The sequence below is a fragment of the Streptomyces sp. NPDC056224 genome, from assembly GCF_042267665.1.
Taxonomy (GTDB): domain Bacteria; phylum Actinomycetota; class Actinomycetes; order Streptomycetales; family Streptomycetaceae; genus Streptomyces.
This window is the reverse complement of sequence record NZ_JBHJTK010000003.1, coordinates 113184-169780: the sequence shown is the minus strand read 5'-3', so window position 1 is coordinate 169780 and position 56597 is coordinate 113184. Positions and strand designations below refer to the sequence as shown.

The window sequence follows — 56597 nt, the reverse complement described above, 5'->3', positions numbered from 1 at the left end:
CGCGCACGCCCTCGGCTCGCCCGAACGCCTCGACCGGGCCCTCGGCCAGCAGGCCGGACACCTCGGGTCGGCCGCCCAGGACCTCGCGCACGCCCTGCGCCGCCTGGTGCACGGCGATCTGAGCGGCATGTTCGACGCCCCCTCGACGGTGGCCTTCGACCCGACCGCGCCGATGCTGTCCATCGACCTGTCCCGGCTCGGCGGCGCCGGCGACGACACCGCGTTGGTCTTGGCCATGACCTGCGCCTCGGCATGGATGGAGAGCGCTCTGTCCAATCCGGACGGGGGCCGGCGCTGGGTGATCTACGACGAGGCATGGCGGCTGATGAGGCACGTCGGCCTGCTCGAACGAATGCAGAGCCAGTGGAAGCTCTCCCGTGGTCTCGGCATCGCGAACCTCATGGTCATCCACCGGCTCAGCGACCTGCTCTCGGCGGGCGACGCAGGCTCGCGCGGCCGGGTGCTGGCCGAGGGCCTCCTGGCCGACTGCTCCACCCGCATCATCTACCGCCAGGAGCCCGACCAGCTCGCCGCCGCCGCGTCGCTGCTGGGCCTGACGGGCGTCGAGACCCAGGCGGTGTCCGCCCTGACCAAGGGCCGGGGTCTGTGGAAGGTCGCGGGCCGGTCCTTCATTACGCAACACATCCTGCACCCGGCCGAACGCGAACTGTTCGACACCGACGCCCGCATGTCGGCATAGGGCCTGTCCAGAGGATCGATCATGTCCACTTCTCCCAGTTCTCCCGGCCTGGCCGAGAATCGGCCGCCGGCGGCCACCGACCGCCTGGCGTGGCGGAGGCACATCCCGACGCTGGCCTCCGCCGCCGCCGGAATCAGGCAGGCGTCCGACGCCTGGGACGCGGTCTCGGACTCCTTCTGCGACGGCGACGGCTGGCCCGTCGACGAGCAGGGATACGAGGACGGCAAGGTGAAACGCGACGCCGAGGCGTGGAAACACGTCGAGGTCTTCCTCGCCCACGGTCCCGAGGTCCTGGCCGGCGTCCGCGCCGCCGCCCGTGATGCCGACTACGTCGAGGGGCCGGCCAGCGAAGACCTCCGCCGACTGCGCGGCATCGACACCACCCTGGAACGGGCGGGACAGCTCCAGCGCGAGTGGGATCAGATCATGGCCCTCATGGACGCGTCGCTCCCCGGCTCGCGGAAGCTCTATGAGAGCGAGGCGGAGGAGAACCGCAACGCCGACGGCTGGCACTACGCCGACGAGTTGTCCATCCGCGGCCCGGCCCTCGTACGGGCCGCCGACTTCCTGGCCGGCCGAGCGGACCGCGAACAGTCCTCGCGGACCGAACAGGCACGCGTGGCCCTCGCCCGATCCGCCTCCGGGCGGCGCGGGCCCGTGCCCGCTTCTCCACCGGCGCCACTGGCACCCGGCCCACCGGTGCCGAGGCGCTCCCACTGACACACGTAGCACCAGGCCCCGGCGGGACCAAACCTCCCGATAGCCAGATCCTCGCGCACCACCGCCCGCCCGGCACCGCGTGCCCGCAGCCCGCGCCGCCGACCGCTGGAACACCCCACCATGGAGAAAACCCATGCACCAGGACAACCCCCTGATCACCTTCGAGCGAGAGGGGCCACACATCACCGCGTGGACCAGCACCTCCTCCTCGCCTGTCGTCTCCGCGGGCCCGAAAGAGGATCACGGGTACGGCTACCTCACCGCTCCCCTCCGCCAACGCGGCCTGGAGGTCACCGTCGAGTACGGCCTGAGCGACTACATCGTCCACGCCGCCCTCCCTGACGGCAGCTCGCTGATCATCTCGCCGCCGCAGGAACCACCCAGCGAGGACACCGAGTTCCCCGAGAGCTGGACGGCGATCCGCCACCGGGACACCAGGCCCTCGGTGTACGAAGAGATCTACGACTCGGAACCCGACGGTCCTAACGCCCGGTACGGCGGCAGCGTCCCGAGTCTGCTCGCCGCCATCGACACGCGCCTGGACCAACTCGGCGTGCCGCCACGCCCCGAGCAGCAGCGCTCCTCGCAGGAGCACGCCGCGGACGCCGTGCTCCACCGTGCGGGCTTCATCGCCGCCGTCTCGTTCGACGGGGAGCGCTACCACCGGCTGCCCACGGCCATGACCGATCCGACCGAGCAACGGCGGGCGGTGACCCGGGCTTTCGCCGCGCTGCAGGACGAGGGCTTCACCGTCCTGTGCGACTCGGCCCTGCTCACGTCCAAGGGCCGAAGCCCGATAGACCGGAACGCCCTGCCGGTCTCTGCTCAGCCACGGGTGAGCGCTGCTCTCGCGCCCTCGCCGTCGGCCGGACCGCGCACGGTCCGCACGCGCCCGGCGACGGCCCCTCCCCCACGTCCCGTGCTTCCAGCCGCACGTCCCTCCACCACCCCTGGTCGCTGATCTCTTCCCGTCTCGGAGTACGCCGCATGCCCCTCACCAGGAGAACCGTTCCGGCCCCCGACCTCCCTCGTCATCGAGCCCGCACCGGATGGATCAGCCGTGTTGCCCACCTCCGCCGAAGATCTGCTTGCCGACGTCACCGTCGGCCGCCACCCCGACTACGGCATCGTCGCCGCGAACCCCAAGAACCTCGCCGCCGGCACCTGGATGCTGGAGCGGCTCGACTTCCGCCCAGTCCTGGGCGAGCCGACCCTGTACGCCCTGACCGACCAGCAGCGTGACGGGCAGGGCCGCGCCACCCGGGCCGTCGCGCTGCTGCGCAACGCCGGCTTCCGGGTCGACACGGACGCCGTGTTCAACCCCTCCCTGGTACCCGGCGCGGGGCCCGTCCCGTCCCAGGCTCCGCACCCCGAGCCCGATGTCGCGTTCGCCGAGCATCCGCGGCTCGGCATCGTCGCGGCCATCGACAGCCGCGCCTCCGGGCTCACCGGACTCGCCCTGGTCGAACACGGCTGGCGGCACGATCCCCGCCTGGACATCTACACACTGCCCGCCACCACCAGCCGCGACGAAGCTCTGGGGAAGGTCGCCAACGCCACGCTGGCCCTGCACCGTTCCGGTGTCCAGGTCGCGGTGCAGCCCCGCCTCGCCCAGGACGTAGCGGCCCGCCACCACCCCGCGCCCACCTCGTCCCACGACCGCATCCAGGGCGCTAGCCGTAGTTCTCCGATCGTGGCCGCCGCGCTCGCCGCCAGCCCGGCCCTCGTCAGTCTCCCGGGCAAGGCGCCGGCGTCGCCTCCCGCCACCTCCATCACGGCGGCCCGGCCGGTCGACCCACGCCCCGCGTTCTCCCGCAGCCGCTGATCCAACTCCCGTAAGGAAACTTCCCCATGGCCGTGAAGACCATCTGGCCGATCAACCACCTGCCATTCAATGTCGTTCCTTGGCGAGTGGACGAGAACCTGCCCCTTGCCCTGGGCCCCTCAGCACACCGTTCACGCCGCGCAGAAGGCCTCGCTCCTGGGGTCAAGGCCGGGGCGGGCACTCCAGGATCCGGCCGTCGACGGTCCCGATGAGCAAGTGCCCTTGGGGCGCGACAGCAAGAGACAGTGCGGTGGTCGGTGCTCCTTCGACCTCGAGCTCGGTGTTCCATCGCACCGAGCCGTCGGCGGCGTCCAGTGCTGTCAGGGCGCCAGAGTTGTCGGCCACGTAGACGGTATCCCCGTCGGTGTCGAGGGCGGTGGCGGGATGATCGGTGCGGTGCTGCCACCGCACTGAGCCGTTCAAGGATCGCCGCACTGTGTAGGCCCCACCGGGTTGGAGCCCGTGGCCATGGTGGACAGTGCCGGCATAGACCAGGGACTGCCCGATTTCGACTGCGGGACCCCCGAAATGGTGCTCCGCCGGTACCCAGGAGTGCGGAAAGAGCGGCCGCAATGTCCCATCGGCACCCAGGGCGGTGACCCATTTTTCCCTATGCGGCTTGTCCGGATCAGTACCGACCAGGACGTACGGACGGCTCGCACGACGGACGGCGAACGGATGATTGAACAGGTCGAAGTGGCCGACCTCCGGACCGTTCACCGGACCGTCCAGGTCGAACATCACCAGCCGTTCGGGACGCTTGCGGCGGCCGCCCAACGGCCTCAGGATCACCCTTTGGCCACCTGCGACGAGAACCGTGAACACGCCCGGGCTCAGGGTCTCCAGCACCTGCCCTGTATCGACGGCGATCCGGGCGACTCGGGGTGCGGAGGTCTCCCAGCGCCTTCCCTTGCGGCGACTGCGGCGCTCGGCATTAGTCCAGACCGATGTGCCGTCGGAGGCCAGAACCAGCTGTCGGCCGCCTTCCTCGTCCTCAACCGCCCATTGCAGATCTCCTGATGGCAGCCACGACTCCGCCAAGATTCCGTCCAGAGCGGCCAGCACACGGCCGTCCTCCGTACCTTCGACAGCCCACACCCGCCGGCGCACGGACCACTGCCGGCCGGCCGAGACCGCGAGGTCCGCGAGGGTTCGGCGGGCTTCCGCACTGTTATCCGGCCGGTCGACCGATTCCGCGGGGGCGGCCAGCTCCTCGGCACCGATCGCCCCCCGCCCGACGGCACCCCAGTCCGAACGAGCCACGACGACCGTATGCCCCTGCTCGTGTGCCTGCGGGTTCTCCCAGTCGTCACACGGCGCCAAGACCAGACGAAGTGCCGTCCCGCTGCGCCATTCCACGCTGATGACCTCCCGCGGGTACAGCAACGTGGACACCACGTCGCCGGAGTCCAGGTGGATCAGCAGCAACTCGCCTTCGAAGGAATAGCCGCCGTCGTAGCGCCCCGTACCAACGGCCAACAGGGGAAGAACGGGGTGGAAGGCGAGAGAACGAACGGGGTACCGAGACCGGACCAGGTGCCGACACCGCAGCCCATCCTGCTCATAGACACCGATCCGATGCCCCGTCCAGCGGGAGTCCGCGGTCCCACTGCCACTCCACTGGACATGCCCGAGGTCCCCACCCACAGCGACCGTCCGCGAGCGCTCGTCAACGACGGCCAGAGCAGGTTCTCCGATCTCGGCGAATGGGCCGTCGCCGAACACGCGTCGGACTATCGGCACGAGGGTCATACAGGGTTCCTCCCAGGGCGGCACATGAACGACCGCCGTCCCGGGCGCGGCACGGCGGCAGCTCATGATCCCGTCGAGCGGCGGGGTACACCATTGGATTTCATCCGGGCAAAGCGCTGCCCCGTACAGCCTGTGCCCATCTGGGTGAACGTGGCGAGCTGACGGCATTGCGATCCCCCTGTCTCGCGAGACACACAAATCGCGAAGAACACAGCTGCGGCCATAAAGCCGACCGAGAACCCCTACTTCTAGCCGCTCGGTGCCCCGCTGCGGCGGGGCACCGAGTCCTCCTCTCCCGCCAAGGTCAGGGACGGGTGAGCACGGCGTCTATCAGGGATCCCCGGCCGGGCCAAATCCCGAATCCTGCTGATCCTCTCCCTGTTGGTCCGACCTCCGGACCCTCGTTTCTTCCTTCTCTTTCGAGGTAGACACCGTGATCGCCCACCTGCAGCGCGCCAGCGACACCGTCGGCCTGCTCGCGTACCTGTATGGGCCGGGTGAGCGCCGCAACCACACCAGCCCCCGGTTGATCGCGGGCGACGGTCACGGGGCCCCAATCGAACTGCTCGCCGAGCCGGGTTTGCTGTCCTACCTGGCCCGCGCTCTCGACGCGCCCGTCGAGCGTCTCGGGACCCGCGCCCCCGTGCAGCCGACCTGGTTCTGTTCGGTCCGCTCCGACCCGCGTCGGCCCGACCTCACCGACTCGCAGTGGGCCACCGTCGCCCGCAGCCTGGTGTCCGCCGTCGGGCTCGCCCCGGACGGCGATCCCGACGCCTGCCGGTGGATCGCCCTGCGCAACCAGACCCGGCAGGTGCACATCGTCGCCACTGTCGCCCGTGAGGACGGCGGTCTCCACAACACCTACCGCGCCGTCTTTCGCGTGCAGACCGAGTGTCGGCGCCTCGCTGCCGAGCTGAGGCACCTGCCCGCCGCTCCCGACCCGACCCCCCGCGCCCAGGAGGCCCACGTGCCTGCTCCTTCGATCATCATTACGTCCGAGTTCAGCGGCAGCGTCGTGGCAAAGGGGGCCACCGACGATCTCTCCGCCTCGATCCTCAAGCATGCTGGCTTCCAGCAGATCGACGACTGGCACGGCCGGCGCCATCGCCTTCCCACCACCACCCCAATCGCTGACAAGGTCGCCATCGCCGCCCACGCAGCCGAGATGCTCCGCGCCGCCCGCTACAGCGTCGACCTGCCTCCCTCCCTGGACACGGCCCGGATGAGCGCGCCGGCGCACCCCCTCGGGCCCTATGCCGCCGGAGCGGAACTCCTCCAGATCACCGACCGGATCCGATCGGCCGAGAACGGGGCCGACCTTCAGCGGGCGGTCGACCATCTCCTTCACCCCGAGCACGGCGCCCTGGAGCGCGTCCGCGAAGCGTTGGAGGCAGCCAGCGAGCACATCAACGACCTCGACGACGAGGCGTACCCGCTCGCCGACCGGTTCGGCTTCGCTGCGGAGTTCGTCAGCTCGGCGCAGTCCGAACTCGTCGATTCCGGGGCCGAGCTGCGCCGTGTCGGCAACACGCAGCAGCCCGAGACCGAGACGCGGACGCGCTCCCCGAAACTGCCCGATCACCGGGACGCCGCTCTGGCCACTTCGCCAGCCGTGGCCAAGGCCAAGGTTTTCCCGTCCCTCGGCGTCGAGGCGACGGACTCCACTGTGACCGTGCGGCCGTCGCACGCCCCTGGTCCGCGACGGTGACTCTGGTGATCTCGTCGTACGCGCCCGCCGTCCTGGCTCCCGCCTACCTCACGCGGGTGGTCGATGCCCTTGCCGACAACCGGACCCCGTCAGTCGGACCAACACCGGCACCAGCGCCCCGCCATCCACCACGCCGCCCCGTCCGCGGAACGCGCCGCTCCCTCTCCCGATGAAACCTTCCGCTCGATCCGCAAGGAGTAGGCCCATGAGTTGCACGAGAGCCGAGCGCGCCCCGCCTTGCCCGCTCGCACCCCAAGGAACCGCCCGTGCCTTCCCCGCGCACCAGCGCGCCGTCGACCACCACCGGATCCGACGCGCTCCTCCATCTCCTGTTCGGCGCCCTCGGCGCCGCCATGGCCTTCGGCTCCCTCGCCTGGCTGACCGGCAACCTCACCAACTCCCTTGTAGGAAGCGGCCGGTGGGCCCCGCCCCGCGCCACCGATGCCCTGCTGCACCCCGAGGTGCTGTGGCCGGCCCTGAGCACCACCTCGCTGCTGGTCGGCGTCCGCGTCGTGCCCGGTCTGCTCACCCTGGGCCTGATCACCGCCGGCCTGGTGCTGTGGCTGCGCTGGCGCTCCGGCGCCAAGACAGGTCTCGCCCGCAAGGGCGACTTGGCGCCGCTGCTGGACAAGGAGCTCACCACCAAGGCCAAGAGCCTGCGGCCATCCCTGAGCGGCCGGGAGTGTAAAAGAGGTCGCTCCCGCCGACCGCGGCATCCTGCTCGGCACCCTTGACCCGGGTCGAGCCGATGTCCGCGCCTCCTGGGAAGACGTGATCGTCGCCATCATGGCCCCGCGCAGCGGGAAGACCTCCGGCCTGGCGATCCCCGCGATCCTCGCGGCTCCCGGCCCGGTCCTGCTCACCAGCAACAAGGCCGCGAACGACGCGTTCACCACCACGGTGGACGCCCGTGCCGAGGTCGGCACGGTCTGGACCCTCGACCCCCAGCAGATCGCCCACCACCCGCGCGAGATGTGGTGGGACATCCTGGCCGACGCCCGCGATCTGACCGGGGCGAAGCGGCTGGCCGGGCACTTCGTCGCGGCGAGCGTGGACGAGTCGAGCGGCTCCGACTTCTGGTCCACCGCCGCGTCCAACACGCTCGGCGCCCTGTTCCTGGCCGCCTCAAGCCACCGGCGGCCGATCACCGACGTGCTGGCCTGGCTCGCCTCCCCCGCCGACCGGACCCCGGTCGACCTGCTCACCGACGCCGGCCACGACGCGGTCGCCGCACAGCTCCAGGGCACCGTCTCCGGCGCGACCGAGACGCGCGACGGCATCTATGAGACGGCGAGGCAGTACGCGAGCTGTCTGCTCGACCCGGAGGTCGCCGCCTGGGTCACCCCGAGCGCGAGCCGTCCCGAGTTCAGGCCCCTTGCATTCGCCACCTCCCGCGACACGCTGTACCTGCTGAGCAAGGACGGCGGCGGTAGCGCGTCCGCGATCATCGCGGCGGCGGCCGACGCCGTGATGCGCGCGGCCGTGATCGTCGCCGAGCGATCCGGCGGACGGCTCGACCCGCCCGCCCTGTGCGTCCTCGACGAGGCCGCCAACGTCTGCCGCATCAGCGACCTCCCGGACCTGTACAGCCACCTGGGCAGCCGGGGCGTCATCCCGATGACGATCCTGCAGTCCTACCGGCAGGGCCAGCGGTGCTGGGGCGAGGCTGGCATGGACGCCCTCTGGTCCGCCGCCACCGTCAAGATCGTCGGATCGGGCATCGACGACGCCGACTTCGCCGACCGCCTCAGCAGGCAGGTCGGTGACCACGACATCCAGACCGTCTCGGTCTCGACGAGCGAGGGCGGCAAGTCCACCTCGGTGAGCATGCGCACCGAGCGGATCCTGCCGCCCGACGCGATCCGCGCCCTGCCCAAGGGCAAGGTCCTGCTCCTGGCCACCGGCCTGCGGATCGCCATGCTCTCTATCCGGCCCTGGTACAAGGAGCCCTCGGCCAAGGTGGTCGGGCCGGCCTCGGCCCGTGCCACGAAGGCGATCACCGAGCGGGCCTTGGCGAAGACCGTCGGCCACGGCGACTTTGGGCTGTCGGCATGAGCGCGCCCACGCCGCGTTCCGCGCGACTGGCGCAGTCGCCGGTCGTCCTGCACGAGGGCCGGTGGTGGCTGGTCGGAGATGCCGGGTCGGTTCCCGTCACCGATCCCACCTTCGCCACCGCGCTGGACGACTTCGCCGAGGCGGTGGCCGCTGCCGACCGTGCGGTCGCCGATCTGCGTGCCCGGCCCAGTGAGCCGTCCGCTTCCCGCACGCGAGGTCGTCGATGAACCCGCTGCTGAAGGCCGAGCAGGCAGTCCTCGGCGCGGTGCTGCTCGACCCGGGCCAGCTCTCACACCTGGAGTGGCTCGCGCCGGATCACTTCTACCGGCCGGTCCACCAGGCGCTGTTCGCCGCGCTGCGCAAGCTCCGAGGCGATGGCCACCTTGCGGTGGAGGGCGAGGAGCCGGTGCCGCTGTCGTGGGTGACCGACGCGGTCGCCGAGGCCAGCCTCCATGTCCGGGGGCTGACCGCGTCGTACGCCCATCTGCTGGTCTCGGCCTGTCCGCGTCCGGCGCACGCTCCGGTGTACGGCCGCATGGTGCTGGAGGGGGCGATCCACCGCACCGTCACCCAGCACGCGATCCGCCTTCACCAGGAGGCTCGCACGGGCGCCCTGCGAGGCGAGGTCGAGGGAGCGCTGCACCACGCGGACGTCCTGACGGGGGTGCTCACCGATCTCGCACGGCGGTGGGGCACCGAACCGCGACCGGTCGCGCCCGCGACATCGCGGGCCCTCGACCCGCCTGCCTTTCCGCCGGCCCAGGCCGATCGTGTGGCCGAGGACGAGGAGTTCCTTCTGGCCGTCCTCGTCGAGCGGCCGGGGGCCATGGGTGAGGTGGTGGACTGGCTGCGTCCGGGCGACTTCGCCGACCCGGTCCATGGGCAGCTCTACCGGTGTCTCGGGGCGCTGCACCACCGGGGCGAGCCCATCGACCGGATCACCCTGCTCTGGGAGGCTCAGCGGCGTGGCCTTCTGGCCGACGGCACCCTGTCGGAAGACCGGTTCGCCGCGATCTGCGACGGCGTGGGGGCCGGTGACGCCGAGTGGCTCGGCAAGCGGGTGATGCGTTCCTCCCTCACGCGCACCGCCGCCGCCTCCGCCCGCGCGGTCCGCGCCCTTGCCGAGGACGAGGTCCTGGCCCCTGGGCGGCTCATCAACCACGCCCTGCACGCGCTCGGCCCGCTCGACGAGGTCCGCGCCCGTTGGCAGACCGCGAACGGCCGGCCGGCTTCACGGGCGCCATCCACCGCTTCTCCTCCGAACGGGCCGCCGGCGGCGCGGGTGCACGCGGCCCTCACCCGCAGTACGCCGCGCCCCGCTCCGTCTCCACCAGGTCGGCTCGGCCCCGGGCCCGCCCCCGCCGTCGCACGCCCGCCCTCGCGCAACCACGGCTGACGCACCTTTTCCTCCGCTCCTTCTCACGTACGGGAATTCATCGTGACCACGACCCCTCTCTCCGACGCCCTGGCCATACGTGCCATGGCCTCGGCCTTCGACGCCCAGCGCGGCAAGCTCCCAGTCCCCGGCGACCCCCACCGTCTTCCCGGCAGCGTCGCCGTCGCCCAGCAGATCTCCGAACTCGGCAAACTGATCACCGAACTGGGCGACGAGGCCCTCTTCCGCACCGTCAACGGGGTCCACAACTCCCGCACCGGGCGGGTCGTCGCCGGCTTCTCCGCCGCCGTACGGCCTGCCGGTGAAGCGGCGTCCGCACTCGGGGAGGTCGCGGAGCAGCTCGTGTTCCTGGAGCAGACCGAGCACCTGCACGAGCTGCCCGACGGACGGGAGGCCCGGGAGGCGGCGGGGCGGGTGATCGACGAGGCCCTCGGGACGGCAGACACGGCCCTGCGGGAGGCGGCCGACTCCCTGCATGCCGCCTCGACGGCGGTCTCGCCGCCGTCCTCACGGCTGCGGGCCGCCCTCGGCCGGACCACCACCCCCGTACACAAGGCCGTACCGGCTGCCCCTGCGGCACCGGCGACGGCGACGGCTGTCGTGCCCCGGACCGTACGGGGCCGGTGACATGCCCTCCACCGTCTCCCGTCCTCCGCTGATCGGGTCGCTCTGCTCCGGGTACGGCGGCCTCGACCTGGGGGTGCAGGCCGCTCTCGGCGGCACCGTGGCCTGGCAGGCGGAGGTCGATCCGAACGCCTCGCGCGTCCTGGCCCGCCACTGGCCCGGCGTCCCCAACCTGGGCGACATCACGACCGTCGACTGGTCGGCCGTCCCCCGGGTGTGCGTCTTGACGGCCGGCTTCCCCTGTCAAAGACGTCTCGGTCGCCGGCCGCCGGGCCGGACTCAACTCCCAGACCCGATCGGGGCTGTGGCTGCACGTCGCCCGTGCGGTCGAGGCCCTCCGACCCTGCTTGGTAGTGATCGAGAATGTGCGCGGCCTCCTCGCCTCCCCCGCCGGTTCCCCTGGCGACGTGGAATCCTGCCCGTGGTGTCTGGGAGACACCGCAGGTCAGCCTCCTCTGCGGGCACTCGGTGCCGTACTCGGATCCCTGGCCGACCTCCGGTACGACGCGAAATGGCTCGTGCTTCGCGCCTCTGACGTCGGAGCCCCGCACCGGCGCGAGCGGACCTTTCTCACGGCCTGGCCCGCCGGAGACCCTGCTCAAGACGCCGACCAGCAATATCGGCAAGAACGGCGGCTCCCAGCACCCGGCGAAGAGGAAGAGCGGGGGCCACGGTCCGAACCTGGCCGACGAGGTCGAGTGGCTCCTGCTGCCGACCCCGAAGGCGTCGGACGAGATCAAGGGATCTCCCAACCAAAGGCACGGCAACGGGGACATGACCCTGCCCAGTGCGGCGGCGTCGCTGTTGCCCAGGGCCGGCGACACGGGCACCCCGCGCCGCCGCCCCGGCAAGGGGTGGCGCCCTACCCTGCCAGGGGTGGTCCTGCCGCTGTGGGCGGAGCCGTCCCCGGAAGCCGAGGAGTCGAGCGGCGATGGGGACCGTACGCAGCCGCCATCGCCCGATGGGAGACGCTCACCCGCCCCGCGCCGGCGCCCACTGACGCGGCGGGGCGGCTACGTGCCGACTTCGTCGAGTGGATGCAGGGCCTCGACGCCGGCTGGGTCACCGCCACACCGGGACTCGGACGCCCGGCTCAGCTCATCGCGCTCGGCAACGGCGTCGTCCCCCAACAGGCCACTTGGGCTCTGCAGTTGCTGGCGCCACCGTTCCCGCGCTGTCCGCGCTGCGCGGCCGGGTAGCGGCTCCCTACCGGGTTTCCCCGGCCGGGCCAAACCGCGGATTCTCCGCATCCTCTCGGGCATGTCGCCGTCTCACAGATGGAGCACGCTCTCATGTCCGACACCAGCCCGACCGCCCTCGGCCCTGAGCCGTTCCGGGTCTCCGACGAGAACCTCGACGACCTCGCCAGCGCCCTCGCCAAGACCATCGCGGAGGTCAAACGCCACGGCGTCATCCTCGACCGCCTCGGCTCCGAGCCCGATCCCATACCCCCTGCCGATCAGCAGACGGACGGTGCTGCGGAAGCCGGGGCGGCCAGCCCCGAGAAGACCGACGGCCCCACCTCGGTGTTCATCCTCGCCCTGGGCGGCGAGGCATACGCCGTCGAACTCGCCGCCCTCAGCAACTGGGTGAACCACCTCCTCCTGCCGGTGTACGGCCGGGAGATCAGCACGACGCGTCCGTGGTGCGCGCAGTGGCACGAGCACCCGGAGGCCGTCGCCCGACTGCACGCCCTCTGGCTCGCGTGGCAGCAGCTCACCGACACCGAGGCGGGCCTGGCCGGTCCGTCGACCTGGCACCGCGACCACCTGGACCAGGCGCTGGTGCACCTCCGTGCCCCGGACGGTCCGTTCGCAGCGTGCACGACGAGCCCGACTCGCCCCAACCACCGGGTGCTGACCACTCCTGCCCCTCAGATGTCGGGGGTGGCGGCATGAACGACCGCTTCGGCTTCGCCTTCGATTTCGATCTCGACGAACTCGCCCCCGCTGATGCCGCGTCCGAGGAGGCGGTGGAGAGGTTCTGGTCCGGTGACCTGACGGCACTGTCCCAGCACCACACCACGCCCAACGGCTCCCACAGCTTCGTCGTCGCCCACGACCAGTCGGCCACCTGGGGAGTGCCTGGCGCGGCCCAGGTCATGGCCATCGCCGTCGCCCGGGATCTCACCCGGTTCACGTACACCCTGGAAACGAGCCACCACGCCACGGTGTCCTTCGCTCAGGCGTGGCTGGTCGAACGCGGCTGTCCGCCCGAGAAGATCGCCAAGATCCACGACGGCGTCATGGAGCCCACCGACGACCTCACGGTGTGGGTCGAGCGGCAGATCCGCGAGTCGGGCACCCGGTACGAGGTCCTCGACAGCCACACCTCGGACTCCGACCCGTGCGAGACATGGACGCTGACGCACGACTCCAGTGCCGCCCAGGCACCGATTCGGGTCTTCCACGAAGAGTGGGACAACGCCGCCAGCACGTACATGATGCGCGAGGGCGCCTTCGCCGACGTCGGCGCCGCCCGCGCCTGGCTGGACGACCGCAGCGGCCCGCTGCCGGAACCGCCGGAGTACAGCGATCACAACGGTGCCGTCGTCAGGGCCCGCATCGCCCGTATTGCCCTCGCCCGGTCGGCCGGTGCGTCCGCGACGCCGAAGGCCAGCCTGGACGCCACCCGTACGCCTCCGGTGGGACCGGTCCAGCGTCCGGTACAGGGGAGGCTGCTGTGAGCCACGCCCGCTTCGCCTTCGCCGCACACCCCGACGCCATCTCGGACCTCCGGGAACTTCCCGACAACATCCGCGATTTGGCTCTCCTGGAGCTGCAGAACCTGGTCCACGGAAGTGACGACTGCCTGCCGTTGAAGGGCCGCCTCGCCGGCTTCCACAAGGTCTACGTCGACCCCTCGATCTCGTACCGACTGGTGATCCAGTTCCGCCCGGCCCCACCGACCTCGAACCACCAGCGCGAGGTCTATCTCGTCGCTGCCGGAAGCCGGAAGGACTACGCGGTCTACCGCTCGGCCCACCTACGCACCGCCCCTCAGCAGATCACCGACACGGCCTCCGCCGACGAGGCCCGCGTCCAGGCCGCCCGGTCCCGTTCTTCCCTCACCGCCGGCTGCCCTACGGCCGCCGTCCCGGCAGCTCCTCCCACAGTGACCCGCTCCACGGCCGCCCCTTCCCGAAAGGTCCCCCAGCGATGACCGCCGACCGCGCCCCGCTGTCCCGTACCGGCCTGGCCGACCTCCTCACCGAGGCCGCGCAGAGCGTCTCCGGAATCCTCGCCGCCGAGTACCCGACGGTCGCCAGCCGCTCCTACCTACACCCTGTACTGGGCGCGCTGTCCGCCGGTCCGCACGTGGTGGGCGAACTGACTGACCGGCTCGAAGAGTTCATGGCCTCCGAGCCGCGTCCCGCCACGCCGGCGGGTCTGTTCACCCTGGCCTCCTACGCCTCCGCGCTGGGCTGGCTCACCGAGTCCCTCGCCGAGCTGACCACCGCCGTCGACCAGATCTGCACGCGCGTGGGCATCCCCACGGAACCTCGGGACCCGGCCTTCGCCGCGACCGAGGACGCCGAGGAGGAAGACGGGTTCAACTTCGCCTTCAGCGCGCTGGAGCTGGCGGCGATCCGCAGCGCCGCCGAGGCCGCCGGGCTCCCGCCGGGCGACTACGTCGACGTACTCTCCCAGTCGCTTCTCGCGGCCTCCCGGATCACCGATGCCTGCATGGAGATCTCCAGCGGCCTGCTCGAAGACGCCGCGTACGTCCTCGACGAGGCGGCCGACCGTATCTGGACGGGCGGCGAACCAGGGGGCCTGCCCACTCTGGTCCGTTCGCTGCTCGCCCGGATGGAGGCGGCCGAATGAACCCGCGCGATACGCCCGAACAGCCCTCCACCTTTCGCATCGGTTCGTTCGACGCCCAGCGCATCGAGGACGCGTTTTCCCTGATGGGCCCCAAGTGGACCACCTGGTCGGTAATGACCATGGCGCAGGAAGGCCGTCCCGTGCGGGTGCGGGATGTCGCCGCCAGGCTCCCCTTCATCAGCGAGCAACTCGTCGGCAAGCGACTGGCCGCCATGCACGCCGACGGACTGGTCACCCGAACCGACAAGCGCCATGGGGCTCCGTACCGGCTCAGCGCCCTCGGCGAGTCCCTGACGCACGTGCACCGCACCTTGGCCGAATGGTCTCGGAACTACCTGTCGCCCAGCGCGATGGCCGAAGCAGAACGTGTCGAGGATGCCGTACAGCGTCTGCGGCTGCGGCACTCCACCGCCATGATCCAAGTGCTCGACTCGGGCGGCCCTATGCGGTTCGTCCACATCGCCGAAGGCGTCGACCTGGACGTCAGCCTCACCCAGCATCGCCTCCTCCGGCTTCAGGCCGACGGCCTGGTCACCCGCACGGGCCCCCGCCACGGCGACGACCCCTACGTGCTGACCGATGCCGGCCGCGAGCTGGGCCCCGTCTACGCGACCGTCGAGCACTGGAGCGCCCCCTTGGCCACGCGGCGGACCCCTTCGCCCCTGTCCCCGTCTCGACGGCCCATCGGACCCACGCCGATATCCCGTTGGGGTCGAACGGCGCCCGGACCGCGGCGGCCCTGCGCCGGAGCGCTGCCGCACCGAGCGCCCTGTTCAGCCATGCTCCCCAGCCGCAATCGAGGGTGCCGGCCTCCGTGACCGCTCCGTCGGCCCCGGCACGGATCAGGTGATCCGGGTGGCGCCGAGAGCCAGAGGCACCCCGCCATCGCCACAGCGTCCGTGTCCGCGTGCGCTCCGGCCCTTCGCCGCGCTGCGCACGCGGGCGCGTTCCCCTCCTCTGAATCGCCTGGAGCTTCGACCATGTCCGCCCTTCTCGACCCGTCCCGCCACGACGAGGTACTGGTCAGCCCCATGTATCTCGCCGGCTCCAACGGGACCGGAGACGCTGGCTTCGCCCCCGTGGCCCACTGGCCGCACCACTACCTCGACGACGGCCCCTGCCAGCTCCTCGTCACCTCACCCGACCAGCGGATCCGGATCGGCTGGTTCGGCGACGACTTCGAGCTGTGGAGGATCACCGCGGCCGAGGAGGCCGTCGCCGCGCCCCGCTGGACGGCAACCTTCAACCACGTCACCCCGGCCGAGATCGTCGCCGGCCTCACCACCGCCCTGGCCCGCGACTACGCCGCATCCGACCCGTACGAGAACAACGGACGCTTCCTGGCGGACCCGTCGCTGTACTGGGCTGATGCCGTCCAGCCGCTGCTCGATGCCGGCTGGCGCCGAGGGGCAACCAAGTACGGAACCGTCGAGATCACCACTCCCGACGGGCTGGCGGGTGTCGAGATCGATGCCCTTCGCGGCGGGCGAGACTCCGAGGCCGTCATGCTGTGGGCTGGTCCCCGGGGCTGGGGTACGCGGGCGGAGGCGGTGTTCACGGCCCGCACTCCGTCCCATCTGATCGCTGCGACGGCGGCCGTCATGGCGAGTTCGGCCCCGGTGGTCCGTGAACGGCACATGGTCCACCGCGAGATGGAGCCGCTGGTCACGCTGACACCGGTCGTCCCGGCCGCCGATCCCCGGGTCTCTCGCTCTCCGACTCCGCTCGACGTACGCCGCACCGCTGTCACCGAGGCCGTACGCCGTGCCGCGCGCGTTCCGCGGACAGCAGCCGACCTCCGCGTGATGGCGGCCCAGAGCCGCACCACGTCCTCGGCGCAGAAGCGGTCGAGCGCCCTCGCGCCCGCAGCCGCAGCCCGGCCGCCGGCCGCTTCGTCGGCTCCCCGGCACAGCCGCTGACCCCCGCCCGGACCTTCCCGGACGCCCCCTCCGCCCCCTGGACAACAGGAGTTCCTTCATGCCCGACACCACCGCGCTCGACCAGGCCACTTCCGTGATCGAGAAAGCTTGGGACCAGCCCATCGAGGTCCTGGAAGTCCTCGCGGTCCGTCGCCCCTGCGACGACCCGCTCCTGCGCTCGGCCATGCACATCCGTACGGCCCTGGCCATCACCGACAACGCGGTGGCCGCTCACCAGGACCGTCTGCACGCCCTGACCCGGCCCGGGTACGTGCCGGCCTTCTACGAGCTGGACCGGCTCGTCAACTCGGCGGCCAACCTTCGCGTCGCGCTCGCGGAGAGCAGTGCGTACGTGCAGGCGATCCGGCGTGTGGTCGAAGCACGCGAAGCCGCCTCGGCCTCGGACCGGGGGCCGGCGGCGAACCTGTCCCGGGCCGCTGTCGCCCGCTCGGGGCTCGCTTCACATGCCCCGGGCCAGGTGCCCGACCAGCCTGTTCCTGCCGCTGTCGTCGGGCCATCGGCGCCCTCACCGGGGCCGCACCGCTGAACGGTCAGGCCGGGTCTTCGTCGTGGTGGGCGTCCTCGGTGCGAGCACCCACCACACGGGCCAATTCCTCCACCGTCAGCTCGACGTGCCGTCCTTCCGCGACCCGGTGCTCCACCACCGCTTCCTCGTCCGCCCACCTGTCGGACTGCGCACCGACGCCCCACTGACCGTCGGCGACCATCGCGATGTCACCCACGGTCCACGCCCGCCCGGCGGCGCGAATCTTGCGCTCCAGCCCGACCCCGTCCCCATGCCTGCCCGACTCCGTCATCACTGCTCCCCCTTCGGTCCCGTACGGCCCGCTGCCGTAACTCGAGTACGACAACCCCGGCCGCCGTTCCATTCCCGTGCCGCCGGCGTTCTGGACGTCTGCCCGCGATCAGTTCGCCCACGGCAGACGGGCCATCCCGGGAAACGACTACGGACTTCGGCACACCCCATGCCAACGTACGAGTGTCGGGAAAACCTCAGGTCAACGAAGGGATCGTCCCACCGTGAACGCCTCCGCCACCCTCCAGCCGGCGTCGTCCGCCCCGCCTTGGAAGACCGCCCGCCACTGGCTCTCCTCGGACCACTGCGCCACCCCGGTGCTCGAACTCCTCCACGCCCTCGACTGGACAGTCGTCGACACCCCGGAGGCCAACGTCCACGCGACGAGCCCGGACGGCCGCGTGTACGTCGGCTGGCTCCCCGAGGACCCCGCCGCCTGGACACACGACATCGTCTGGCGGGTCCAGGTGCAGCCCACTGAAGGCGACGCGTGGGTCCAGGAGTTCGATACCGACACCCCCGCATGGGCGGTGGCCGGGTTCGTCGCCGCCCTCGTCGCCCACTTCCCCCGCTGAATCGGTGAGCGGGCGGCACCACCAACCCGCCCCGCCCACCGTCACCTGTTCTCGGGGCCCGCCCTTCCTGGCCGACCGACCCGTCCCCGCTACTGCCCCAGCAGGAGGCTCCGATCGCACGCAGGCTCCTGGCGACCCGTCCCGGCTACCGCCGTAAGTGCGCCTTCGCCCGTCGCTGCACCTGCTACTACCTGCCCGGTCAGTACGGCCGCCACGCCATGTCTCTTCGCCGCCGTACCGCGCGCCGAGCCGAACGACGCCAGTGGCAGCGCGACCTCTCCGAATGGTGACCGAGCGCCCTGACGTCCACCGCCCTGGCCGTCCAGGGCCCCTCCCCAACACGAGGAATCCACGGTGCCGTTCCACGCCCCGCTCACCAACCACCACACCGACGGCACCCTCTGCCCGGCGGCCCACAAGCACACCAGCTCCGGCAAGCCGCTCCACGCCGACTGCCCGGGGCGCTCATACACCCAGGCCGTCTGCTCGTGCGGCGGCTGGGAGATGAAGCAGCGCGGCAAGGGCTACGTCAACGAGTGCCGCAAACGGCACCTCGCCGGCCACGCCCAGAAGCCGAAGATCCTCCGGGACCTGCTCCGTCTCGACAGTCCCTGACGCTCTAACCCGCCCACCCGTACCGCTCCCGGAGGCTTCCTTGCCCCAGTACATGACCGTCGGCCATCTGCTCCGCCAGCTCCAGGACCTGGATCCCACCCTGCCGATCCGCCTCGCCGTCAACCCCGACTTCCCCTTCACCCACTACGTGGGAACCGAGGTCGTAGTCCAAGACGGCAAGGCGTTCATCCCCGACGACGGCCAGGAGGGCTACCTCCCCACGTCGGCATGCGACGCCCTCACCTGGTCCTGACCCCTTCCCTGCTCTCCGGAGGCTTCCATCTCGTCACGCACCCTCCCGCTGCACGGCCTCGCCGTACGTACCATGCCGGACGGTGTACACGGCGCGCTGGTCCAGCGCGTCTCCTCCCGGCACGACGGCCCGCTCGACGTCACATGGCTCGCCGCCAGAACCCCGAAGCTCCCCCTCGGCCGCATTCGCCTCCACTGGGATCCCGCCTCTCGCTCCGGCCGGAACGTCACCGCCCACCTGGGCATGGCCACCACCGAGGTACACCTCGCCTCCTGGCCCGCCGCCCCGGACGACTGGCCGCGCCTGGTCCGCCCGACCCTCCACGAAGCCACCGGCCTGTGCGCCGCCCTCGCGTTCGCGACCGACGCCCTCGACCTCTCGAACCATCTCGCCGAGATCTGACCGAGAACCACAGAAGGCCGTCCTATGCCGGTCAGGCAGAGGGCGGCCTTGCCGTACGCCGTTGAGTAAGAGGGACCCAGCGATCCGTTGACGCAGGGATCCGAACGTTTTGCACACAGGCCCGACGACGAGCTACAGCCAGGAAGCGACGAGCAGGACGCTCCTCGATGTCTGACGCCCTGGCGAGACCCGGGCTCTTCGGAGAATTCTCCGCCAGACGCCAGTTCGGCCCGACGTCGGGCCGCAGGCCAGGGGGAGAAGCAGGGGCGCGTGTCGCGGAGTCTTCCTCGGCCGCCACCTCGCAACGCACTTCACGCCAACACCCCGAACTCCCTGACGAAGTATGGGAGATCTGACACTCGAGCAGGGGCGGACAGCAGCCGCGATCCATCTGAGCGCTCCGCCCGAAGTAGGCAGCACCGAAGCCCCGCCGGCAGTGGCGGGGCTTCCTGGCTTCAAGGGCGGCGCCTGACCTACGGCGCGGTGGCGAACCTGGCGGTCACTCGTCCTTGGGCTTGTCGTCGTAGGTGTTGTCGAACCAGTCGATGAATTCGCGGACGCTGCCGATCTTCGCGATCCGGGCGTGTAGGGCCTTCTGGTCGTGGCCGATGACGAACCATCCACCAGTCACCAGCTCGCCGCAGCCGCAGTAGCAGGAGCGGGCGTCGTGCGGGGCGTCAAAGTAGGTGATCGGGTTACGGGTCGTATCGACGGGCGTGGCCTTGCCGACGTAGGCGTCGTACACCTCGTCACCCGGCGTGAGGTACCTGCCTTCGATCGCCTTGCGTCCCCCTGCCACAGGGACGAGCTTGTCGATGGCGATGGCCATGCGAACCTCGCCCTCGTGGGAGAGCAGGGCGTAGCGCTCCTTCTCGGCTCGTTCACCCAGAACCCAGCACCCACGGTTGGCGTGGAAGAGGGCGTCATCGTCCATGACCGGGTCGAAGCCCACGATGTTGCGGCCGAGCTGGTCCTCCTGCGGGTTGACGTACCGCCTCGAACCAAGCGTGATGTGGATCATCGACTACCCCCATAGATGCATACCCAGGGCTCCCCACCCTGCGGACTATGTGGATCCTTGCACGACGGCTCAATACCTTCAACCCCTAGGACCCCAAGCTTGGAGCCCGTCGAGCGGGAAAACACTCGCCAGCCGCTGCCCGACGACGCCCCGGATCGATGCTCTCCAAGTCACCCTTGACGCAGGGGCATTCGGCGGCCAAGCGGCCAAGGGACAGAGGGGTTCATACCCCGCACACACGCCCCGACGAAATCTCCCAGAGGACCGTTTACACCGCAATCGTGGCAGGCATATGCTGCCGCCGAACGGAAGAGGGACAGCTCGTTCCGCCCTGGCAGGAAAGTTGAACGACCTTGGACCTCCGATCCGCACTGGCGGACCTCCTCGGTTCTCTCCGCAGCGTCGCGATTGACGGCATCGTCCCCGCCGCCGCGTTCGAGACACAGGTGGCACCGCTGGGCCTCGACAAGGACGCGCGGACGCGCCTCCTCTCCGAGCTGCGTAACTTGGGTATCCAGGTGTCCGACACCCCGTCCGTTGCCCGGCTCAAAACGTCCTCCCCTCGCGTGGGCTCTGCGTTCGACCTCCTGCAGCGATACGTGGAAGGGCGCCGGGTTACAGAACGGGCCTGGTCCGGGGTGATACGCCTGACGGGCTTGGATTCCTCGGAACAGGCCCGTTTCGATCAGCTGGTCCGGAAAGCCGGCATCGAGGTCGTCGGCCGGCGTCCGGGGCAGACCACCACGGCCACCGTGCGGCCCCCGGAAGGCACGGGCCCAAGGGCGACAACCGGGCAGACCTCTTCAAAGGCGGCCGGGCCAAAAGCACCCAAGCCCGTACCGCAGCCACGAGTTGCTCCGGCCCGGCCGGAGCTCCGCTCTGTCGTGGCACCGGTCGGCTCCGGGCCCACCCGAACAGCCACATATTCAGCCGAACCCATACCGCGCCACCTCATGCGCCCCATCGAGGCGGCGCAGCGCGTCCTGGACGAGGACCGGAGCAACGTCAGACCGGACAAGCGGATCCTCAGCGCGGATGCAGAAGTCGGGCTGAGTGTCCTCCTACGCGGCGGTCCCCGACGTATCGGAGTCGAGCCGACGGCCGAGGAGATCTCGGCCTTGCCGCGCGACGATCTCCGACGCCGAGCGTACGACTGCCTGGTCCTGCACAACCAGCGGCTCGCCTGGTCCTACGTCAAGGGGTTCATCGGTCAGGGCCTGGAGGACGAGGACCTCTTCCAGCACGGCATGCTTGGAGTAATGCGAGCTGCGCGGAAGTTCGACCCCGCGATGGGCTACAAGTTCTCGACCTACGCCTCGAACTGGATTCGGCAGAGCATGAGCCGGGCCGTCGCCGACGAGGGCGCCGCCATCCGCATTCCCGTGCACATGCACGAGACCATGCGGAAGGTCGCCCGCGTCGAGCGCGAGCTCCAGCGCGCCGGCCGACCACGTCGCGTCGCGGACGTCGCCGTCGCTGCCGACCTCTCGGTGCGCCAGGTCGAGGAGATACGCCGGATCAGCCGGGTCACCGACTCGCTCGATCGCGAGATCGGGGAGGGGGTGAATCTCGGCGACCTGATTGGCGAGCGCTGGGCGGCCCCCTCGGTCGTCGAGGCTGTCCTCGCCTTGCTGGAGGCTGAAGAACTCGCGGCACTCCTCGCCCGTCTGACAGAGCGCGAGGCCCTCGTCATCCGCCGTCGCGCTGGGGTGTTCGGAGAGGAGGAAGCAACGCTGGATGAGATCGGCAAGGACCTCGGCGTCACCCGAGAGAGAATCCGCCAGATTGAGAGCAAGGCCTACTACAAGCTGCGCGGATACGCCCTGGAGCGTCAGCCCGAACGGGGAGAGCCGAACGAGCCGGCGCGGTCCGTAGAAACAAAGCAGCCGATACGGACAGTCTCTGAGGTACAAACGACACCGTCGGCCAAGACCATTCAGCAGGCACCGGACGTGGTCAAGCACAAGGCCCCCGTTCCTCCCGCGCCCGAGGAATATGAGGGTGAGCCGGTCGTCCTGGATGTCGATGACGCGCCTCCCTACTCGCGTTGGGACATCGCGGTCGCACGCCACACTCTCTGGAAGCGCGACGAGCCCTGGATACTGGAGTACGCACGGCTGGCCCTGGGAGATGTCGTCCTCGACGACATCTTGGGCTCCGGGCACCTCGTCCCGGCCCGGCTCGCGGTCGCTCGTGGGCGTGCTGTGCCCGTCCTTACGGCCAAGGCACTACGGACCCTGGCCCATGTCCTGGAGTGCCTTCAGACGACGGGCCGGCGACCTGAGGAGTTCTTCGAGACACCTCAGGCCGCCACCTCCTCCCTTTCACCTCGCCAGGCCGTGCGCGAGGTCGAACTCGTCAGCGCGCAGGGGCGGGAACTGCTCACGAACGCCCTCGACGCCTTCCTCAAGCTGACGCCGTCCGCAGGCCCGGTCCCTGAGGCGGAACCGTCGTCCGCCCCCGTACCCGTGGCAGACCCCGCGCCCGTACCCGAGCCGGTCACCCAGGAGACGCCCGTGCCGCAGCGGAACGACACCCCTGAGGTCCCGGCTCCGCATGCCCCGGCGCCCGCCGATGCTCCGTACCAGGGCTGGACCGAGGCATGCCAGCTCCCGCAGACCCTCGACCGGAATGTCCACTGGATGTCCGGGTACGTGCTGCTCGCCCTTGGCCCGGCCGTCCTCGCCGATGTGCTCGGCGCCGACCCGGCGCGCGCCGTCGCCGACGCTTCCGAGAGGAAGCAGCTGTTGGACCGGCCGGTCGTCCTGGCGGTCGAGGTCCTCATGCGCGTCCTCAATGGTCTTCGCGCGCGGGAGCTGCGGCCCGAGGACTTCTTCGAGTCCTTCTTCGCCGCCTCGCTCGGCATGACCCCCCGGGCGTACCTGTCGGAGCACACCCTGGTGAAGCCTGATGGGCGCCTGGCCGTCTCCCAGGCGTTCGACGCGTTCCTCTCCACCCGACCCTCGGTCACCGCCCGCGTGCCTGTGTCCGCGTCCCCCACCGACGGCCCCGCGCCGACCACTGTCACGCCTCCCCGGCCAGCCACCGGCGGGCGGGCCTCCTCGGCCCCGATGGAGAGCGACCTTTCCCGCGCGGCCGAGGAACGGTACGAGCGCCGCCCCCTTGAGACGCGCGCACAGTACGAGCGCCGCCTCCGTGAGACCTGCGAACAGTACGAGCGCCGCCTCCGCACCGCCGAGGAAGGCCATGAGCATCGGCTCGGGGAGACCCGTGAGCACCACGGGCGCCAGCTCCGTGAGGTCCGGGAGCAGTACGAGCAGCGGCTCCGTGCTACCGGGGAGGAGGCCGGTCAACGGGTGTCGGCGCTGGAGGAGCGGCTGCGGGCGGCGGAGGCGGCCTTCGCCGAACAGGAGGAGGCCGGGCAGCTCGCGGAGCAGACGGCAACCGCGCGGGTACAGGCTGCTGAGCAGTGGGCGCGACAGCGGGTCACAGAGGTGGAGCAGGCCGCGCAGGCTCGGGTCGCCGAAGCGGAACAGGCCGCGCAAGCCGCGCAGGCACGTGTCGCAGAACTGGAGGAGCGGGTGAAACCCGACCCAGCCCCGTCGGCCCCACCTCCGCCCGCCGAGTCTCAGGGCCCCGACCCGCGCAAGTGGTGGCGTCGCCGCTGACGCCCGGGACGGGCGGCCACTACGGAGTACTGCGTCCCTGCCCACCTCCCTCCCGACGATCCAGGAGAGACCCCGCACGTGAACCCGCGAGACGAACTCGCCGACTATCTGCGACGGCAGTTGGTCGGCCCCGCTCATGGCGAGGAGGAGATGCTCGACGCTCCGCCGGACCGGCAGTACCTGATGGGCACTCTCTATCCGCAGGACTCTGACCTCCAGCGGCGGCTGGCCGAGACCGCCGAGGAGCTGGAGGGGCCGGGTACCGAGAATGACGCAGTCGACACGGCCCCGGCGGCGGATCCCATTCCAGAGTCGAACTCCTGGCTGCCGTCCTCTCTCGGATTCAGCTTCTACACGGACGGCTCGGCCGTGGAGGTCCTGTGCGGGGCCGCCCGCTACGCAACGCGGCAGGGCGAGCGGGCCCGACAATGGCAGCGGGTCCCGCTCCCCGTGGAGACGGTGACGCTCGGGGCGGACGAGGACGAGATCACGGTCCTCGACGGTCGGGCACAGATCCGGCTGCGCCGGCGCCCGTTCGGCGGCGGGCAGCTCGTCACGGTCGCCCTCGTGAACACGGCGCGGACCGACGCCCGGACCGCGACGGGCGGGAGCCGGGGCGGGCAGTGGGACCGCATGCTGTTCCAGGTACGCCTTGAAGCCCGTCCCCTCGACGGGCGGATCCGCCCGTACCCGAGTGTGCGGCTGGCCAGTCGTGACCCCGAGGAGCAGGAGCTGCGGCTCCAGTACCGCCATATCGTCACGTACGCAGTCGGACACGGCTGCGCGGTGCGGGAGATCCTCGACGAGGGGGGTGGTGTCGCAGGCGTAGCGGCCGCGGTGATGCCCCGGTCCGAGGTACCGGCTACGCGGGCCGCGGGGCCGGTCGGACTGCCCGTCCTACGGGTGTCTCACCTGTCCGACCCGACGGTGCCACGGGACGCTCTACGGGCGGAGCTGCTCGACTTCGCCGCCGGGTACCGCCGGTGGTTCGAGGAGCAACAAAACAGCCCGGTCCCCGGCTGGGGCAGGGAGGCAGGCGAACGGATCCTCGGCCGGATCGAGGCCGTCGTGGACCGCGTCGAGTCGGGCGTGCGCACCCTGTGCGACCCCGGACGGCCGGAGTTGCTGGCGGCGTTCCGTACGGCGAACCGCGCGATGGCCCTGCAGATGCGGCATTCCGCCTCTGACCGGGCGGGCGAGCGCCGGGCCCGGCTGCGGACGCCAATGAGCGAGCCCGAGCCGTTTGCGGACGCGGCGTGGCGCCCGTTCCAGCTGGCGTTCTTCCTGCTGGCGCTCGACGGGGTGGCGGATCCCCAGCATCCGGACCGCGAGGTCGCGGATCTGATCTGGTTCCCGACCGGTGGCGGCAAGACCGAGGCGTACCTGCTGCTTGCCGCGTTCGTGATGGTGCTGCGCCGGAACGCGCCGGACGGCGGGGGCACTGCGGTGCTCAGCCGCTACACCCTGAGTCTCCTGACGACGCAGCAGTTCCAGCGCGCCGCGACCACGGTCTGCGCGCTGGAGCGGCTGCGCCGGGACGATCCCTCGGCGCTGGGCGAGGAACCGTTCTCCATCGGCCTATGGGTGGGAGAGGCGACGTCCCCGAACACGTACGACGCGGCGCGCAGGGTGTTCGAGGACGTGAGGGCCGCAGCCCGGCCGGAGGACGTGTTCATCCTGGACCGCTGCCCTTGGTGCGGGACGGGCATCCTGCCACGCCACAAGTCGCCGGACATCGGCGACTACGGGGTGCGGGCGGATGGGGGCTCGTTCGCGTTCTTCTGCCCGAGCGACGACTGCGCCTTTCACGACGAGCTTCCGGTCGCGGTCGTCGATGAGCACTTGTACGACCGGCCACCCACCTTTGTCCTGGGGACCGTCGACAAGTTCGCGCGACTCGCCTGGGAGGCCCGCTCGGGTCGGCTGTTCGGATTCGGTACGGGCGGGGCAGGAACGGACGGCGCTGGAAAGGATACGGTCCCTCCGTCCCTGGTCATCCAGGACGAGCTCCACCTCCTGACAGGGCCGCTGGGGTCGACCGTCGGTCTGTACGAGGCCGCGGTTCTCGGCCTGTGCACCCGAGACGGCATCGGTCCGAAGGTGGTCGCCTCGACGGCGACGATCCGCCGTTCCGGGGAGCAAGTGCGCGGCCTGTACGGGCGCGAGGTGCAGTTGTTCCCGCCAGCCGGGCTCGATGCCCGCCGCTCGTACTTCGCCGAGCCCGACACCTCCCGCCCCGGCCGCGACTACGTCGGCGTGATGGCGCAGGGCCACACTGCCGGCCGCGCGTCCGTCGCCACCGCGGCGGCGATGCTCCAGGGGGCGTGGGAGTTGCCGGAGGAACACCGGGACGCCTACTGGACCCTGGTGGCCTACCATCACAGCCTCCGGGAGCTCGGTCGTACGGTCACCGCCGCGGCCGACGACATCCCGGCGCAGCTCGCCGGGCTCGACGGCGGGCGGGGCACCCGACCGCTGTCGGACGGCGAAGTGCAAGAGCTGACAAGTAATCTGCCGAGGGCGGAGCAGCCCGTGCTGCTCGACAGGCTGGAGAAGCCGTACACGGCCGCGGACGCCGTGTCGTTCCTGCCATGCACCAACATGCTGTCGGTCGGCGTGGACGTGAAGCGGCTCGCCCTGATGCTGATGCAGGGACAGCCGAAGACCACGGCCGAGTACATCCAGGCCACGAGCCGGGTGGGGCGCCACGCGGTGCCCGGGCTCGTCGTGACGTTTTTCAACGCCACCCGGCCCCGGGACCGTTCGCACTACGAGACCTTCGACGTGTACCACCGGTCGCTCTACCGGTACGTGGAACCGACGAGCGTGACGCCGTGGTCCACGCCGTCCCGCCGCCGGGCCCTGCATGCCGCGCTCGTCATCCTCGTACGCCACGGGCTCGGCCTGTCCGCCGAGAACCGGGCGGGTGACGTGCTGGACCGGCTGGTGGAGGCCGATGCGATCGTCGAAGGGCTAGCCACCCGGGCGGCAGCCGGTGACCCCCGGGTCGCCGAGGCGGTGCGTGAGGAGCTCGACGAGCTGCTGTCCGACTGGCAACAGCGGGCGCTCGACGCCCGCAAGGAGGGCAAGGAGCTGTACTACCGCAGCCAGGGCAAGGGTCAGATGAACCTGCTGAAGAACTTTGAGCGGCCCGGGGGGCTGTGGGAGACCCCGCACTCGATGCGCAACGTGGACCGGGAATGCCAGGTGACGGTGAAGGGGGCGGACCTGTGAGCAGGCGGCTGCGGGTGCGCCAGGCCCAGACGGTGCTGCCGTTCGGGGTCGGCGCGGTGTTCGACATCCAGGGCGAGTCGTTCGTGGCGACGGGCATCGGGGACTGGCCGAGGCAGCGGCAGGAGGTCGTCTCGCCCCGTCTCGCCTCGCGCCTCGGAGCGAGCGGTTTCTACGCGGCTCCCCCGGCGCCTGATGACCGCTTCGACCGCCAGGACGCGGCGGGTGCGCCGTACATCCGCTTCCCCTCCTGGCTGTTCTGCGGTTCCTGCCGGCGCATGGCCCGCTGGCGCGTCGCCGACGAGAAGCCGGGGATGCCGCCAAGCTGTTCCGGCTGCTCGCCGTTGCGCCGGCTGACGCCCATGCGGTTCGTGCAGATCTGCGCCGGGGGGCATCTCGGGGACGTCGACTGGTGGTTCTGGGCCCATTCCAGGCTCGATCCAGCGGCCCGGCAGGCCTGCACGACGCGTGAGCGGCTCCGTTTCGGCGTCTCGGAGCGGGCAACTGGCCTCGAAGCGCTCTCCGTGACCTGTCTGGCGCGGGGCTGCGGAGCCTCCCGGGACCTGCTCGACGTACTCGGCACGCACGGCATGCGCTGCTCGGGGCGGAATCCCTGGCAGCGGTTGGGCGAGGCAGCCGACTGCATCAGGCCCGTCCAGATCGTGCAGCGGACGGCGGGCAACGTGTACTACCCGGTGGTGAGTTCTGCCCTCGACATCCCGGAGGCCGAGGGCGCGACCGGGGTGGATGCCGTTGGCTCGGACGAGTTGCTCGCCGAGCGTGTCCGCGCCTCCGACCTGTGGATCCCGCTGTGCAAGGAGGCCGGCACGGCCCGGGGCCTCCTCTACCGCGATCTCATCAAGGAGGACACTGGCGCGGACGACGTCCTGCTCGACGCACTCCTTGCAGAGGAGACCGGCTCGCCCGTGCCGCCCGGCCCCATCGCTTCGGTCGGCAGGCCCGGTGCGTTCAAAGAGACGGGAGATGGGGGCGGCGACAACCCCGTGGTGCCTGACATGAGCCGCGAGGAGTGGGCGGCGTTCATGGCACCGACCCCGCCTGCCACCAGAGACTTCGCGGTCCGCGCGACCGGTCTCGGCCTCGACGGCGAGCGGGCGGAGCCGTGGGCGGGGCTGCGGAAGAGGGTGGGCCGGATCGTACTCGCCGACCGGCTCCGAGAGGTACGGGCCCTGCAAGGCTTCCGCCGCGTGTCGCCGAACGAGACCTTCGTCCCGGCCGACACCAAGCGGCAACTACGGTGGCTACCCGCCGTGGAGGTCTTCGGCGAGGGGGTCTTCCTCACCCTGGACGAGGAGGCGCTGCGGTCCTGGGAGCAGGACGAGCGGGTGGTCAGGCGAGTCAGCGGGATGAGCGAGGACCTCTCCCGCTCGTTCCAGGCCGATCGACTGGCCGCGGTGACCGGCGCCACGCTCTCCCCGCGGTTCGTCCTCTTGCACACACTCGCCCACCTCCTCATCCGGCAGCTGTCGTTCGAGTCGGGGTACGCGACGGCGAGCCTCCGCGAGCGGGTGTACGCGCGCCCGGAGCACGACCAGTTCGGGGTGCTCGTGTACACGGCGGCAGGGGATGCCGAGGGCACCCTGGGCGGGCTCGTCCAGCAGGGCGAACCCCCGCGGCTCGCCGAGACCCTGCTGCGGATGACGGAGGCGGCGGCCTGGTGTTCGGCGGACCCGTTGTGCGCCGAACACACCGGTCAGGGCTTCGACAACCTGAACCGGGCGGCGTGCCACGCCTGCACCCTGCTGCCGGAAACCAGCTGCGAGACGGGCAACGCCCTGCTCGACCGCACCCTGGTGGTCGGCGGCGGTCAGGTGCCCGGCTACTTCGAACCGATCGTGACGGCGGCGCGCGCCGCTGCGGCGGCGGCCGGGGAGTGAGCAGGCGATGACCCTCACCTACACGGATCTGACGGCGCACCAGCGCACGGCGCTCGACGCGCTGCCCTTCTCGGGGAACCACGTCGTCAGCGGCCCGCCCGGGAGCGGCAAGAGCGTGCTGGCCGTGCACCGCGCGGTGATGCTGGCTCTCACTGGTGGCCCGACGGTGCTGCTCACCCGTTCCCACCTGCTGCGGCAGTCGATCCGACCCGCCGTAACCGCCCTCGGGCCGGAGGAGGACGGCGTGACAGTGTCGACCGCCCACGCGTGGCTGGCCAGCTGGTACCGGCAGCGAACCGGGACCACCGCGCCGCGCACGGATGACGGGTGGTACGACTGGCGGGCCTTCGTCCGGGAGGCCACCCTGGCCGAGCCAGTGGCCGACCTGTCGGTGGTCGTAGACGAGGGGCAGGACCTACCCCAGGAGTTCTACCGCTTCTGTCGGCTGCTGGGAGCCCGGATCACGGTGTTCGCGGACGAGTGCCAGCAGCTCACGGAGACCCACTCGACGCTCGCGGAGGTGTCGAAGGCGCTCGGTGGGTGCCCGGTGCAGGAGATTGGGGGCAACCACCGCAACACCCAGCAGATCGCGGAGCTTGCGGGCCACTTCCACGTCGGACGAACGCCTCCGGACCTTCCCGCGCGCCAGGGGCCGCCCCCACGCCTGCATGCCCTGCCCAGGCCGGGTGCCGTCGTCGAACTGGTTCTGGGGCTCGCACAGACGCAGCCCCGTCAGACCATCGGGGTGATCCTCGGATCCACCCGGGCCCAGTTCGACCTGGTGACCCGACTCGACCGGGCCGCGCCGCGGCTGAACGCGCAGATGTACACATCGGAGGCCACCCAGGGCCGATATCGCACGCTCGACCTGGCGCGCCCCGGCGTCGTCATCGTCCACCGGGCTAGCGCCAAGGGGTTGGGCTTCGACGTCGTCGTGGTCCCGGACACGCACGTGGACTCCGCTACCGACCCCACCTCCGCCTCGCTGCGCATGGCCTACTACGTCCTCGCCACCCGGGCGCGGCATGAACTGCACCTTGGGTACGAGGGCGCCAGCGAACCTCCCCTGCTCGCAGGGATCCCGCGAGGGAGCCTCGTCCGGCCATGAAGTGCGGCCCCCAGTAGGACAGTCAAAGGAGTTGGAACGGACTGCCGCTTGGCACAGGGGCCATCTCCAGGGTGCGGACGGATACCTCAGACGTAAGGCGGGCTCCCGAAGAGCGGCGACGTCGGCTTACCACCCTGTAAACACCGAGGAGCTCCACCGATCCGTCGGTGGAGCTCCTCGGTGTGTGGCACTTCGCTCCTCTATTCCAGGTAGGCGCCAGCAAAGACACCGTCGAAGCCGAGCGCAGAAAGACCCTCGTCGAAGTGGGGTAGGTCGTGCCGTACGGGCTGGCGATCAGGGCGTCCAAGTCGGCGCGGCTGATCTCGGGTTCGAGCCACTGGTTGCTGCACCGGCAGCAGATCCAGACGTTGCGGCCGTGGTTGATGAGCAGCCAGTCACGTCGGGCCCGGCAGGCCGAGCACATCACGGGTATGCCGCCGAGGGCGAGTTCGTGTGGGTGGCTGACGCAGCGTGTCGCGCCGGGGCCGTTGGCCGGCTGCGTCTCGTACTGGAGTTGCAGCAGGGGGTCGGTGCCGGTGGGAAGGATGGGCAGCGCGGGTACCGGCTCCGTGGTGCGGTCGGTGGTTCTGGGCACGAGCGTCATCTCCCGGTCGAGGGCTTCCTGTTTTCATCCGTAACAGCAGGTGGAACCGGCTGTCCAGGCATTTCGTGGAGTCTGGTCGGTCGGTGGCATGCCTTCCGTACGCGCTGATCAGCGGCGCGGTGGACGGCTGCGCGGGTCAGAGACGGCAGGGCGGGGCGCCGCTGTGGGTGCGTTCCGTTCGCTGGTGCGGTTGGCCGGGGTCTTGGTCGGGCGGGTGCCTGCCTGCGGGCGACGGGGAGCTTCGCCCGGGTGGGCGGGGAGCTGGGCGAGGCGGCGAAGGCGCCAGACCAGGACGTCGTTCACGTCCGCAGCGGTGTCGAGTTCGCGCATGTCGATGGCCTGTTGCAGGAGGGCCTCGGGGTCGTGGCCAGCCTGCTCGGCCTGGGCGAGGGTGGCGACCAGGGCGTCGGTCTTCGTCGGCATGCCATCTGCTCGTACGCCCTGCTCCGGCAGAGCCGCGCGGAGGGTGGCCTCGTGTGACCGGCGTTGAGTCTCGGGGAGGGCACGGCCTTGGTCGTGCAGCACCCGCATCGGCGTGGCTGCGGCCTGACGGTAGGCGGCGCGCAGATACTCGGCGGCCAATCGGGAAGCATGGGCCTGCTGGGCGTGACCGCGAGCGGAGTGCCAACGGGCGGCGGCGAGAGTGACCAGGATCAGCGTGGAGACGAGCATGGCTGTGGTGCCGCCGCCCTCGCCCCGGCCGAGCGCGCCGCCGGCCTGGACGATGCCCCGGGCGGCCGAGCGGAGCGCCCGGGTGTCGGCGCGCTCTGCTCGGACCTGGCTGCGGGTCGCTCGCTCGAAGGCTCGGGCGGCAGCAGCCAGCTCGGCGCGGGTGGCGACCGGGGAGGTCTGGGCGACCGCGTCCAGGAGTTCTCCGACGCCGACGAGCTGGGCGGCGGCTTCATCGTCGTCGCCGTCGAGGAGGACGGCGGCACGCTCGGCGATCCCGGTGGCGCTCCGTCGCTCTCGGGCGGGCGGGGACCAGTCCGCCCGGTCGCCAGCGGCCGAAGGCGTTGCCCGCTCGGCGGTACCGTCGGCAAGGCGGAGGCGGATCTTCGGAAGGGACAGGTCGGGGGCCAGCTTGGAGCCGGGGTACCAGACCGGTTCACCGTGGCGGTTGCGGTCGCCTGGAAGGGCCACGTTGTAGCCGAGCGCGTCGCCGGACGGGGCGTGGCGCACCTTCACGCGTAGGCCCGCCTCACGGAGCCGGGTGAAGAACTCCTTCTCGTCGTCCGCTCCCGCGACGGCCTGGCGGACGGCTTCGCGGAGCGTCTCGCGGGAGGTCTCGGGGCGGCCGGTGCGTTCGGCCTTGAACTTCTCGGCGCTGGTGGGATTCTTCGCCGCGGTGCCGTCGCCGGCGTTGAGGCGGCGCAGGCCCATCTCCTCCTCGATGCGCCGGCAGACGGCCTGGGCCTTGTTGAAGTCGTAGTTGAGGCGGGGATTGCGCAGGTCGCCACGGACCAGGGTGGCGACGATGTGGATGTGGTCTTCTGCGTGGCGGACTGCGATCCACCGGCAGCCGTCGGGATCACCGTCCGGGGCGATGCCGGTGGCGTGGACGATGCGCTGGGCGACGGCGTTCCACTCCTCGTCGGAGAGCCGCCGGTCGCCGGGGGCGGTCCGGACCGAGCAGTGCCACACGTGCTTGGCGGGCGCGCGGTCGCCGGCCTGCTTGACCCGGAGGTCGAGGGCTGCGGTGAGGCGGGCGAGGGTGACTTGCGGTTCGGCGTCGCGGCCGGGGTCGGGGGCGAAGCCGTCCCAGGAGCCGACGAGGTGCGCGTCGGTGTGTTCCTCGCGCCGGCCGGGGCCGTAGAGGTAGACGAGGAGTCCGTGGGTGCGGGAGCCGCGTCCGATGTCGGGAACCATCACAGCCGCCTGGTCACCAGGTCGTTCGCCGCGTCGTCGAGGCGGCCGAGGGACCGGGTCAGAACGCTCAGTGCGTGGTCGAGTTCGCCGGGGCGGGGCTGTCCGCCGGCGTTGTGGACGTAGGCGATCTGGTTGATGTTGTTGCCTATCCGGGCCAGGGCGGTACGCAGGGCGGCGAGTTCGTCGATGGCCGCGTCGAGTCCTTCGTTGGTGTGCAGGGCGGTCGAACCGCGGGCGGCGGCAAGGCCAGCAGCTGCGAGGAAGCGGGCGACGGTGACGCCGCGCTGCGCGGCGGCGGCGACGACCTCGGCTTTCTCGTCGTCGGAGAGGCGGGTGGTCGTCTTGCGGGTGCGCTCGCTCGGGTTGCGGCTGCGGCGGCGCGGCTTGCGGTCGGGGAAGGCGGGCGTGCTCGGGCTCGGCTGCTCGAGGTGGTCGTCGCGGTCGGCTTCTCCCCCGGTGACCGGCGCCCCCTGGTGCCGGTTGCCCGGCTGGTCTCCGAGCGCCCTCGCTCGGAGACCAGCCGGGCTTCCCCCGCCCTCGGGGGCGGGGGCAAGTGCGTACGACGGGCAATAGGACCGTCGTACGCGATAGCTTGCTCCGCCGGGAGCCGTCGTGGGGTCACGCTGCTGTCCGGCGGTGGTCACCGCCGGGTCGTCGCTGGTCACGTGCTCGTCTCCGGGTCCTGCTGCTGGATTTCGCGGACGAGTTCCTCGATCCAGTCCATGGCCAGGACCGGGTGGTGCAGGGTCCAGGGACGATGGTGCTGCTCTCGTTGCACGATCCAGGTGGTGTCGGGGCCGGACTGGGCGCGATGGAGATGACCGCGCTGGTGAAGAACGGTCAGCCAGGAGTCGACTTCGGCGGGAGTGGCCGGGTGGGTGCGCATCGGGGTTCTCCGCTTCTGCTCTGGGGGGGATGTGGCGCGGGTGTCCGGAGCGGGTGACCGGCTGGGGTGACCGGCTCGGTCACCCGCTCCGTGGTGTCCGGTCAGTTCCGGGTGGAGGTGACCGGCTGTCCGTGCTGGGCGCGGAGCTGGGCCATCAGGGCGGTCAGGGTGTCGCTGGAGAGCGGGATCTGCTGACCGCGGATCGCCTGGGCGACCACCTTGCGGGTCAGCTTGTCCTCGGCCCTGACCGCTGACCGGGCGATCTTCAGCAGTTCCTCGGTGTCCGTGTCGTGCCGTCGGTCACCCGGTGCCCGGGTCTCTCGGTCAGTGACCGGCGGTGGAGTGACCGGCCGGGTGGTGACCGCCGCCGGGCTGTCCTGGTCGCCGGTGACCGGGGCGGTGGCGTCGGGACGGTCAGTGACCGGCCGAGCCGAGTCCGACTGTCCGGGCAGTTCAGCGGCCTCGTGCGACCGACCTCGGTCATCGGTGACCGGGTTGCTGCTGCCCACCGGGGCGCTGTCCCCGGTCAGTGACCGGGAGGCACGAGCCTGCTTTTCCGGAGACAGCGGCGGCCGGTCGGTGAGCGCGGCGACCGGCTGACCGGGCTTGACCTGACCGACCGCCGACCGGTTCTGACCGACCCGGTCAGTCCGGGTGGTGACCTCGACGCCAGCGCGCCGGTCACCCTGACCTGGGTGACCGAGGTGACCGAGGTCCTCGCGGTCACTGCCCTTGACCGGCCCCCGGGCGATGAGGATGTAGAGGTGGACCGCTCCGGCCAGGGCGAGCGGGGCGATGGTGGACAGCACCGCGACCACCGTGTCCCCGAGCCGGAGGCCGTTGCCGGCGACCGCGTCCTCGTTGAGCCGCACCGCGTGGAGCGCGTTGGCCCAGATACTGGCGGCGGTGGCCGTGCCGAAGAGCGTCCAGACGTAGAGCCGGGCGCGCAGCGGCGCGTCGCGGAGAACCAGGAGGGCCCGGACGCCGTAGGCGATGAACCCGTCGATCACCAGGGGGAAGAGGTAGGTGAGGAAGCCTCGGATGTGGATGGCGACGGCCATCTGCTGCAGCGCGTCGTACGACAGCGCACATCCCGCGCCGCCGAGGGCGATGACGACCGCGCGGTCCCAGCCGGATATGTGCGCCGTCTTCGGCGCGGTCATGGGGGTCACGCCGCCGTCCCGAAGTCGTCGCGACCCAGGCGCTCGCCGCCAGCCTCGGACGAGGCGGTGGCCGTCTCGGGCTGGTTCAGGTCTCGGTTGCGTAGGGCGCGGCGGAGTTCGCGGTACCGCTTCTGGGCGTGCTCCTCGGTGATCTTGAGGAGCCAGGCCAGGCGCTGCTCGGTCACCCCGTGGCGGTAGGCGGCTCGGATGACCGCGCGTCGCTCGGCCTTGGTGAGGTGGATGTCGCGACCGGCGATGGTGTCGTTGACGCGGCTGTAGTCGAGGCGGTGGGCGATCTTCTCGTGCAGAGGTCCGCGCTCCTCCTCGGTCAGTCCGCCTCGGATGCCGTCGGTGTCGCCGGCTTCCAGGGCGGCGTCCAGGCAGACGCGGCGGACCGGGCACTGGCCGCACAGCGCCTTCGCTGCGGTGATCTTGTCGGTCTCATCGGGGTCCGGGAAGAAGATCTCGGGGTCCACCGGGTTGTACTCGGTGCTCTGGCAGACAGCCTGGTCCCGCCAGGTGTGGTCGCCGAGCGACCGGTGGCGGACAGGGCTGTGCGTCGTGCTGGTCATGCGGGTACTCCGATCGCTCTCCGCGCGCAGGGGCGTCGGCGGAGAGGTGCGCTGGGTCGGGGAAGAGCTCGGGCGGCACGCAGCAGGCGCGGCCCGGCGCGATGGCCTGGGGCGGGTCAGGCCGCGAGACGGGGGCGTCTGCGGTCGACCTGCTCGAACTCGACCCGGGTGGTCATCTGTGCGAGCCGGGAGGCGACGCGGTCGCCGAGGTGGGCCCGGAGGTCCCTGATCGCCAGGTTGGTGGTGATCAGGGTCGGAAGCTCGTAGTTGTACCGGCGGTTGATCAGCCGGTACGTCACTTCCTCGACCCACTCGCTGGCCTTGGCCGCGCCGAGGTCGTCGATGATCAGCAGCGGGCAGCGGCTGACGGCGGCCAGCTCCCGCTCGCTGTCGGCTCCGGGCCGGGGCCGAAGGTCGGCGTACAGGTCGGCGGCGGTGGTCGCGCGCCAGCGCACGCCGACCCCGCTCTGCACCAGCCGCCGGACCGCGCCGTACGCCTGGTGTGTCTTGCCGGCGCCGACAACGCCGGCCATCAGCAGGCTGGGGCCGGTGGTGACCTGCCGCCTGGCTCCCTGGTTGGGAGCAACGGCAGCCTCGGCGACGGTCCGGACCCAGGCCAGGACCTCGGGGTGGTCGGCGACGGCGGCCCGGTAGCGCGGGGGCATCCCGGCCGACAGGGCCCCCAGCGGGGAGAAGGGCTCGGGCTCCTGAGCCGGTGCGGCAACGGCGGCGGGGTCGATGTGGCGGGCGGCCAGGATCCGGGCCATCCGGTCCAGGGTGCCCTCGCCGAGGGGCTGCGGCTCGCGGTGACGGGTGCGCATCACAGCTCCTCGGCGTAGGCGGCAGCGGCGTTGGACGGGTTGGTCCACGCCTGATGGGCGGGCACGTTAGGTCGGATTCCCGGCCGCGCCAAACCGCCGGAGCGGGCGTTCATGGCCTCGTTGACCATGCTGGTCAGCACACTCGGGTGCTTGGGGTTGGCCACGAAATTCGCCAGCCCGGCCCTGATGTGCTCCGGCGCGATGCCCTCACCCAGGAGCTTCTTGGTGATCCGCCCGAGGTGTCCGATCACGTCGCTGGGCGGACGCTCGTCACAGGCGGCGATGTACTCGCCGACGAGCTGGTTGGCCGAGACGCCGTCTGTGGGCGCCATGCGCCCCGTAGGGACAAGAGATCCAGGATCCAAGATCCTAGATCCAGGCGCCGAGCCCTCTCCGACGATTCGGGGAAGGTTCGGAGAGCCCTCGGAGAATGCCTCCTGACCTGTGCTCTTCGCTCCAACCTGGCTAAGGGCGCCGCCCGCATGGTCGGCGTCTTCCTGCCAGTCCGCGGAGGCCCCACCCGCGTGTCCGGGAGACGTCGACGTGGCCTTGGCGGGCAGGTCGAGGGCTCGGGGAGCATTCGGCGAGGTCTCGGCGAGTCCTCGGGGAGCAGCAGACGAACCCTCGGTCCGCTTGGTGCAGGAGCCCTTGCAGGGCGCACACCGGTCGGCAGCCTGGTGCTGCGGGCAGGAGGGCAGGCGCGACTGGCTCGGCTTGTCGATCTTCTGGTGCTGGGACCAGGTCACGATGTGGAGATACCGGCGGCCGTCGCAGCCGGTGTACCGGCAGATCAGGCCGGCGGCCGCGAGCTGGTGGAGGTCGTCCTCGACGTGGACCGAGGTGTGCTCGGCGCGAAGGGGCCAGAGGAGCCCGGCGATGATCGCGGCGTTGTCGCGGTGGCGACCGTGGTCGTCGGACTGCGTGAGGAGCCCAAAGAAGGTGCGCTCGGCCTCGACGCTCACTTCGGCGAGCGACTCGGAGACGAACGCCTCCGGCTTGATGGTTCGGATCCGCGCCATGTCAGCGGCCCCGACCGACGGCGACCAGGTCGCTGCGAGTGAGAGTGGCATCGGAGAGGTCGAAGACGTGCGGCCGGTCCCAGTTCGCCTCCGGCCAGACCCGCAGGATCCAGCGGGCGGCGACCCTGACTGTCGTGCGGTTCGGCTCCAGGGTCTTCCCGGCCTCGTCCGTCACGGTGGCGTGCAGGTGGGGCCACCTCTGCTTCGGGTCGTTGAGGCTGACCCGGATGGTGGCCGCGCCCGGGATCATGGCGGCGAGCTGGGCCGCGAGGCGGTGCTGGCGGTCGGTACCCGGGCAGGCCAGGGTTCCGCTCGGCATGGCGAGCATGCGATACTCCGTTTTTCGTAGGAGCGCGGTGCGGCGGTTCTCGTGCAAAAGCCCCGCCGCCCGCGTGATGCGTATGGGCACCTCTCGGGGTGCCAGCCCGGCGCTTGGGAGTTGGTAGCTCCCGGGCGCCGGTTTTTCATTGCCGAGCCATGTCACGGGCCATGCGCTCGCATTCGTCCCACCTCCTCTCTAATGCTCGTTCCACCCCTCCCCGGGGTGCTGCCCGGCGGGGGACGACGAACATACGTAGACACCTGCGGCAAGTCCATCCCTGGCTCGTTACAGGTCGCACCGGGCTCGCGACAGTCGGTATCGGGAGAGTGCTCCCGCGACCGGCCGGCAACGACTGGACCGAATCCGACGGCGCGTTGCGCGAGTGGCCGCGACAACGCAACACGCATAGGGGTCCCCAGGGCTGGCACCATAGAGAGCCGGAGCCCGGCCAGCAGGTGCGATACGGAAACGTACGTCAGTTGCGGAAATGTATCAAGCCTGGGCTACAGTTGCCCCAGAGGCCGCCACCACCGGCCCGATCACCACCCCGCAGGAGTTCATGTGCCACGTCAGTTCGACGGCAGCCGCGTGCGTGCTGTCCGGCGGGGCAAGGACCTCCATCAGAAGGCATTGGCCGAGATGGTGGGCGTCAGCGCCCCCACGGTCGCGAGATGGGAGAGCGGCCAGGACTTCCCCAAGGGTGAGAAGCTCCCCGCGATTGCAGCGGCTCTCGGTCAATCGCTCGATACCCTTTTCCCCCACGACGGTCCGCCGGATCTGCAGCTCCTGCGCTGCGACGCCGGCCTCAGCGTGGCGCAGGCCGCTGCGATCATCGGCGCGAGCCGCGTGCCGGTGAGCAACGCCGAATCCGGCCGGCGCCGGCTCAGTGATGCTTACGTGCAGCCGCTCGCACAGGCGTACGAGGTGACCGAAGAGGAATTGCTGGCCGCCCAGGACTGCTCGTTCGGACTTCGCCCCACGACCTCGCTTTACGAGCAGACGTCCGCACTCCGCACGGTCGGAGAGAAGATCAACTACCTCTTGCAGTACGGGTACGTTGGCAAAGAAGCACCCTCTGATGAGGAAATCGCGCGGATCGTCAACGAGCATGCGGGCGTGGCGGCCGTCACCATCGACGACATCGTCGCCCTTCGTGCGGGCGCCACGACGGAGGCTTCTGATGTGGTGCGTGCCGGCCTAGCTGAGGCGCTTCAGGTCGACGCGGCCCTCTTCCAGGACGATGCCGAGGTCGACCCTGCGGCCCGCGAATTCCTGGAGGCACTCCGCTTCCTCGGCTCCATTCACAGGGGGCAGATCCTCGGCCTGGCTGCTCGCGGCAACGGCGGGGGTCTGTCCGCCGAGATGATGGCCAAGATCAACGAGCTCGTCGGAGAGCTGAAGCACAAGCTGCCCGAGGTGCAGGACGGGCAGTGACGCCGTTGGCGAGTGCTCCTCGGAGCTTGGCCTGCATGAGGCGTTTCCGAACTGTCGGCTTGGCGTCTGACACTGACATCGACCGCGCGTGCACCAGGGCCGGTACAAGCTGTTTCGCAGCTGCGTAAGTGGCCGACAGCAGCGAAGGGACTACGGCGACACCCCTTGCCGGGGTGTCGCCGTAGTCCCTTCGCTGTTTGTGTTCCTTGCGCTCCAGCGCCGAGGGCGGAGGCTCGCTCACCCTCCGCGTCCACTGCCGCCACGACCGCCCGCCCAGGTGGGCGAGCGTCAACGTCCTGGGCGAGTTTGCTGTACCGAGGCGTGGGGCAGCAGGGGCGGCGGCTCACGTCGATATCGAGACCGGTCGGACCGCCGCGCGTCTGGCACCGGGCTACGACGCCGTAAGGTCCACGCCGAGCATCTCGGAGAGAATGGCCACCGTCTGCCGGGGGTCCTGATTGTGCACCCCTGCGAGGCCGAGCCGCTCTGCTACCTGAACGTACGCTTCGGTGTCGTCGACGAAGACGCACTCCTCGGCGGGCAGATCCATGAGCTTGAGCGTGATCTCGAAGAGCTCCGGGTCGGGCTTGCGCAGCAGTTGCTGTTCGGAGATCACCACGACGTCGTACAGCCGCTCAAGCTCGTAGCCGGCGTACAGGTCCCACGGGGTGAGTCCCACGCTGTTGGACAGGATGCCCACCTTGATCCCGGCCCGCCTCGCCGCAGCAGCCGCATTGATCATCAGCGGCTCGGGGCGAAGGTCGCCGAAGATCCGGCCCATCAGGTTGTCAGCCGGCACGCCCAGCATCTTGCCGGCGAACTCGTTCCACTCAGTCTGGGAGACCGCTCCGCGCTCGAGGTCGCTGGTGATCCGGACGCCCTCCTCGTCCTTGTACAGGGCCGTGAGGCAGGCGCCCTGCGGGAGGCCCTCGCGCTGTTCGAACGCGAGCACTACGGGCAGCAGCGGAGTGGTGAGAACGCCTCCGAAATCGAGGATGAGGCCCGTGCGGCGGTTGGACATGCGAGAACTCCAGATTGCTGAGATTTCGGACGCCCATCCAGACCGGATAGCGTCACTGCCCGGCTACACGTGGCGACGGGAGTAGAGGTGCGTCGCAGGCCGGGGTGCACTTACGAGGCGGAGCAAGACCTATCAGTCCGCATGACCCACGGTACCAGCCCAGTTCATGCGACGGACGGTGCCAAATCTCACCCACCGGCCCGCCATTCAAGATCGCCATGCGGCCTGGTTTCGCTCGCGGGAAATAGGGTCCGAACCGAGAAATCAGACCGTGAAGCTAATAGCAGGCTAGCACCCCGGTTCGGATTCCACCTCTATGGAGCGCAGGAGAAGCTCCCGAGCTTGATCCGTGGTGATGTGCGAGTAGGCCGCACTGACTCGCGCAAGCCACGCCGCTTCACTATCGGTGTCAACGAACGGTTTCTCTCTCAGGGGGGCAGTGACGTACGGGTTGGCTTGCGAGGTGTCAGCGGCCTGGAGCGCGGCCTTAATCCAGTACGCTTCCGCGGCCGACTCAGGGTCGGGGTGCAAGGCGGTGATGTCCTCGGCGGCGAACATCAGGTCTCGTGGAGCGTAATAACGCAGCTTCTCGCAAGCGTCAGCAATGTCCTGAGTCCATCGGTCCAGGCGAACATCGATGGGGACGCGTATGTGCCTGAGTTCCGCGAGGCGCCGCCCCGGCGGATACAGGCTCGTCCCGGGAAACGCATCCACCAGGTCGAACCAGAGCGGGTAAGTCCTGTACAGGGTGTGCCAAGTTCTCCACCGGGCCGCCGCCGCGCGTGTGGTGGGAATGCTCGCACCTACGGCAACGATCAGGAACAGCAGGTTCATCCATATCGCTGTGGCGTCTACAAGGAACCGGACCGTGGAGAGACTTAGAGGGAACGCGACCGCAGCCCAAAGGATGGCGATACGCGCCAATGTATGGGTCAACCCCATCCACATGGAAATCCCCATCAAGCCCAGCCCGACACGCATGCTCGTGTTCTCGACCCGTCGCGCCGCCCTCGTCCACTGGTAGCCGCAAACTGCGGTCGTGATGAGCGGAAAGAAGTAAAACACGGTCATGTAGACCGCGACCCCCCATTGCCCAGCGTGGTCGACGAGGAAGTTCTGGCTCGGCTTGTCGCGGTCCACCACGGTGAAAAACAGGACCGTGAGCAGAATGACGCCTATCGCTCCCGTCCCGTAGGACGCGCGTGCGATCCGGCGGGAGACCGCTACGTGGCGGGGTACGACCGTCTCCGAGCTCCTCCCGTAGCTGGTGGCGACGTAGGTCAGGGCCGCGATGATCGCCGCGGTACTGGCAAAGTGCCTGAGCAGGGCGCTCAGGTCCACTACTGGAATGCGATCCACCGCATCCATTGCTGTTGGCGTGTAGAGCCAGAGAGCCACGGCGAATCCCGCATAACCGCCCCAGAGCGCCCGGCGGTGAGCGTCGGCGTACCGAACTGCAGGGAATCGCCATACGGCGATGAGGGTCATCACGGCCGCAGTAAGGTATTTGATGTAGTCGAACACGGAACCAGTGGGTATCTGCGTCGGCTGCACGTTTCGCCAGCCGGAAGGCCAGTCGGCCGCAGCCTCAATTGCCAATAGGTGGACTGCGCGATGTGGCGGAAGCCGTAAGGCCAGGAGTTGCGCCTCAGCGGTCGCCAGTCGATCGCGGCTAGAGTCGGCGCCGCGGTGGAGCAGCGACTGGGTGAGCAAGTGAATGCTCCAGGAGGCTGACCATGTCATCTCCCGTGAAGGACTGACGGCGTGCCAGCCGCTTTATCAATGAAGCCGAAAGCTCGGCCTGCTTTTCCTCGGGGCTGCCAAAATCTACGCGCCCTTGAACCAGAGCCGACGGGAAACGCCGAAGGACTTCCTGACGAATGCGCTCAGGGACGTATCGCTCGATCTCTGCATCCGTCAGGGAGGTACCGTGGTTCAGCCACTCGTGCGCGAGCTCATGGAGAATGATGTGCTCGGTTTGATTGCGACTCGAACGGCGGCGATAGAGAATTATCGTGAACTCCGGCGCTTTGACCCGGAGACCGCATGCCGTGCCCAGACCCCCATCGGCGTCATCCAGTGGCACTAGCCGAATCTGACGCCCCAGCGCGCCCTCCATGTTCCGCACCAGCGCCTCGACGCTGAAAGGAGCCGGGATAGGCAGATCGGCGAGCAGGCTCTCACATTCCTTCACGAGGGCGCGCCGTGAAGGGTCCCTACGCCAACGCATCGTCGCTCCATTGAAATGCTACTGAGGTGTTCACTGCCAGCCCGCGAGGCGCTAGTAGCCAGGAGCTTGTGCTTGAGGTGCGCGGCGGTCGGCCGACACACGCTGTCTACGCCTAATCGTACAAGGAGGAAAGTGCGATCTACGCAGGACGGGCTGTTGTGAAGGTCACCCAAGCGTGACAGTCTCGCAATCTGGATCCCAAGATCGAAATTGAGTGACGGCGCGTTGATTGAATTCCGAATGCTTCTGAGGGGAGGTCGGTCCGCCGCCCTACTTCTTGAGTCGCCTCCAGCAAATGGGGCTGGAGACGAGGGAGATGAAGGCGTTGTGGAGTTCGGTGCGGCGTTCCCAGCGGACAGCGAGGCGTTTGAACTGGTGGAGCAGGGTCTGCTCGACGCCGCAACAGAGCTCGCCCGGCCCCTCGATGTTCGGGGCGCTCCTGCGGGAGATGACCGGAAGGATCCGGCGCCTGCGCAGTTCGCGGCGGTTGGGGTCGGAGTCGTATCCCTTGTCGCCGAGCGATACGGAGTCGACCCGCGCTCTCAGGTCTACGGGCGCACTTGGATCAGCGCGTGAGTACCGCTCGTACGCCAGGCAGCCCCGGACCGTTCGAGGGCGTCCAGCGTTCCCTGCTCCAGGCCGACGATGACGTCGGATTTCAGGGTCCGGAGCGCCGCGACAGCCCCAGGGAAGTAGGCCGTGCGCTCGGCGAAGGGCACGGTCGGGTTCCACAGCCGGTCGCCCACCAGGCGGCGGTAGTTGAGATCACCCTTCAGGATCGTGAGCGCGGTACCCGAGAACTCCTTCCGCAGGTCCTCGGGCATCTCCTCGTACGGCAGCGGAGCGCAGAAGAACGGGTGGGTGCGGACCTCCAGGCTTCCCGCGGCCATGGCCTTCCAGAGTCGGCCGCCGATCCGGCCTGCTTCGCCGGGTGCCTCGGTGAGGCGGCGGAGGCAGTCGACCACGTCCGCGGTCATCGCGTCGGAGACGTAGTAGGGGTAGGGCTTGACGTGAAGCACGACCTGCTCGGCATGCCTGTGTTCGAGGAGGTGGTCGATGAGGACGAGGTCGGGAATCAGCTCACGTCCCGCGTTGTCGGCCACCACGGCTACGGTGGCCGAGGTGCCGGCGGGCAGGAGCTGCCACAGTGTGGTGCTGTCGTCGGCGACCAGGGCCGAGGCTGCGGCGTCATCCACTGCCGACTCCCCCGCCGAGACCCGGAAGCCGAGGTCTGCGCGGTTGCCCCAGAGCGAGGCGTGAAGGAGGGCCGTGGCCCGCTCCTCAGCCGGGGCGCTCGCGAGCGCGTCGAGGGCCCGCAGCTCCTCGTCCACCGCGTCGCCGCGCAGTTCGGCCTGCTTGAACAGCGCGAAGGGATCGACTCCCTGCCAAGGGCTGGTACCGAAGTACCCGACCGCGCCGAGGAGCCTGCGATAGAAGTAGCTCTCCGCCCACAGAAACGGGGCGTCGTACCACGAGCGCCCGAAGTGCTCCTGCCCCCAGGCCGCCCAACGCACGTGGTCGTGGTCCGCGGGGTCGAACGGTTGGACGACACCGTTGGTGATCTCGTCCAGCAGGGCGTCGAGGGCCTCGTGCTGCCGGCGGCCGTACGGGAAAGCGTCTCGCACCTGCCGGATGAGGGCAGGGTGGCGCTTGGCCAGCACACTCCAGGCGAACGAGTCGGGCTCGTTGCCCAGGATGACCGGCGCACCAACTGGGCCGGCCTCGCGAACAGCCTCTTCGCCCGAGGCGTGGGGGGTCTTCTCTGTCATGGTGTCCAGGCCCTTCGCATGTCGTTCACGTGGCCATGATCCCCAGGGGTGTGCTCGCTGTCAGTCCAGCCCGCCGGTGGCTTCGAGGTGAGCGAGGAAGGTGGCCACGAGGCGGGGGCGGGGGGCGTCGGGAACAAGCGCGTCGGGCAGGTCGGCTTCCAGACCCCACTCCGTATACCGAAGTGCATGACGGACCCGCGAACGGGACCTTCCTCCCCCTCATCGATACGGACGAACGTATCCGTCTCCCGCTCACGCAGCTTGGCCTCGATTTCCTCGTAGGTCATGCCCCAGGTGGAACCCTCGGCGGGGCCGAAGACGTACATGGTGCGGAGTTCGGCCAGTTCGGACGCGTCCACGCTCTCGCTCCCTCATCGTGTGCGGTCTCAGAGTTTCCTGAGCGGACTGGCTCGTGATTCGGCGAGGCTGGATCCGGACCGGCCTTGGCGCGTCAGTGCCCTTGACCGAGGTCGTCTCCACTGATGCCCTTGGGCGGTTGGATGACGAACTCGGGGGGTTTCGTGACGGGGGTTGACCTTGGGACGCTGGGGCGCATGAGTGACACGCCAGCGCCAGTTGGGGAGACGCATCCCCTTCGCGGGTGGACGGCTGACGCATGAGGCTTCGGCGCGGGATCTCGATCGCCGTCGTGGCCGCCGGCGGGGTCGTGACGACCATGCTCGTGGGGCTGGTCACGAACGCGGTGTCCGAGTCGGAGTGGCCGGGGTGGCTGGGGTGGCTGCAGAGGCATGCCTGGTTCTCGTTCGTGCTGCTCGGGGGGCTGCTCGTGGTGATGACGGTGCTGGCCGCCCTGTCGGATTCACGGACGCCCGTGCGGCAGCCTGAGTCGGCGCCCCAGAACGAGGCCGAGCCGCCGGGGGCCGCGCTCGTGTTGCGGGCGCTGCCGCGCGACACCGCGGCGTTCACGGACCGGGGTGCCGAGTTGGCGGCGCTCATGGGGTCGGTGAGGGCGGCGCAGGAGAGTGGTGAGGCGCTGCCGGTGCACGTGATCGACGGGATGCCGGGCGTCGGGAAGACGGCGTTCGCCGTGCACGCAGGGCATGCGCTGGCGGAGCGGTTCCCGGACGGGCAGCTGTTCGTGAATCTCAACGGGCACACGACCGGGCGGAGCCCCGTGCAGGCCGGCGAGGCGCTGGCGTCCTTGCTGGCGGCGACCGGAGTGCCCGCGGGGCGTATCCCGGCCGGTGACGACGTGGGCGCGGTCACCGAGGCGAGGGCCGCCATGTGGCGCAGCGGTCTCGCTGGGAAGAAGGCGCTGCTCATCCTCGACAACGCGGCCAGCTACCGTCAGCTGGAGCCGCTGCTTCCTGGGGCGGGCGACTGCCTGGTGCTGGTGACCAGCCGGAAGCGGCTGGCGGCGCAGGAGGAGGTGGTCCTGCCGGTGGTGGCGCTGCCGCAGGACCACGCGGTCGACCTGTTCGTACGGCTCAGTGGGCGGCCGGCGGCATCGCTCGACCGGGACGTGGTCGCGGAGCTCGTCGGGCTGTGCGGGTATCTGCCGCTGGGGGTGTCCCTGCTCGCCGCGCGGCTGCGGCACCACCCGTCGTGGGGCGCGGAGGATCTCCGCGAGCGCCTGTTGGCCGCGCGGGATCGGCTGGGGGAGCTGCGGGCCGGGGAGCGGGCGGTGGCGGCGACGTTCGAGCTGTCGTACCAGGACATGGAGGAGGAGCACAGGCGCTTCTTCCGCGGGCTGGGCTTCTACCCTGGGACCGATCTCGACGCCTACGTGGGTGCCGTGCTTGGTGGCGTGACCATGGCGGAGGCGCGGCGCCAGCTCGACGCGCTGTACGACGCCCACATGATCGACGAACATCCGGGGAGCCGGTACCGGCTTCATGATCTGTTACGTGATTTCGCCCGCGGTCTCGCCGACGAGGGAGGCAGCCGTATGGAGCAGACCCAGGCCGTTCAGCGAGTGTGCCTCTACTATTTGGCCGCTCTCGCCGCCGCGAACAGGCACCTCGTCCGAAGAGGCGCGGTCGCACCCCCACCGCCCGACGAGGCCGCTTCGGTGGAGACCCCGCGCATCGAGTCCCGCGCGGCGGCCCTTGGCTGGCTGGAGAACGAGCGGGCCAACGTCCTCGCCTGCATCCGGCGCGCGAGCGGTCTCGCCCTGCATGAACTGGTCATCCGCCTGGCCGCCGCCATGGCGCCGTTCCTGCGGCAGGCCGGCCCCTGGGACCAGGCTGTCGGGCTCCATCGGACAGCCGTCGACGCCGCCCGGAACACCGGCGACCGCAGGGCCCTCGCCGGGGCGCTCGCCGAGCTCGGAGTCGTACGACGCTTCATGGCCGCCTACCCCGAGGCGATTGAGGCGCTCAACGAGGCGGTGGAGGAGTACGAGGCCGCGGGCGATCGACGCGGCAAGGCCGACGCGCTGAACCAGGCCGGCATCGTCTGGCTCATGACCGCCGACAACGAGGCTTCCGCGCGCGCCCAGACCGAGGCCCTCGCGCTCTACCGCGAGGTGGGCAACAGGCTCGGGCAGGCCAACGCGCTCGCGGACCTCGGCATGGTGCGCCGGCAGACTGGCCGGTTCGACGCCGCCGTGGAGGCCCAGAGCGAGGCGCTGTCGATCTACCGGGAGCTCCACGATCGGTACGGGGAGGCGAACTCCCTCAGGGACCTCGGCGTCGTGCATCGCCTCACGGGCGAGTACGAGCAGGCGGCGCGCCGACACCGCGAGGCGTACGACATCTACGTGGAGCTCGACGACCGGACCCACCAGGCGTACGCGCTCAACGAGCTGGGCGTCGTGAGGAGGCTGACGGGCGACGTCGTCGGTGCCCGGGAGGCGCATGGCCAGGCGCTGGAGCGCTTCACCGAACTCGGGGAGCGGTTCGGTCGCGCGAACAGCATCCGCAACCTGGGGGCGCTGGAGCGCGTGTCAGGGAGCGCCACCGAAGCGGTCCGGATACTGGAGGAGGCTCTGAGTGCGTTCCGCGATCTCGGCAGCCGCGGCGGGGAGGCCGCCGCCCTGAGTGAGCTGGGCGCTGCCCGATGGATGCTCGGCGAGTGGGACGAAGCCATCGAGGCGTTCCGGCGCAGCCTGGACCTCCACCGGGAGCTGGGGGACCGGTGCGGCGAGGCCGAGGTACTGAACCACTGGGGGCCCTTGGTGCGCGCCTCCGGGGAGGCGGAAATTGCACGGGGGTATTTCGAGGAGGCCCTCGCCCTGGCTCGAGACATCCGCTCTCCGCTGGAAGAGGCGCGGGCTCTGGAAGGGATCGGCCGCTGCGACTTGATCACGGCCGGGGTGACGCGGGCCGAAGGCTATCTGCGGAACGCCGCCGCCCTCTACCGGCGGCTCGGAGCCGATGCGGCGGCCCAGGAACTCGAAGAGCTGCTCGCCCCACGCGCCGGATAGCCCGGTCGTCACCTGGCCGGAATTCGTATGCCGCCGACGACAACAGCCCTGCTACGGTGCCGAGTCGGTCTGTCGCTTCAACCACCGTCGCACACCACGAGGAGCGTTGAATGTCGCCACGTACGCCCATGCTCGCGCCGCCCGTCTGCCCAGAATCCATCGAGGGCAATGCCGTCCTGGAACGGATCGCCGCCCGTGTACAGCAGCGACTCGACGAGGAGAAGTCCGAGGCGGACGGCTTCGCCGAGGGGCCTCACGCGGCGTCTCTCATCTGGCCCTGGTGGTTCTGAGTATCGGCGCTCGATGACCTCGCTCGAAGAGACCGCACCCTTTCGGACCTTCATTCTCAAGGTCGCGAACCGCTGCAACATCGATTGCGACTACTGCTACGTCTTCAACTCCAAGGACCAGTCGTGGCGGCACCTGCCCGTCCGGCTCGGTGTGGACGTGGCGAGGGAGGCAGGCCGGCGCATCGGCGAGCACGCCACGGCGCACGGCCTGCAGGCCGTCCACGTCGTCCTGCATGGCGGGGAGCCGCTGCTGGCCGGCCGCCGGCACGTGGCAGAGCTCCTCGATGCCGTACGCGAAGGCGTCCCGGCGGACGTGAAGGTCCGCTTCGAGCTTCAGACCAACGGGACGCTCCTCACGAAGGCGTGGCTCGACCTGTTCGAGAAGTACGGCGTGGTTGTCGGCGTGAGCCTCGACGGGCCCCCGACCGCGAACGACCGGCACCGGCTGACCCACACCGGCCGGTCCAGCTCCGCGGCCGCCGTCCGCGGCATCGAGCTGCTGCGGGACCGGCCGCACCTCTTCGCCGGTCTCCTCGCCGTCGTGGACCTGGCCGACGATCCCGTCGAAGTCCACGACTACCTCGCGTCCTTCGAGCCGCCGGTCATCGACTTCGGTCTTCCGCACGCCACCCACGACGACCCGCCGCACCGCAACAACCCCGACATGCCCGAGTACGGGCTCTGGATGAGCCGGGTGTACGACGCCTGGCTCGCCCGGCCCGAGCACCGGCACAGCATCCGGATGCTGGAGGACATCGTGGCGCTCAGCTCTGGCGTGCGCGGTGCGGTGGAGACGCTTGGCCTGGCCCCGCCGACGAGCGTCGTGATCGAGTCCGACGGGACGATGGAAGCCGTGGACACGCTGCGCTCCGTCGAAGAGGGCGCCTCCCGGCTCGGGCTCGACGTCTTCCAGCACTCCTTCGACGAGGCGTCGCGTCACCCGAAGCTCCTGCGCCGGGCAGACGGCAGGGCCGCGCTCGCCGAGAAGTGCCAGAGCTGCCCGCTGGTGGACGTCTGCGGCGGCGGCTACCTCCCGCACCGCTTCAGCGCCGCCCGCGGCTACCGGAACCCCTCCGTCTACTGCGCGGACCTGGAGTACCTGATCCGCCACGTCCAGGACTCCCTGCGCGCGAGCGGGTGGGACGAGTACGCGCCGGCAGTGAAGTCCCCATGAGGCCACGGACCGTAGCGCCGCCGAGGTGTCGAGCGTTGGAGCCGGTGTGCGAAGTGAACGACGAACGAGGAACGAGGAGTTGTCCATGACGGTGACGATCCGACCTGCCGAGCAGCGGGACGTCCACGCGGTGGCCGAACTGATCGAGGAGATCGAGCGGTTCTACGGATCGACCGCGATCCAGCCCTTCGAGGAGCGGCGCACGCAGGTGGAGGAAGCGCTCTTCGGCGCGCCGCCGCTGGCCTCGGCTCTCCTGATCGAGGACGAGGCCGGGGACATCGTGGGGCTCGCCGCCTATTCCTTCCTCTGGCCGGCGGCGGGCTCCACGCACTCCCTGTTCCTCAAGGAGCTGTACGTGCGCGACACCCTGCGCCGCCAGGGCATCGGTGCCCGGCTCATGGACAAACTTCGCGCCCTGGCCGCCGCGCGCCCGGGGTGTGGCCGCGTCGAGTGGATGACGGACCGCGACAACCCCGTCGCCCGCGCCTTCTACAAGTCGCTCGGGTTCGCCGAGTTCGATGGGAAGATCGTCTATCGGATCGAGACGACCGGCACGGCGTGAGGGGACGCGGGGGTTGTGAAGGAAGGGCGTTGCGAGCGATGCGAGCTCATCGTCGGGCAGGGCTGCTGCTGCCCGACAAACGGCGCCGCGCCCAGGGCGGAGCGGCCCGCGTCTCCGATCCGGCGACGGAAATGGCGGGGGTTTCCCGCGGACACCATCCTGATCTCGCCAACGCGGTTCGCGCACCTGCCGGGGGCTTGTAAGCACCTGGAGGACGAGTACATCAAGGCACCTCGGTGGGGCTGGATTCCGGAACCGCCGTCCGGGCTCTGGGACCGGTTGAGCGTTGCCCACCCGGTGACCGCGACAGAGGGCAACACTGCCCGGCAGGCTGTAGTGAGGTGCAGCGCCTGCCAGACGGCGGTGTCGTAGCGGCTGCGCCGTGTGGGCGGTCATGCCTGCGGCAGTGCCGCTCAGGGCCTGGTGGCGATGACCGCCTCGGTCCGGATCACCTCGTCGAACCGTCCGGACGGGGCGAAGTCGAGGAGGGCCACGCGCAGGTCCCGCTCGAAGGCGTCCTTCTTCTCGCCGAGCTGGGCGGGGCTGGAGTAGGAGAGGCTGAAGACCCAGCCGATGACCTCGTCCACGGTGCGGGTCAGGGTGTGGTCCCAGCGCGCGATGTCGACCCGGGAGAACGGGCTGCGGGCGAGGACGTCCTGGTGGCGTTCCTTGGGGTGGGAGTACGTGCCGGAGCCGGCGCGGCGCTCGGGGCCGAGGTAGCGGGTGCGGACCTCGTCGATGATCTGTCGCCAGGGGGCGGGTTCGAGGTCGCCGGGGGCGCCGCCGGAGGCGAGGACGATCGCTCCGCCAGGCTCGATGATCCGGTCGAGGTCCTGGGCGACTCGGGCGCGGTCCATCCAGTGGTACGCCGCGCCCATGATGGTGAGGAGCACAGGCCCGATGTCCATTGTCGGGAGGGTGGTGGAGCCGCCCTCGCGCCAGGTGATGTTGGTGATGCTCTGCTCGGCGGCCAGGCGGCGGCCCTCTTCGAGCATGCCCTTCTCGGGGTCGACGGCGATGACCTCGCCAACGAGCGGGGCGAGTTCGAGGGCGATGATGCCGGGGCCGGCGCCGAGGTCGAGGGCGCGCTGGGTGCCGTCCAGGCCGAAGCGCTCGGCGAGCAGGGTGTAGAACTCGGGCGCGTAGCGCGGTCGGAAGGCGGCGTAGTACGGCGCGGTGGACGCGAACAGCTCTTCGGGCGTGTACGAGGGGGTGGAGGAGGTCACGGGTCCAGTTTCTCGCGGGGGTGCGGTCAGGGTCGGGTGCTCGGTCAACGAGCCGGGGAGGCGCTCAGGTGCTCCCACCAGTCGGTGAGGGGGCGGGCGCCGGAGCCCTCGCGGGCGACGGAGCCATCAGGGTGGCGGTCGCGGGCGCCGAGGAGCTGCCGCTCGACGGCATCCAGGTGCGGCCGGTCGAGAAGGCCGGGGGCGGGATCGTCGACCGCGTTGAGCCACCGGTAGCCGTACTGCATCATCACGGCCAGCCGCTCGCGGCCGGAGCGGTTCAGACCGCCGGCGTGCCAGGTGCGGTTCTCGAAGAGGACCACGTCGTACGGGCCGATGTCCGGAGTGATCGCGCCGGGCGGGTCAATGTCGCCCTGGGGGACGGTGACGGATCCGGTGCGGGTGTGGCTGCCGGGCACGAACATCGTGAACCCCGCGTCCGGGCCCGGGTCGGTGAGGAAGTACGCCACCTTGATCGCCAGGCGGGGCGTGTGCTCGACACCGAGGTCGGCCACGGTGGAGGACATGTCGCGGTGCCAGCCGTGCCGAGACGGCACGCGGATGGTGCGTTGCTCGTCGGGCAGGGACGGCATGGCGATCAGGTTGCTCGACAGCAGGTGGATGTTGGGGCTGAGCAGGCCGACGAGCGTGGGCAGCACGGCCGCGTTGGCGACGAGCGGCAGGAAGGCGTCGTCCAGGGCGACGACACCGCGGAAGCCGTCCTTGCCGTCGACAGAGCGGTCCCGGCCCACGGTGCGATCGATGGCGAGGAGCCGTACGGCGGCCTCGGCGGCGCGGTCTCGGACCTCGGGGGTGAGGGCGCCGCGCAGGATGAGCAGGCCGTCGCGGTCGAAGTCGGCCAGCTGCTCTGGGGCGGGTGCGAGCGGGGTGGTCATCGCGGCTCCTTCAGCATCGAGAGCGCCTGAGCGGTGAGCGCGGCGGCGGACATGCCGCAGAGGTCCAGCAGGTCGGCGGACGGAAGGGGGCGGCCGGGGTCGCGGTAGCCGACCACCCGGACCCTGGTGGGTTCGCCGCGGGCGGCGAGCAGGGCCCGTACGGCCGGTGCTTGCGTGACGGTGGCCAGCAGTACGGGAACGCTGGCCGGGAACAGGCGGGCGAAGGTGCCGTCGGGCAGCGCGGCGGGCCAGGTGTCCGGTGTGCCGAGGACGGTGAGGTCGTTGATGTGCACGTACTGGATGCGCGCGTTCGGGCGGGCGGCGGCGATTTGGTCGGCCGCGGCGGCCAGTTCGCGCGCCGCGACGTCGCCGGCGGAGGCGAGGACAAGATCCGGGCCTCCGGGGCCGGGGGTGCTCAGGTGGGGCCAGATCGCGGCGCCGTTCGTCATCTCCTCGTGGAAGGTGTCCGGCGGGAACGTGAGCGAGTGGTGCTTGTCGGCGATCAGGAAGTTCGCCCGATCGCGCCCTGTGAGCATGACCGTGAGCGTCGCGGCCGCGCGGGTGGCGTCGGCCGGGGTGTAGACGTGCACGGTGGGGTTCTCGGTCTCCAGCATCGCGGAGACGAGCCCGGGATTCTGGTGGGTGTAGGTGTTGCGCCAGCCCAGCGAGGTGATCAGGTAATTGATGTTCGGCAGCCCGCCGACCCCGGTCACGGTCCGCGCGCTGCGGTGCTTGAGGTGCTGTACGAGCAGGCTGGTGTTGACCGCGGCGAACGCCTCGTACGTGGCCAGCAGCGCGTCGCGGCCGGTCTCGGTGTAGCCCTGGAGCCAGGCGTGGCAGATCTCCTCGTTGAGGATCTCGCTCGCCCATTCCGGCATCCCGCCACTGTTGACGGCAAGGCGCAGCCGGTTGGAGGCGGCCTCGTCTGGGCTGAACAGCCGGAAGGCGCCAGCGGCGGCGCGCTCGCGGATCACGGCGCTGACCAGCGGCCACGCCTGTTCTCCGCGGACAGTGAGCGGCGCGACCGGCGGGGCAGGGCGGGGCCGGGGCGCCGGGTGCGGCAGTGCCTGCCGTACGAGGTCGGACGGCTGCCCGCGGTCGGTGAACAGCTCGGCCGGCTCGTATGAGGCCAGCCAGGCGGCGAGGGCGGCGAACTCCTCCCGGTTGCGGGCGGGGTCCTTCAGCGGGGTCTTGTGGACGGCCGGGGTCCCGGCGATCTGGCGGCCCGCGACCTGCTCGGGGCCGGTCGCGCCCTTGGGCATGGTCAGGACGATGACCGGCTGTGGCCGGGCGGCACCGAGCGGCCGCAGCCTGGCGAACACCTCGGCCAGGACCTTCCGGAAGCCGGCCACGCCGGAGCCGTCGTGGAGGAACGGCTCGTACCCCAGGCCGGTGAAGTACGCGCGCAGTTCGCTCTCGTCGAGCCCGGACAGGATGGAGGGGCCGCCCATCCGCAAACCGTTGGCCAGCACGACGGGTAGTACGGCGCCGTGCAGCCCGGACCCGAGCAACGCGCGCCGGGCCGTCCAGGCGGCTGCGGCAGCGCCGGTCTCCAGCTCCCCGTCGCCGAGCAACGCGACCACCAGGCGGTGCGGAGCGTCCAGGACCATGCCCTGCGCGACGGCGAGCGCCGGCCCGAGCTGGCCGCCGGTGTAGCGCACGCCGGGGATGAGCGGGGTGATCTCCCCGCCGTAGGCGCGGGTGTGGGGGAAGCCCGCGGCGAGCGCACGCATGTCGTCGGCGGACCAGCCCGGTCCGTTGCTGGTCAGGGTAAGAGTCTTGGTCAGGTAGGCGTGGGCCAGCGCCGACGGCCCGGCGTGGCCGGCGCCGTGAACGACCAGGACATCACTGCCCGTAGGCCGCCATGCGGTGAGCGGCCCCAGGTGGGCGAGCATCCAGTTCACTGGCGGGCACACCCCCCAGTGTCCGCTCGGCGACTCCTTCACATCCTCCACCCGCAGCGGCCGGGCATGTGGCACGTTGTCGTTCAGGTACAGCTGCGCGGTGCACAGGTAGTTCAGCGCCCGCCACACGGCCGCCACGGCCGCGTCCGGCACGCGGGCCGCCGCGTGCGACGCGGCCTGGCTCCAGTCGGGGAAGTCGCCCGGGCCCGCCACGGCGGCGGGCCCGGGGAGCAGAGCGGTCTCCGTCACCGTGCCGCCCCCTTCCGCGCGGCGACCGCGTCCACGGCGGCGGTGACCCGCCCGGCCCGGATTTCCTCGGTGCCAGCCTCGGTGATCAGGTGGAGGATCTGCGCCTGCTCGTGGGCGGGCACCGCGCCCCAGTCCAGCCCGGCCCGTTCCAGGGCGGCGGCCAGGTCCTCGGGCACGCTGCGCGGAGTGCGGTCCCGCAGGCCCCACACCGTCAGCGGCACGCCGGTCACGCCGTCAGCGACGGCCGCGTACGGCACCGCGGCCTGCCCGCGCAGTGCGTAGGCCACGACGGTCCTGGAGCTGCCGGTGGGGAAGGTCACACGCAGCTGGGCGCCGCGCTGGCCGACCGGTCCGCGGCAGGGCAGCAGCAGGAAGTCCCGGCCGCCGATCCGCTCCGGCCGGGCCACCACACGCACGACGTCGGACGCGGCCGGCAGCGGTAGCAGGACCAGCGGATTCGGACCGGCTTGGTCACGCTCGGACAGCTGGGGCGGTCGGGTGACAGCGATGATGCCGCCCTGGCCGACCCCGGCGCGCCGCGCCGCCTTGTGCGTGAAAAGGGTGCGATCGACCGTCGCGAGCAGGCTGTCGGTGAACCTGTGCTTCCACCCGCGCTGCCGCTCGGCGGGCAGGTCGCCGGCGGTGACGAACATCAGGGCGAAGGAGACTGTTACCGGCAGCACGGCGCTGAGCCGGTCCCGCAGGACCCCGAGGGCCTGGTGGAACTGGGCGGCGTCGTCTACCACGGCGGCGAGGATCACCTCGTCGCCGCCGAAGGTCGCCGCGCAGCCGGAATCGAAGGGCTGCTCGCGGAACCACGCGCGGGTCGTGGCCCCCACCGTCGCCATGACCTCGTTGCCGGCCAGGTGACCGTAGGAGGTCGGGTTGGTGGAGTTCGTACGCTCCACGTGGTCCTTCAGCCCGTCGACGTCCCCGATCGCCAGCGCCACCAGCCGTCCCTCGTCCAGGGCGGCGACCAGGCAGCGCGGAATGTGGCTGTGGAAGTCAGGGAAAGCGACCAGGCCGGTGACCGCGTCCTCTCGGCTGCCCTCGCACCAGGTGCGCAGCGGCAGCTGACTGGGGTCAAACAGCGGCACGGACGAGGTCAGCGGGTCGGGGACAGGGGGTGTTGCCGGGCGGGATGTACGGGACGTACTGGACGGCTCCATCAGCCGGCCACCTCCGATGTGATCGTGCCGGCCGCCGCCCGGGCGGGCAGCAGTAGCGGGAGGGCGTTGAGGGAGTGCAGGCGCGGCGTGCTCGCGGCCGGCATCAGCGGCCCGTTCGTGTGGTGCCGGTCCACCCAGGCCGTATGCCAGCCGGCCGCCGCGGCCCCGCGTACGTCGGCGTTCATCGAGTCGCCGACGTGCAGCAGCTCTCCCGGCTGCAGCCCGGCGGCGTGCTCGACGACGGTGAACGCCTCCCGCTCGGGCTTGATCGCGCCGGTGTGCGCCGAGTAGAAGACTCCGTCCAGCAGCTCGCGGAACGCGGGAGGATCCTGTTCGGGCACTGAGGAACCGAGCGCGTTGGTCAGGGCGTACAAGGCGTAGCCCCTCGCCCGCAGCTCGGCGAGCATGTCCGGCACGTCCGGGTACAGCCGCGGGTTCTCGGCCCGGCGCCGGGCCCGTTCCAACACTTCGGCGAGCCGGTCGGCCAGTGCGGACTGCCCGAAGTCCGCCGCAAGTTCGTGCGCCAGGTCCTGTGGGGTAACCAGGCGCCGCTTGGCTCCCTTGCCCATCAGGACACGGGCCTCCTCCAAGGAGATGCCGAGTACTTCGGCGACCTGGCCGGTCGTGGCCACCGCCTCGGGCCGTACCAGCGTGCCGCCCAGGTCGAAGCAGACCGCCCGCACCTCAGGCCACATCACCCGGCCGGTCACGACCCGACCGCCCATACCGGAAGGGGCGAGGTAATGACTGGCGGCGGGGTGAGCCCGGCCCCGGGGGCGGACGGCAGCAGGCCCGCCTCCACGACGGCGGCCTCGGCGAACACTTGCTGCCGCAGCGGCTCCAGCGTCAGATGCCACTCCACCGCGGGGACCTTGTCCCGGCAGCACGCGCCGGCCAGCGCGAGCGCCGCCCACAGCCGGTCGCCGTGCGGGAACGTCGCCATTCCCAGATCGGCGGCGACCTCGATGGTGTGCAGGGAGCGGGCCAGCCCGCCCGACCACCCCGGGTCGGTCTGCCACACGTCCACCACCCCGCCGGCCAGCAGCCGCGTTTGCTCGTGCTCGTCGACCGCGTGCTCACCGGCGGCCATCGGCACCCGGACCCCCGCCGTCCGCACCTGGGCCCAGGCGAAGCCGCCCGGCTCCAGCAGTTCCTCGGCGAAGGCGACCTCCAGGTCGGCCAGCACGGGCAGCAGGGTGAGCGCCTCGTCCAGTCGGCACCGGCGCAGCCCGTCGACCATGAACCTGCCCTCGCCCGCCGCCTCCCGCAGCGCCCCCAGCACCCGGCCAACTACCCGCGGACCCTGGCGCAGCACCTCCTTGGTGAGCGGCCACTTCTGCCCCCAGAAGCCCTGGTCGGCGATCCACGCCGCCGCCTTCACCGCCTCCGGGTGAGCCGGGTCCAGGCCGAGCGCGGACGCGTACGCCGGCACCCGGGCCCGCACCGTGCCGCCCAGCAGCTCCGGCACCGACCGGTCCGAGGCCCGCGACGCCAGATCCCAGCACGCCAACTCAACCGCTGAGGCCGCCTGCCGGGCGTGCGCCCCATGCTGGTGCCGCCCCGCCCGCTGCCGGTAGACGAGCTTGCGCGGCGCCGCCGCATCGTGCCCGACCAGCCCGTCGGCGAGGGTGTCCACGACGAGCCGCGCCACGCTCTCTCCCACGGGCGCGTGCCAGCCCGATACCCCGTCACCCACTACCTCGATCGCGAACCGGGCCCGGTGCTCGGGCCACGACGGCCCCGCCGGGGCCACCGCCACGGCCGCGATCGCATCCGGTAGGTCCTCTGGCAGACCGGCCGGCTGCCCGGCCACCGGCCACACCCGCACCGCCCGCACCACCGTCACGGCGCCGCCGTCCTGCCCGGCCATCAGACTCGCGCCCCGGTCAGCTGCTCCCCGGCGAACGTGTACGCCCACGGCGAGCGGTAGTTCTGCCACCACTGAGGCCGCAGCCCCGTC

52 protein-coding genes and 2 pseudogenes (2 of these 54 cut by a window edge) are annotated in these 56597 nt (G+C 70.6%); 31 read left to right on the top strand and 23 right to left on the bottom strand.

Annotated elements, in window-relative coordinates; all coding sequences use genetic code 11:
* The 4 genes from ACFCZ1_RS06465 to ACFCZ1_RS06450 all read left to right on the top strand — a co-directional run.
* Positions 1 to 700 carry the 3' end of an ATP-binding protein gene (locus tag ACFCZ1_RS06465; protein ID WP_376677239.1) on the top strand. Its footprint begins 806 nt before the window's first position, so only the last 700 of its 1506 coding nucleotides appear in the window; its start codon lies beyond the left edge, outside the window; its stop codon occupies positions 698 to 700.
* A gap of 21 nt (positions 701 to 721) precedes the next feature.
* Positions 722 to 1420 (top strand): hypothetical protein, encoded by a 699-nt coding sequence (locus ACFCZ1_RS06460; protein WP_376677238.1) that lies wholly within the window; start codon positions 722 to 724, stop codon positions 1418 to 1420.
* 133 nt (positions 1421 to 1553) lie between these two features.
* The gene (locus ACFCZ1_RS06455; protein WP_376677237.1) at positions 1554 to 2381 is read left to right on the top strand and encodes a hypothetical protein; all 828 of its coding nucleotides are present in this window, start codon (positions 1554 to 1556) and stop codon (positions 2379 to 2381) included.
* A gap of 99 nt (positions 2382 to 2480) precedes the next feature.
* The gene (locus ACFCZ1_RS06450; RefSeq protein WP_376677236.1) at positions 2481 to 3245 is read left to right on the top strand and encodes a hypothetical protein; all 765 of its coding nucleotides are present in this window, start codon (positions 2481 to 2483) and stop codon (positions 3243 to 3245) included.
* A 162-nt stretch (positions 3246 to 3407) separates the two neighbouring features.
* Here the strand turns inward: ACFCZ1_RS06450 and ACFCZ1_RS06445 are convergent, their stop codons facing one another.
* Positions 3408 to 4724, bottom strand: a complete 1317-nt coding sequence (locus ACFCZ1_RS06445) for a PQQ-binding-like beta-propeller repeat protein (RefSeq protein WP_376677235.1) — start codon at positions 4722 to 4724, stop codon at positions 3408 to 3410.
* 706 nt (positions 4725 to 5430) lie between these two features.
* On the opposite strand from ACFCZ1_RS06445, the gene ACFCZ1_RS06440 reads away from it, so the two are divergent.
* From ACFCZ1_RS06440 to ACFCZ1_RS06375, 14 genes and pseudogenes are all read left to right on the top strand, one after another.
* Entirely contained in the window at positions 5431 to 6705 is a 1275-nt protein-coding gene (locus ACFCZ1_RS06440; protein ID WP_376677234.1) for a hypothetical protein, read from the top strand.
* Positions 6706 to 6971: 266 nt separating this feature from the next.
* Positions 6972 to 8760 (top strand): annotated as a pseudogene (locus ACFCZ1_RS06435) (type IV secretory system conjugative DNA transfer family protein).
* Positions 8757 to 8987 carry a hypothetical protein gene (locus ACFCZ1_RS06430; protein ID WP_376677233.1) on the top strand — a complete coding sequence of 77 codons (231 nt, stop codon included), beginning with the start codon at positions 8757 to 8759 and terminating at the stop codon, positions 8985 to 8987. The pseudogene ACFCZ1_RS06435 and the gene ACFCZ1_RS06430 overlap by 4 nt, the downstream one beginning before the upstream one ends.
* Entirely contained in the window at positions 8984 to 10156 is a 1173-nt protein-coding gene (locus tag ACFCZ1_RS06425; protein WP_376677232.1) for a DnaB-like helicase N-terminal domain-containing protein, read from the top strand. Before ACFCZ1_RS06430 ends, ACFCZ1_RS06425 begins: the two co-directional genes overlap by 4 nt.
* 42 nt (positions 10157 to 10198) lie before the next feature.
* Positions 10199 to 10783 carry a hypothetical protein gene (locus tag ACFCZ1_RS06420; RefSeq protein WP_376677231.1) on the top strand — a complete coding sequence of 195 codons (585 nt, stop codon included), beginning with the start codon at positions 10199 to 10201 and terminating at the stop codon, positions 10781 to 10783.
* Position 10784: 1 nt separating this feature from the next.
* A pseudogene (locus ACFCZ1_RS06415) lies at positions 10785 to 10967 on the top strand (DNA cytosine methyltransferase); the annotation flags it as partial.
* Positions 10968 to 11082: 115 nt separating this feature from the next.
* Positions 11083 to 11979 (top strand): DNA cytosine methyltransferase, encoded by an 897-nt coding sequence (locus tag ACFCZ1_RS06410; protein ID WP_376677398.1) that lies wholly within the window; start codon positions 11083 to 11085, stop codon positions 11977 to 11979.
* 93 nt (positions 11980 to 12072) lie between these two features.
* Positions 12073 to 12678 (top strand): DUF4913 domain-containing protein, encoded by a 606-nt coding sequence (locus ACFCZ1_RS06405; protein ID WP_376677230.1) that lies wholly within the window; start codon positions 12073 to 12075, stop codon positions 12676 to 12678.
* A complete protein-coding gene (locus tag ACFCZ1_RS06400) occupies positions 12675 to 13466 on the top strand; it encodes a glycosyl hydrolase (RefSeq protein ID WP_376677229.1) in 792 nt (263 codons plus the stop codon). The genes ACFCZ1_RS06405 and ACFCZ1_RS06400 overlap by 4 nt, the downstream gene beginning before the upstream one ends.
* Entirely contained in the window at positions 13463 to 13942 is a 480-nt protein-coding gene (locus ACFCZ1_RS06395) for a hypothetical protein (protein ID WP_376677228.1), read from the top strand. The genes ACFCZ1_RS06400 and ACFCZ1_RS06395 overlap by 4 nt, the downstream gene beginning before the upstream one ends.
* Positions 13939 to 14607: a hypothetical protein gene (locus ACFCZ1_RS06390; RefSeq protein ID WP_376677227.1), complete on the top strand. Its 669-nt coding sequence runs from the start codon at positions 13939 to 13941 to the stop codon at positions 14605 to 14607. The genes ACFCZ1_RS06395 and ACFCZ1_RS06390 overlap by 4 nt, the downstream gene beginning before the upstream one ends.
* Positions 14604 to 15425, top strand: a complete 822-nt coding sequence (locus ACFCZ1_RS06385; protein WP_376677226.1) for a winged helix-turn-helix transcriptional regulator — start codon at positions 14604 to 14606, stop codon at positions 15423 to 15425. Before ACFCZ1_RS06390 ends, ACFCZ1_RS06385 begins: the two co-directional genes overlap by 4 nt.
* A 162-nt stretch (positions 15426 to 15587) precedes the next feature.
* Positions 15588 to 16526, top strand: a complete 939-nt coding sequence (locus tag ACFCZ1_RS06380; protein ID WP_376677225.1) for a DUF317 domain-containing protein — start codon at positions 15588 to 15590, stop codon at positions 16524 to 16526.
* Between the two features lie 58 nt (positions 16527 to 16584).
* The gene (locus ACFCZ1_RS06375) at positions 16585 to 17073 is read left to right on the top strand and encodes a hypothetical protein (RefSeq protein WP_376677224.1); all 489 of its coding nucleotides are present in this window, start codon (positions 16585 to 16587) and stop codon (positions 17071 to 17073) included.
* Between the two features lie 4 nt (positions 17074 to 17077).
* Here the strand turns inward: ACFCZ1_RS06375 and ACFCZ1_RS06370 are convergent, their stop codons facing one another.
* On the bottom strand, positions 17078 to 17344 hold the full coding sequence (locus ACFCZ1_RS06370; protein ID WP_376677223.1) for a hypothetical protein: 267 nt from the start codon (positions 17342 to 17344) through the stop codon (positions 17078 to 17080).
* Between the two features lie 223 nt (positions 17345 to 17567).
* Here ACFCZ1_RS06370 and ACFCZ1_RS06365 point away from each other — a divergent pair, with 223 nt between their 5' ends.
* From ACFCZ1_RS06365 to ACFCZ1_RS06350, 4 genes are all read left to right on the top strand, one after another.
* A complete protein-coding gene (locus ACFCZ1_RS06365) occupies positions 17568 to 17918 on the top strand; it encodes a DUF317 domain-containing protein (RefSeq protein ID WP_376677222.1) in 351 nt (116 codons plus the stop codon).
* A gap of 354 nt (positions 17919 to 18272) precedes the next feature.
* Positions 18273 to 18533, top strand: a complete 261-nt coding sequence (locus ACFCZ1_RS06360; RefSeq protein WP_376677221.1) for a hypothetical protein — start codon at positions 18273 to 18275, stop codon at positions 18531 to 18533.
* 40 nt (positions 18534 to 18573) lie between these two features.
* Positions 18574 to 18786 (top strand): hypothetical protein, encoded by a 213-nt coding sequence (locus ACFCZ1_RS06355; protein WP_376677220.1) that lies wholly within the window; start codon positions 18574 to 18576, stop codon positions 18784 to 18786.
* Between the two features lie 72 nt (positions 18787 to 18858).
* Complete coding sequence (locus ACFCZ1_RS06350) at positions 18859 to 19188, top strand: esterase (RefSeq protein WP_376677219.1); 330 nt, start codon at positions 18859 to 18861, stop codon at positions 19186 to 19188.
* Positions 19189 to 19687: 499 nt separating this feature from the next.
* On the opposite strand, the gene ACFCZ1_RS06345 is transcribed toward ACFCZ1_RS06350, so the two are convergent.
* Positions 19688 to 20209, bottom strand: coding sequence for a hypothetical protein (locus ACFCZ1_RS06345; RefSeq protein WP_376677218.1), 522 nt, complete (start codon positions 20207 to 20209; stop codon positions 19688 to 19690).
* A 953-nt stretch (positions 20210 to 21162) separates the two neighbouring features.
* Here ACFCZ1_RS06345 and ACFCZ1_RS06340 point away from each other — a divergent pair.
* From ACFCZ1_RS06340 to ACFCZ1_RS06325, 4 genes are all read left to right on the top strand, one after another.
* Entirely contained in the window at positions 21163 to 23838 is a 2676-nt protein-coding gene (locus ACFCZ1_RS06340) for a sigma-70 family RNA polymerase sigma factor (protein ID WP_376677217.1), read from the top strand.
* 78 nt (positions 23839 to 23916) lie between these two features.
* Complete coding sequence (locus ACFCZ1_RS06335; RefSeq protein ID WP_376677216.1) at positions 23917 to 27072, top strand: helicase-related protein; 3156 nt, start codon at positions 23917 to 23919, stop codon at positions 27070 to 27072.
* Positions 27069 to 28967, top strand: coding sequence for a DrmB family protein (gene drmB / locus ACFCZ1_RS06330; RefSeq protein WP_376677215.1), 1899 nt, complete (start codon positions 27069 to 27071; stop codon positions 28965 to 28967). Before ACFCZ1_RS06335 ends, drmB begins: the two co-directional genes overlap by 4 nt.
* 7 nt (positions 28968 to 28974) lie before the next feature.
* Positions 28975 to 30075 (top strand): DNA helicase, encoded by a 1101-nt coding sequence (locus tag ACFCZ1_RS06325; protein ID WP_376677214.1) that lies wholly within the window; start codon positions 28975 to 28977, stop codon positions 30073 to 30075.
* A 712-nt stretch (positions 30076 to 30787) separates the two neighbouring features.
* Here ACFCZ1_RS06325 and ACFCZ1_RS06320 read toward each other — a convergent pair.
* The 8 genes from ACFCZ1_RS06320 to ACFCZ1_RS06285 all read right to left on the bottom strand — a co-directional run bounded on the left by ACFCZ1_RS06320 (position 30788) and on the right by ACFCZ1_RS06285 (position 37334).
* Complete coding sequence (locus ACFCZ1_RS06320; protein ID WP_376677213.1) at positions 30788 to 32545, bottom strand: relaxase/mobilization nuclease domain-containing protein; 1758 nt, start codon at positions 32543 to 32545, stop codon at positions 30788 to 30790.
* Positions 32545 to 33210: a MobC family plasmid mobilization relaxosome protein gene (locus tag ACFCZ1_RS06315; protein ID WP_376677212.1), complete on the bottom strand. Its 666-nt coding sequence runs from the start codon at positions 33208 to 33210 to the stop codon at positions 32545 to 32547. The genes ACFCZ1_RS06320 and ACFCZ1_RS06315 overlap by 1 nt, the downstream gene beginning before the upstream one ends.
* Complete coding sequence (locus ACFCZ1_RS06310; RefSeq protein ID WP_376677211.1) at positions 33207 to 33431, bottom strand: hypothetical protein; 225 nt, start codon at positions 33429 to 33431, stop codon at positions 33207 to 33209. Before ACFCZ1_RS06310 ends, ACFCZ1_RS06315 begins: the two co-directional genes overlap by 4 nt.
* Positions 33432 to 33532: 101 nt before the next feature.
* On the bottom strand, positions 33533 to 34594 hold the full coding sequence (locus tag ACFCZ1_RS06305) for a DUF2637 domain-containing protein (protein WP_376677397.1): 1062 nt from the start codon (positions 34592 to 34594) through the stop codon (positions 33533 to 33535).
* Positions 34595 to 34599: 5 nt separating this feature from the next.
* A complete protein-coding gene (locus ACFCZ1_RS06300; protein WP_376677210.1) occupies positions 34600 to 35166 on the bottom strand; it encodes a WhiB family transcriptional regulator in 567 nt (188 codons plus the stop codon).
* A 116-nt stretch (positions 35167 to 35282) separates the two neighbouring features.
* Entirely contained in the window at positions 35283 to 35987 is a 705-nt protein-coding gene (locus tag ACFCZ1_RS06295; RefSeq protein WP_376677209.1) for an ATP-binding protein, read from the bottom strand.
* Positions 35987 to 37006, bottom strand: coding sequence for a hypothetical protein (locus ACFCZ1_RS06290; RefSeq protein WP_376677208.1), 1020 nt, complete (start codon positions 37004 to 37006; stop codon positions 35987 to 35989). The genes ACFCZ1_RS06295 and ACFCZ1_RS06290 overlap by 1 nt, the downstream gene beginning before the upstream one ends.
* A gap of 1 nt (position 37007) precedes the next feature.
* Positions 37008 to 37334, bottom strand: a complete 327-nt coding sequence (locus tag ACFCZ1_RS06285; protein ID WP_376677207.1) for a transcriptional regulator — start codon at positions 37332 to 37334, stop codon at positions 37008 to 37010.
* Positions 37335 to 37889: 555 nt separating this feature from the next.
* On the opposite strand from ACFCZ1_RS06285, the gene ACFCZ1_RS06280 reads away from it, so the two are divergent.
* A complete protein-coding gene (locus ACFCZ1_RS06280; RefSeq protein WP_376677206.1) occupies positions 37890 to 38762 on the top strand; it encodes a helix-turn-helix domain-containing protein in 873 nt (290 codons plus the stop codon).
* Between the two features lie 391 nt (positions 38763 to 39153).
* Here ACFCZ1_RS06280 and ACFCZ1_RS06275 read toward each other — a convergent pair whose 3' ends face one another.
* The 5 genes from ACFCZ1_RS06275 to ACFCZ1_RS06255 form a co-directional block, all read right to left on the bottom strand.
* Positions 39154 to 39783, bottom strand: a complete 630-nt coding sequence (locus tag ACFCZ1_RS06275; protein ID WP_376677205.1) for an HAD-IA family hydrolase — start codon at positions 39781 to 39783, stop codon at positions 39154 to 39156.
* Between the two features lie 288 nt (positions 39784 to 40071).
* Complete coding sequence (locus ACFCZ1_RS06270) at positions 40072 to 41307, bottom strand: MAB_1171c family putative transporter (RefSeq protein ID WP_376677204.1); 1236 nt, start codon at positions 41305 to 41307, stop codon at positions 40072 to 40074.
* A gap of 148 nt (positions 41308 to 41455) precedes the next feature.
* Positions 41456 to 41977, bottom strand: a complete 522-nt coding sequence (locus tag ACFCZ1_RS06265; RefSeq protein ID WP_376677203.1) for a hypothetical protein — start codon at positions 41975 to 41977, stop codon at positions 41456 to 41458.
* 584 nt (positions 41978 to 42561) lie between these two features.
* A complete protein-coding gene (locus tag ACFCZ1_RS06260) occupies positions 42562 to 43782 on the bottom strand; it encodes a damage-control phosphatase ARMT1 family protein (RefSeq protein ID WP_376677202.1) in 1221 nt (406 codons plus the stop codon).
* Positions 43779 to 44141, bottom strand: a complete 363-nt coding sequence (locus ACFCZ1_RS06255) for a hypothetical protein (RefSeq protein ID WP_376677201.1) — start codon at positions 44139 to 44141, stop codon at positions 43779 to 43781. The genes ACFCZ1_RS06260 and ACFCZ1_RS06255 overlap by 4 nt, the downstream gene beginning before the upstream one ends.
* 257 nt (positions 44142 to 44398) lie before the next feature.
* Here ACFCZ1_RS06255 and haaT point away from each other — a divergent pair, with 257 nt between their 5' ends.
* The 4 genes from haaT (at position 44399) to haaN (ending at position 49196) form a co-directional block, all read left to right on the top strand.
* Positions 44399 to 47170, top strand: a complete 2772-nt coding sequence (gene haaT / locus ACFCZ1_RS06250) for a cyclophane-containing RiPP biosynthesis TPR protein HaaT (protein ID WP_376677200.1) — start codon at positions 44399 to 44401, stop codon at positions 47168 to 47170.
* A 110-nt stretch (positions 47171 to 47280) separates the two neighbouring features.
* On the top strand, positions 47281 to 47460 hold the full coding sequence (gene haaA, locus ACFCZ1_RS06245) for a HaaA family cyclophane-containing RiPP peptide (RefSeq protein WP_351859392.1): 180 nt from the start codon (positions 47281 to 47283) through the stop codon (positions 47458 to 47460).
* Between the two features lie 13 nt (positions 47461 to 47473).
* Positions 47474 to 48634: an FxsB family cyclophane-forming radical SAM/SPASM peptide maturase gene (locus ACFCZ1_RS06240; protein ID WP_376677199.1), complete on the top strand. Its 1161-nt coding sequence runs from the start codon at positions 47474 to 47476 to the stop codon at positions 48632 to 48634.
* Between the two features lie 85 nt (positions 48635 to 48719).
* A complete protein-coding gene (gene haaN / locus ACFCZ1_RS06235; RefSeq protein WP_376677198.1) occupies positions 48720 to 49196 on the top strand; it encodes a cyclophane-containing RiPP N-acetyltransferase HaaN in 477 nt (158 codons plus the stop codon).
* Positions 49197 to 49609: 413 nt separating this feature from the next.
* Here the strand turns inward: haaN and ACFCZ1_RS06230 are convergent, their stop codons facing one another.
* The 7 genes in view from ACFCZ1_RS06230 to ACFCZ1_RS06200 are tightly spaced (at most 44 nt apart) and all read right to left on the bottom strand, a layout consistent with a single transcriptional unit that may run on beyond the window.
* Positions 49610 to 50422: a class I SAM-dependent methyltransferase gene (locus ACFCZ1_RS06230; protein WP_376677197.1), complete on the bottom strand. Its 813-nt coding sequence runs from the start codon at positions 50420 to 50422 to the stop codon at positions 49610 to 49612.
* Between the two features lie 44 nt (positions 50423 to 50466).
* Positions 50467 to 51315, bottom strand: coding sequence for a phytanoyl-CoA dioxygenase family protein (locus ACFCZ1_RS06225; protein WP_376677196.1), 849 nt, complete (start codon positions 51313 to 51315; stop codon positions 50467 to 50469).
* The gene (locus ACFCZ1_RS06220) at positions 51312 to 53468 is read right to left on the bottom strand and encodes a phosphoketolase (protein ID WP_376677195.1); all 2157 of its coding nucleotides are present in this window, start codon (positions 53466 to 53468) and stop codon (positions 51312 to 51314) included. The genes ACFCZ1_RS06225 and ACFCZ1_RS06220 overlap by 4 nt, the downstream gene beginning before the upstream one ends.
* A complete protein-coding gene (locus ACFCZ1_RS06215) occupies positions 53465 to 54637 on the bottom strand; it encodes a hypothetical protein (RefSeq protein WP_376677194.1) in 1173 nt (390 codons plus the stop codon). The genes ACFCZ1_RS06220 and ACFCZ1_RS06215 overlap by 4 nt, the downstream gene beginning before the upstream one ends.
* Positions 54637 to 55362 (bottom strand): HAD family hydrolase, encoded by a 726-nt coding sequence (locus ACFCZ1_RS06210; RefSeq protein ID WP_376677193.1) that lies wholly within the window; start codon positions 55360 to 55362, stop codon positions 54637 to 54639. Before ACFCZ1_RS06210 ends, ACFCZ1_RS06215 begins: the two co-directional genes overlap by 1 nt.
* The gene (locus tag ACFCZ1_RS06205; RefSeq protein ID WP_376677192.1) at positions 55344 to 56507 is read right to left on the bottom strand and encodes an enolase C-terminal domain-like protein; all 1164 of its coding nucleotides are present in this window, start codon (positions 56505 to 56507) and stop codon (positions 55344 to 55346) included. Before ACFCZ1_RS06205 ends, ACFCZ1_RS06210 begins: the two co-directional genes overlap by 19 nt.
* Positions 56507 to 56597 carry the 3' end of a radical SAM protein gene (locus ACFCZ1_RS06200; protein WP_376677191.1) on the bottom strand. Its footprint extends 974 nt past the window's final position, so 91 of the gene's 1065 nt are visible here — the last part of the coding sequence; the start codon falls outside the window, past its right edge; it ends in the stop codon at positions 56507 to 56509. The genes ACFCZ1_RS06205 and ACFCZ1_RS06200 overlap by 1 nt, the downstream gene beginning before the upstream one ends.

Coding starts and splice junctions, on each gene's coding strand:
- ACFCZ1_RS06460 (WP_376677238.1), top strand. CDS start 722: ATGTCCACTTCTCCCAGTTCTCCCGGCCTGGCCGAGAATCGGCCGCCG.
- ACFCZ1_RS06455 (WP_376677237.1), top strand. CDS start 1,554: ATGCACCAGGACAACCCCCTGATCACCTTCGAGCGAGAGGGGCCACAC.
- ACFCZ1_RS06430 (WP_376677233.1), top strand. CDS start 8,757: ATGAGCGCGCCCACGCCGCGTTCCGCGCGACTGGCGCAGTCGCCGGTC.
- ACFCZ1_RS06425 (WP_376677232.1), top strand. CDS start 8,984: ATGAACCCGCTGCTGAAGGCCGAGCAGGCAGTCCTCGGCGCGGTGCTG.
- ACFCZ1_RS06405 (WP_376677230.1), top strand. CDS start 12,073: ATGTCCGACACCAGCCCGACCGCCCTCGGCCCTGAGCCGTTCCGGGTC.
- ACFCZ1_RS06400 (WP_376677229.1), top strand. CDS start 12,675: ATGAACGACCGCTTCGGCTTCGCCTTCGATTTCGATCTCGACGAACTC.
- ACFCZ1_RS06390 (WP_376677227.1), top strand. CDS start 13,939: ATGACCGCCGACCGCGCCCCGCTGTCCCGTACCGGCCTGGCCGACCTC.
- ACFCZ1_RS06385 (WP_376677226.1), top strand. CDS start 14,604: ATGAACCCGCGCGATACGCCCGAACAGCCCTCCACCTTTCGCATCGGT.
- ACFCZ1_RS06380 (WP_376677225.1), top strand. CDS start 15,588: ATGTCCGCCCTTCTCGACCCGTCCCGCCACGACGAGGTACTGGTCAGC.
- ACFCZ1_RS06375 (WP_376677224.1), top strand. CDS start 16,585: ATGCCCGACACCACCGCGCTCGACCAGGCCACTTCCGTGATCGAGAAA.
- ACFCZ1_RS06370 (WP_376677223.1), bottom strand. CDS start 17,344: ATGACGGAGTCGGGCAGGCATGGGGACGGGGTCGGGCTGGAGCGCAAG.
- ACFCZ1_RS06350 (WP_376677219.1), top strand. CDS start 18,859: ATGCCGGACGGTGTACACGGCGCGCTGGTCCAGCGCGTCTCCTCCCGG.
- ACFCZ1_RS06345 (WP_376677218.1), bottom strand. CDS start 20,209: ATGATCCACATCACGCTTGGTTCGAGGCGGTACGTCAACCCGCAGGAG.
- ACFCZ1_RS06340 (WP_376677217.1), top strand. CDS start 21,163: ATGCGCCCCATCGAGGCGGCGCAGCGCGTCCTGGACGAGGACCGGAGC.
- ACFCZ1_RS06325 (WP_376677214.1), top strand. CDS start 28,975: ATGACCCTCACCTACACGGATCTGACGGCGCACCAGCGCACGGCGCTC.
- ACFCZ1_RS06320 (WP_376677213.1), bottom strand. CDS start 32,545: ATGGTTCCCGACATCGGACGCGGCTCCCGCACCCACGGACTCCTCGTC.
- ACFCZ1_RS06310 (WP_376677211.1), bottom strand. CDS start 33,431: ATGCGCACCCACCCGGCCACTCCCGCCGAAGTCGACTCCTGGCTGACC.
- ACFCZ1_RS06305 (WP_376677397.1), bottom strand. CDS start 34,594: ATGACCGCGCCGAAGACGGCGCACATATCCGGCTGGGACCGCGCGGTC.
- ACFCZ1_RS06300 (WP_376677210.1), bottom strand. CDS start 35,166: ATGACCAGCACGACGCACAGCCCTGTCCGCCACCGGTCGCTCGGCGAC.
- ACFCZ1_RS06295 (WP_376677209.1), bottom strand. CDS start 35,987: ATGCGCACCCGTCACCGCGAGCCGCAGCCCCTCGGCGAGGGCACCCTG.
- ACFCZ1_RS06290 (WP_376677208.1), bottom strand. CDS start 37,006: ATGGCGCGGATCCGAACCATCAAGCCGGAGGCGTTCGTCTCCGAGTCG.
- ACFCZ1_RS06285 (WP_376677207.1), bottom strand. CDS start 37,334: ATGCTCGCCATGCCGAGCGGAACCCTGGCCTGCCCGGGTACCGACCGC.
- ACFCZ1_RS06275 (WP_376677205.1), bottom strand. CDS start 39,783: ATGTCCAACCGCCGCACGGGCCTCATCCTCGATTTCGGAGGCGTTCTC.
- ACFCZ1_RS06260 (WP_376677202.1), bottom strand. CDS start 43,782: ATGACAGAGAAGACCCCCCACGCCTCGGGCGAAGAGGCTGTTCGCGAG.
- haaT (WP_376677200.1), top strand. CDS start 44,399: ATGAGGCTTCGGCGCGGGATCTCGATCGCCGTCGTGGCCGCCGGCGGG.
- haaA (WP_351859392.1), top strand. CDS start 47,281: ATGTCGCCACGTACGCCCATGCTCGCGCCGCCCGTCTGCCCAGAATCC.
- ACFCZ1_RS06240 (WP_376677199.1), top strand. CDS start 47,474: ATGACCTCGCTCGAAGAGACCGCACCCTTTCGGACCTTCATTCTCAAG.
- haaN (WP_376677198.1), top strand. CDS start 48,720: ATGACGGTGACGATCCGACCTGCCGAGCAGCGGGACGTCCACGCGGTG.
- ACFCZ1_RS06225 (WP_376677196.1), bottom strand. CDS start 51,315: ATGACCACCCCGCTCGCACCCGCCCCAGAGCAGCTGGCCGACTTCGAC.
- ACFCZ1_RS06215 (WP_376677194.1), bottom strand. CDS start 54,637: ATGGAGCCGTCCAGTACGTCCCGTACATCCCGCCCGGCAACACCCCCT.
- ACFCZ1_RS06210 (WP_376677193.1), bottom strand. CDS start 55,362: ATGGGCGGTCGGGTCGTGACCGGCCGGGTGATGTGGCCTGAGGTGCGG.
- ACFCZ1_RS06205 (WP_376677192.1), bottom strand. CDS start 56,507: ATGGCCGGGCAGGACGGCGGCGCCGTGACGGTGGTGCGGGCGGTGCGG.